This window comes from Desulforamulus profundi (genome assembly GCF_002607855.1).
In genome coordinates, this window is the sequence record NZ_AWQQ01000002.1 from 1 (window position 1) to 41,014 (window position 41,014).

A 41,014-nucleotide genomic window follows, 5' to 3' on the forward strand; every position below is an offset into this window, starting at 1 on the left:
CTTCTGCCAGAGATCTTATTGCCTCTTTTTCCATTTAAGCAATTGATTTGGATGAATCCCATACTCTGAAGCAATCTGGGATATGGTTTTCTCTTCCTTGAGAATTTCCAGTACAACCTTGGCTTTGAACTCCCCAGAATATGATTTTCTCACGGCAACGATCCACCTTAAATAAAGCTGTTTTTTTGTCTAGTTTTCTTTATCCATTATATGTCACGGTGGCCGGCATCGACAGCGACCCGGAGGCCTGCCAGGACTTTGAGGCATTGACCTATGGCCAGGCACATAAATGTCTGTCTTTAACGCTTGGGAACTGAGCCACAGCAAGATCTGGGTGGTGCCGTTTAACATTGGGCCGGATGGAAAGATTGAAAGATTGAAGTACAATTGACTTGGGTAGATAGTTGAAGTTTGCTTTCTTTGAGCAGCATATACAAATAAATTGGAATTAATTAACAATAATTTAATATAATACACTACTAAAAAAATGAGGGGATAAATATGGGAAAAATAATATTTGATCTTACAGCGATACACCCATGCTACCAAATTAAAGACTGTACTAACTGCCCATTTATTAACAGCAATATTGGATGTATAAGTGCCTGCTATTTAGAGGAAGAAGAAAAATTTAACTTAACTAAAACGAAGGAGAAACCTGAAGATATTAATAAATGTCGAAATTAGTCTAAAAATAATTAAAAGAAACCTCCCATGTTTGTCGAAATTATATAATGGGAGGCGTTTTGTTAATGGTACAAAATGATTCTTTAATAACCTTCAAAATGACCGGTACTCAGTTTGAAGATGGGTTTAACCTATACTATATGCTTAAGGCATTAGGGGATTTCCATACCATAATTGATAAATCATATTTAACAATTAAAAACAAGAAAAAGATGTCTGAAAAAGATAGGGAAATATTAAGGCTGCGAGCTTTTTCTTTTGAGAAAGGTTCTTTTGTAACAAATCTGTCAATTGATATTTTAGCTGCAACGCAAGTTGTGTTACCTTACTTTCTTTCTTTAACACCTAAAGAAATATGGGAAATAGCTACACAGGGGTATAAATATTTGACCTTTGTATTAGAAGCTTTTTCTAGAAACGAAAAAGTCAGAATAGAATCAAGTGGACAAGATAATGTGGTTAATGTTATAAATGGGAGTGATAATCAAATAATACAAATACATGAACAGACATTAGTTTTTGTACAAAGGGCTGTTGGTGACTATGAAAATCTTGTCAATAATATTAATCCTAAACATGGTATAAATCAAATCCAGGCATATCAAAAGAACTCTAACAGTAAAGGTATAAACATCACGGATTATGAAAAAAGCTTTTTCAAGGGAGGACGATTATAGAAAAGGAACCACTAACCTTTATTGGAATGGTGTTTCGAATTGATGGATTTGACTTTAAGGGACGTGTTAAAATAATAAAATCGGAAGATGAGTTTTTAGAAATTGGAAAAGATTATGACTATGAAATGATAAGTAAGTCAGAATTAGAGTATCTTACCTCAACATTTATGCAACCAAGAAAAATAACAGCAATAAAAGAACTAAATATTGATCCTGTTACCTTTAAGAAAAGCATTAAAAAGTTAAACATTATATCTATTGAATAATAATTGCCCAATAAGATGCATTATACGACAAACAACAGATCGACGACAATTCGTGAAAAATATGAAATAAATATACATTACCCGAACAAAATGACCCGGTTGCCCCGGGTTTTTACTTATTTTGAGGTGGTCTAACACATGAAAAATGGTTCGGGAAATACTTTACGTGAATTTTTTCAAGAACTTTACTCCGGGGGTGCAGCACGGAGCACGGTGGACGCTTACCAGAAAGATATGGCCTATTTCAGTAAGTGGTATGTTGATACGTATAGTAGAGAGCCACGCCCGGAGGATATAACCAGCATCGACCTCAGAGAGTACCAGGGATACATGCAGAACATTCAGGGCCTCAAGCCGCCACGGTCAACCGCCGTATGGCTGCCTTGGAGAAGTATATTAAGTGGGCGTACGGAAAAGGATATGTTGATCGGTTACCGGCTTTCCCAAAGATAGTGAGGGAGCAGAAAACAACGCCAAAAGCACTGGATCGGCTGGAGCAGAACCGTCTACTCAGGGAAGCTGAACGACGTGGGAAAGTCAGAGATATTGCCTTGATCCGGCTGATGATGAGCTGCGGGTTGAGGGTAAGCGAAGTGGTAGCTATTCGTCTGACTGATCTGGACATAGGTGAACGTCACGGAATGGTTGCTGTTCGAGGAAAGGGTAACAAATACCGGGAAGTACCAGTACCGCCGGAAGCGCGGAAAGCTATTAAGGAATGGATGACCGAGCGAACGAAAAAGTATCTTGCAAATGACTGGCTTTTTCCAAACAAGAAGGGTGGTCATATCACTACCAGAAATGCAGAAAAGGTAATCAAAAATATTGGTAAATTTGCTGGACTTAACATACACCCGCATGTTTTGCGCCACACGGCGGCAACCAACATGGTACGAACTGGCGCCGATCTAGTGACGGTGGCACAAATACTCGGACACGCCGACCTGAATACTACAGCAATATATACGAAACCAGATAGAAAGACAATGACGAAGGCACTGGAAAAAGGAGAGATTTAAACATGGTGAGGTGATGAAAATGAATATTGCACCAGTGTTAAAATATCCAGGATCAAAGTGGAAACTGGCGGATTGGATTGTTAGTCATTTACCAAAGCACACTACGTACTTGGAGCCTTTTTTCGGGAGTGGGGCTATTTTTTTTAATAAGATTCCCAGTAAAGTGGAGACTATAAACGATATTGACGGTAATGTGGTCAATTTATTCAGAGTGATTCGTGAAAAGCCAGAGGAACTGGCTAGGTTAGTTGAGTTTACGCCTTGGGCTAGAGATGAGTATTATTTGTCATATGAAAAGTCAGGTGACTTATTGGAGGATGCCCGGAGATTTTTAGTTAGATGTTGGCAAGCATGGGGTGTGTCAACTAACCGAAAAACTGGTTGGAGAAGTGATATTAAAGGACGTAGTGATTCAGGATATAGTTGCCCAAAGCAATGGACATCGGTGCCACAGAGGATAATCCAGTGTGCTAATAGATTGCGACAAGCCCAGATTGAAAATGAACATTTCTCCAAATTAATACCTCGATATGCTTTACCAAATGTTCTTATTTATTGCGATCCTCCGTATCCAGTGTCAACTAAATCTCAAAAGTTATATGCTCATGAAATGACAGATACCGAACATCTAAATCTCTTAGACTTACTGGACAGGCACCCCGGTCCAGTTTTATTAAGCGGCTACGCCTGTCACCTCTATGACACCCGGTTACAGCATTGGGAACGGCGAACGACAAAGGCATTAGCCGAAGGTGGACGGGAGCGGGAGGAGATTCTCTGGATTAACCCAATTGCAGCAGAAGAAGTCTGTGGATTGAGATTGTTTTAGAGCTTATAACAATTATGATGCAAAAATCCTACAATATGTAGGTTTTTTATTTTTAAGGATACCTGCCGGCGGGAGGGCGGCAGGTTGCGGAAATACCTCCCCAAAGTCCCGCATAGGTCGAGTGCGGGGCTTTTATTTTTTAGAAAGACGTAAAGAAAGGTGGTGGAAAAATGAAAAGTAAGCGTAAATCAGCTATATCCCTGGAAAGAAGGCTAGAAACAACAAAGTGTATCATTTGTGGCAAATCCAGCGACAACGGAAAATTCATGTGCCGCCGTTGCGCGGAAGAAATCCGGTTGGAACAAGATAAGGCACAGGCAATGTAGTTGGGAAGGGGTGAGAAGGTGAGAATAAAATATTCCCTGATCCTGGTTTTATTCATCATGACTGCAGTACTAACAGAGTTTACAGGGGTTGCCCTGGCTGCCGAAACCAGCCCGGCGGGCATACAACCGGTAAGCCCAACGGAATTTGCCGGAAAAATAGACAGCGCAGCCAAAAGTGCATACAAAACCGCTGAACCGGTAATTGATACTATTGCTTCACTGGTATTCTCTTGTACAGGCATTGCCGCATTTTTTGTATTGTTTGCCGGCATGGCTCTGTTTAAAAGAGTAATTGCATCATTACTGACAGCCGGCTTTGGGCTTTTAGTATACTATGGCACACCTTTAATCATAGGGGTTATTAAAGGTATTGCTTTAAAATTAGTTAACTAGGAGGAAACAAAAGTGAAAATAATAAGACAAGCAATAATGAGTGTTATGATGCTTACCGGACTAGCCAATGCCGCCTGGGCAGCAGGAACAGGAACAGGGGGCATCACTACTCAAACAGCGGATCAATTGTCAAGTAAAATCGTTGCCTGGGCCAACAGCATAATTCAACCCCTTGGGGCAGCTATAATTTTCATCTCTATTGCTTTTGCGGCCATCAAAATAATTATTACAGCTAATAAACCGGAGGAACGAGCCAAAGCCATGTCCGCCCTGCCATACATTTTGATTGGCGGTGTGGGTTTGGGTGCAATAATGCTGTTTGCCGGTTTTGTCATTGGTTCCGGCCAGGAGCTGGCTAAATAATGCGAGTATACCCGGTACCGGTCCAACTGGATCAAGAAGAAAAGGTCATTGGTGGATATTTAACGTTAAGACAACTTCTTTACCTTATTCTTGGGGCAGTCATAGGGTGTGGAACGGCATTAACATTTAATCTACCATTAATAACAAAATTGATAATAGCAGCAGGTGGATTAACCATAGGTATAATTCTGGCATTTATTCCTGCAGAAAAAACAACCCTAGACATCTACCTACTACGATGGATAATGTGGACAGTAAAAAAACGAAAATACTACTTAGGTGGTGATTCCTAATAAATTGGTTGACAATCGCATTATTGGTAATGTCGCTATTAACCGGGTTGGGAACCTGGCTGTATTTGCGACTTACCAAGGTGAAACATAAAGGGCAAAGTTTTAAAAAAGAAAGTCCGGGCAGCAAACAGAAAAAAAACCTAAAAATTTTTTTAAACATAAAGGACATTCAAAGAGGTATCGTCACATTAAACGGGGATCGCTACAGGTTAATTCTGCGTGTAACAGCCCAGGACTTTTACCTGCTGTCGGAAATTGAACAGAATAACGCTGAAGATATGATAGCAAGCGCCCTACGAGGTTTAGAATTTCCGGTACAAATATTGATGACATCAGAAGCACTGGATACACGTAAAGCAGTACAGGCACTAAAAAACAATGCGGCAACATTGCCTGAAAAAATAAGGGAACACGCCTTGGAAAGGGCCATCTATTTAGAAAACCTGCAGCAGCAGAGAGCCGTAACCGCCCGGCGGGCATACTTAGTCATACCTTTTGACACAGTAAAGGGCCTGGATTACGCACGGGCAGAACTATATGCTAGGGCAGGTTCCCTGATGGATGCTTTAAGCAGAGCCAAAATGACAGCCGAGCCACTTGATACCGGAGGCGTGTGTGATCTACTTTCACACCTTCTTAACCGGGGTCGTACTTGGCGGCCGTCAGAGGCAGGGGAAAAAGGGGTCATATCTTTATTTACCATATCAGATAAAGAATCGGCATAAATCTTTATTGTTGATGCTTTCTAACTTGTGTAAAGACATTAAAAGGCTAAAATACCCCGGCTTAAAACTGGGGTATTTCTTATAAATATAATTCTTGACTTAGGTGTTGGATTATGGGTGGATGGAAATAGAAAACCCAGCGGGAGTGTGGGGTTGTTATTTATTGCAATTTTTAATTATATCATATTCTTGTCCTTTTTTCCAGTATTTGCTATAATATTACTGGAGGTGCTATCATGACTTCACTTTTTACTATAGGGTACGAAGGGATTGGGGTTGAAGATTTTATAGAAACCCTAAAACAACATGGGATAACTCTTGTGATTGACGTAAGAGAAAAACCATTAAGTAGAAAAAAAGGCTTTTCAAAGAACTCTTTAAGCAGTATTCTAAATATTAATAATATAAAATACATTCATATGGGTACTCTTGGGTCTCCTTCTAGTATAAGGGATGAACTTCATGAAACAAATAATTATCCATTATTCTTTAGAAAATATTTAAGCCATTTAATTGGGCAATCAGGTACTATAAAAGCATTAATTAGCAAGGCTAACAGTCAAAAGGGTACCTGTTTACTATGTTTTGAAAAAGACCCTTTAAAATGTCATCGCAACGTGATAACTGATTATTTACAAGCTATGTATCCGGATGAAGTTAAGGTGGAACATTTATGAGTTCTATTATAAGACCTGAATGGGTTAAGAAACGGGTTTTAATAGTTGTTAAGACTTACCCAAACCCCAGCATGCAGTATCAAGAAACCGTTTGCACTGCTGGCATAACTGATAATGGCAATTGGATTAGGCTCTATCCTGTAACATACAGACATTTACCATATGATCAACAATATAAAAAGTATGATTGGATAGAACTAAAAACTAGAAGAAGAACCAAAGACTATAGGATTGAAAGTCATACACCAGATATAGATTCAATCAAGGTTGTTGGCAATTGCTCAACAAAGAATAAATGGGCTGAAAGGAAAGAAATCGTTCTACCTTTAGTAAAAAAATCTCTTGAAGAAATAATTTCACTTTATGACAGTAAAGGGGTTTCTTTGGGAATTTTTAAACCAAAAGAGATCCTTGATTTTTACTGGAAAGAAGATGACCAACATTGGTCCCCAAAACACGAAGCCGTACTGAATGAAATTAGGCTATTTGGTTCAACCCCTAAGAGACTTGAAAAAATACCCTGGCAGTTTAGGTATAAATTTATGTGCAATGACCCACGCTGTAGCGGTCATGATCTTTCAATAATTGACTGGGAAATATATCAAGCTTATAGAAAGTGGCGCTATCAATATGATAGATGTACACTTATGCAAAAGATTAAAGAACAATGGTTAGGCAAAATTTGTTCACCAAATCGTGATACATATTTTATTGTAGGTAACAAATTTAGAACAAAAAGTTTCATGGTGTTAGGAGTTTTTTATCCACCAAAATAAACACCCCGGGGTTGGGTGTTTATTGCTTATAAAAACACCCGGGCAGCTTCCGGGTGTTCTTTTTATTTCTTGAGGTGAAAAACATGCTGAGATTATTTAAAAATAAAAAAACAAACCCACCACCGGAAAAAGACTTAACCGGCAACACGCTGGATATACAAGACCTGTTTTCGCCGGAAGCATTGGATATCATGCGGGACAAATTATACCTGGGAGCCGACAGATACAGCCGTATCTATGCTGTATATGCCCTGCCCCGTCAATTACGGGTAGGTTGGTTGGATGATCTGAGCCGGGCCGGCGATGTAGACATCTCTATCCATATGTACCCGGCGCCGCCGGGCCAGGTGGTAAACAGCTTGCTTAAACTGGAAACACAATCCCGGTCACAATACAGATTAGATCAAGAATCCGGCAACATAGCACGCTTACCCGAGTTGGAAGCCGCTATAGCAGACTACCGAGCCCTGCGGGAAACAGTACAGCTGGGAAATGACAACCTGTATTACGTCACCATCTTTATAGCTATCCATGGTAAAGACGAAGAAGAACTGCGCCAGCGGTCATCGCTGGTGGAAGATATACTGGCCAGAAAAGGCGTTTTACATATTGCACTCGCCTTTAGACAGGAACAAGCCTTAAAAAGCTATCTTCCCCTTAACGATTTAAAAATTATGGATATGGCCAGAAACCTTACATCAGGGGCAGCAGCCTGCTGTATGCCACTAACAACCTCAGCATCAGGCATATCAGCGGCATAGCCATGGGCCACAATATATTCACCGGTTCGCTGGTGTTTTTGGACAGATTTGCCGGCGAGCATGTGGTAGCAAACCAGCATATGCTCATAAGCGGTGAAACAGGATCTGGTAAGTCAGTTACCGCAAGATTGATAACGCTGCTGGAGTTAGACCTTAACACTAAAGCAGCGTACATCGACCCAGACGGAGAATATGTATACTATACCGAAAAACTGGGCGGGCAGGTAATAACACTGATGCCCGGTAGATTCAGCGGCATGAACATACTGGACGTGGAACCGGAAACCATTAAAGAAAACGGCCGCAAAACAGAAAGAGTCAACCTGCAGGAAAAAACAGCGGAAGTAGTAGACCTGATAGCAGCCGTCATGCGGTATTACTCCGGCCAAGGACTTGATATGCGTCAGGCAGCCCTTTTGGAAGAAGCCGTTATGGAAGAATACCGGGAGAGAGAGATAACCGAAGATCCCGAAAGCCTATACAGTGGTGGTGTTAAGAAAACAATGCCCACACTGTCAGATGTTCAAAAAAGACTAGCCCAAAAGGCAGGGATGGAAGCTCTGGCGGATGCTATTAAACCCCTCTTAGCCGGCGGTTCCATCGGCATGTTTGACGGTCAAACAACGGTTAAATTAAAAGACGTGCCGATCATTTGCTTTAACCTAAAACAAGTACAGTCAGACTTTGCCCGGTTTGTGGCATCTTACGCCTCCCTGGCCTGGCTGTGGCAAAAATTTGCTCAAAGGGGCGGCAAGTCAATCAAAAAAAGCGTCAACATAGATGAAGCCTGGATGTTCTTAAAACACCCTGATGTGGCTAAATATCTAGAAGTACTGGCCCGGCGGGGCCGCAAGCACGGCTGTGCCCTGACAGTCATAACCCAGCGCTTTGAAGAATTTACCCATACCCCTTCCGGCCGTGCCATTATTGATTCTTGTGCTACAATACTTGTTTTAAAGCAAGAAGAACACGCGGCGGATGCGGCGGTGGAATACTTCAACCTGGCCAGCGGCTGCCGGGACCTGCTTGCCAAAGCAGGCCCCGGCATGGGCATACTACGCACCTCCGGCATAACGTCAGCCGTGCAGGTATCTCCGGCCCCCTTTGAATGGCCCCTGGTGGAAACAAAAGTAGTAGGAACATGAAAATAGACGGGGGTGAAAAGGGATGTATCAAGAAGAACAAAGAGATATACTGGATGAAATGATGGCCTGGGCATTTCGCTTTTCCGTAGGAATTATCTTTGGACTTATCGTAAGTACGGTGGTACCGTTAATAAAAACAATATGGCAGGTAATAGACGCACATCTATACTGCCGCCGGGTGCAAAACTATGATACCAGCCGCCTACCCCAATGGATCAAGGGAGGTGGTGAAAATTAAAAGCAAAAAAATCTTAGGCAAAAAAATCTTGGCAGGACTAATGCTTTTAATACTAATCCTGTCACCGGCAATATCGCTGGCAGGTACTGCTTGGGCGGCCCCCGGTGCTGCAGAATATGATGCAGGATATGATAACAAAAGTCCCTATGAAGAAGATAACCCACAGGATGAGGCGGCGTATTTGAACAAATAATAGCAAGCCTGCTGGAAGCACTCATTAAACTGGCGCAATTCCTGGGGTCAAAAACAGCCGGCCTGCAGCCGGTGGACAAACTTGTTTTCCTTTCTGATCTTGAAGAAGCAGAGAAAAAAATTGCCCCCTGGACAGGCAGCGAAAAAGAATTCCTAAACCTCTGGTTTTTAGCCATGACTGGCGTGGTACTGCCCTTTTACATCATCTCCATTGCAGTTAGCTTTATAAAACTAATGACCTACTCGGGTAACCCTGCTGGCAGAAGCGAAGCCATACAATCCATCTGGCGCTGGTTCGGCGCCTTATTAATTACTGTTGCTGCCCCGGTGCTGGTGGAATCTCTGACCTGGTTAACCTCCATATTCCTTGATGGCATACAATACGCCTTCCAGCTTGTAGCACAAGAATCAGGCATAAACCGTACACCGGGAAACTGGGGTGCTATCAACTTTGGCGGTGTAGCCATCACAACCGGCAGTATCCTCGGTACAGTATTGGTAAAACTTATGTTTGCCGTATTTTGGGTTTGGATTAACGTAGTGTATGTTATACGGAAAATCGTACTATCCGGTATGTTCTGTTTTACACCGTTGATGGCTCTCATGTGGTCAGTTAATAAAAACACCACGGCCATAGCCGTTTGGCTGGGAGAACTTGCCAGCAACGCCTTTATGCCGGTGGCCCATGCCCTTGTTTTATGTACCATTTTGGGCTTTATGGATGTAAAAAACATTAACCAGCAGGGCACCTGGTTTCAGGTCTTGATTGCCATATATACCATCATGCCATTGGCAGAAGTAATCCGCAATACACTGCAGACACTGTTTACCAGAATGGCCGGCCTTAACGAGGAACACACGGCTAAAAAAGCATGGCAGCTGCCATGGGATTGGGTGGCATACTGTCTCTCAGTAGGGTCTTCCGCAGTACATTGGGAGCAGACAATCCATCTATTGATGCTGCTTCACCTACACCACCGACAGGTACAGGTGGCGGTAGCATAAGTGGTTCAACTGCCGGCCGATTAAACCCGACACCTGTCGGGTCTAAAGGAACAATTCCCCAAACCATAGGTGCAAAGACTAATATTAGTAATGCAACAACACAAATACCCGGCAACAGTGGCAGCAGTGCAGGAACAAGTTTAGGTATAAATAATTCAGTTTCTAACTTAGCAGGCTCATTAGCAATGACGGGAAACATGCAAACAGGAAAAAGCCCTGTAGAAGCAATTTCAAATACAGTTGGAACAAGTAAAAACACGGCTACACCAAACATAACGGTGTCCGGTAGCAGCTTGCAAGGCAACACAGGCGCAGTAAATAAGCCTGACACCACTGCTTCTACTGTCGAAAACAACAGTGATAGTAAGGAGACTAAACCCTCACTGCCAAAACAAATGTACGAAAACATTAAACAAACTATGCATAACCCGCAAAAGGCAGCCGAAGTATTTGGCGGGATGGCTAAATACAGTGTTGGGACAGCCATCCGTGCAGTATCAGAAGCCGTACCCGGTGGAGAAAAACTTGGCCATGCAGCAGCCAATATTGCAGAAGGCGGAGCTAGGGTAACCGGTGCCGCCGCAGCTACAGCATTGCAACTGAGAAAAACCAAGGCAGAAGAAAAAACAACCTACCGGGAAGCATTGAAAAAAATCACCGGTAAAGAAAGCACTATATCAGCGGCCGGCAGTGCAGTAAACCAAATATTTTCCGCTGCAGCTGTTAAGAACAACACCCCCAAATATAACAGCGGCGGCAGCAGTCTTGACGGTGTGCGGTGGAAACAATGAATAACATAAGGCAAAAGATAAGAAAAGCAGTACAGAGAAAACTGCTAAAAAAAGCCGTATCTTTTCTTGTAAAAAAACTTTTACTGTTACTGGCGCCGCTTATACCAGTGCTGCTCATATTGCTTTTGGCAATAATATTTGCTGTAACACTGTTTGCCGCCTTCTACGGTTCCATGCCGCAGGAACAAACCCTGACGGGAGTTAAGGTAAATGATCAAGACCAAAAAATATATACTAAGGCAGAAAAGTTGGTACAGGAAAAGAACGTGGAGCAAACCTGGCTAAATGGCACACATCTGGCTTTTTGGCGGACTACTACGGTTCAGATGTCAAGCTAATCAATAAATGGGGCGATATATACGCCCCTGTATTATTTAAAGCCAGCCAAAAGCCTAATAAAAACCTGTTACAGAATGAAAGCTGGTTAACTAAAAACTTAGGGCAAACAGCAGACGACTTAAAACCATACTTTTATTACAAAAAATCACGGATCATATACCATACAGAGGACGGCGAGGATGAGATATATGAGATATACCTGCTGACCGAAGCAGATACCATCCGGGGTCACTATATTTTTGAATACGAGTGGGTTACAGAAGATAAAGTGACCTATGAAAAACTGGTTAACCGAAGACTTATTAAAAAATGGGACAGACTGGAGGAATTTCTGCAAAAGTACCTGACATTACCCAACAAAAAAGAAACAACTACCGCCCGGCAAATGGTCTTTGAAGCAGGCCAGGGGTTTACTGCCAAAAAACAATGGTTTGAATGGCTGCAGAATAAATTTGGCAGCTCCTACTACTGGGTATCCTCCGCTATGGTGCCGGCCGAATTAAAACCATACTTTCTGGAGGCAGAAGAAAAATACGGCATACCCTGGTGGTTTTTGGCTGCCGTAGCCATGAAGGAAAGCAGCTTTAATCCGGAAGCAAGTGGCTTTGACGGTACCGGTTCCTTTGGCCTGATGCAGATACTACCGGAGAACTGGCAAAAATACTCAGTGATACTTGGTTTCGACCCTGTGGCAGATAAAGACAACCCCCGGGCACAAATCCTGGTGGGTGCTTATATGTTATCTTCCTATGGCATAAGAGTTGACTGGGAGAGTAATAAGTGGCGTGAAGAAAGCCTGCTCATGCTGGTGGCATATAATGCCGGTGCCGGTAAAATAGGAGACCGGGGAACAGAAGAATATGTAAAGAAAAATTACGCTGAACCCATATGGGAATACGCCGAACAATTCAAAAACCCGGTTATTTGGCCGGTACCGGGATACACCACCATAACATCCGGTTTTGGTATGAGAGTTCACTCCATTCTTGGAGTGGAAAAATTCCATTACGGTATAGATATAGCCGCTCCGGAAGGAGCACCGGTTGTATCTGTCTCAGGCGGTGTAGCTTACGCAGAATATGAAGAAGATGGTTTTGGCAAATATGTCATAGTTAAAGATGGTATATACGAATACTACTACGCCCACTTATCTGAAATAGAGATAAAAGACGGACAAAAAGTAACACCCGGCACAGTTATTGGCCGTGCCGGCTCCACAGGTAGAAGCACAGGCTCACACCTGCACCTGGGAATTAAGCCTATTGGCGGTAACTGGATAGACCCTCTGCAGGTGTTGAAGTGATAACTATCCCGACCATCCCGGCTTATAAAGCGGGATATGTTTTTTTAGAGTAATCAATGCAGGGCAGGTGGAAAAATTGAACATCTTGGTGGCAGCTCCTGACGATACAATAAGAGACTATTTGCGAGAGGCAGGATATAACGCCTGGAGCTTGTACAGTAACGATTTGATTTTACAGATGGTAGAAAAATACCAGATAGAAGCAGTTATTTACCTAACCAAAATGAGTGCCGTTATTCCCCATGAAGAAGCTATTACAGAAACCAGGAAGCTGCAAATACGAGTTATACTGGCTGCTGATAAAGACAAAGAGGAAACTTTACTTACCTATGCGGCAGCTATAGGGGTTAAAGATATCCTTATATATCCTGTCAACCCGGAAGAAATATTGCACCGTTTAAAGAACCCTGCTACGGTAGAAGAAGTATTTGGTTTTTTAAAACAAATCGGTCAAAGAACGAGACATAAACCATTTCAAAAGACAAGCGATAAAGACATAGACGAAATAAAAGATATAGACAAACCAGCGTGGTATAAACGGCTTATTGATATAGGTCAAGGGTCCAAATCGGTAGTAAATAATTCCCAAGTTCTTTCTGAAAAACAGACAGTAAAACAGTCAGAAAAAGAACTGGCACCACAACTGTTCACAAAAACAGCAACCCCAACAACAATTCTTGGTTTAGGCAACCAAAATCTCAACGAATGGTTTAAAAACACCTTTTCGCACACAACGGAAATTGTTTTAGCTGCCTCATCCCCCGAAGAATTTCGGACAGCAGTACAGGAAAAATGCCCGGACATTGCTGTTATAATGCGGACCGGACCAACCGGCGGGCTTCCTTATGCTGATGAATTGGCCGTTTTTTCCTGCCAATATGCCCGGCACGTCATATTCATCGCCGGGGAACTGGACGATGAAGGCAAAATAATGGCTGAAGCAGTAAAAAACGCCGGCGGCAAGGTGCTGTCCTGTCCGCCGGGGGAAACCATATCAGGGGAAGAGTTGGTACTGCTCATCCAGAACACCATTAATGAGACAATCTATGAAGATGAGCAGGAAGAAGAAATTATATACGGCAATGAAAAAACCCGTGGTTCCGCAGAAAATTTTCTGCAAAGCATATCCCAGGTGACGGATATATTAAAAAAAGCCGTACCCCGCAGGACAGAAACAGAGGAATTGCCCATCAATACCGCCCGTATTCCAAAACACCCATCTGCTATTACAGCAGGGGGTGTTTTGCTTATAGTAAGCCCCTGGCGGCCGGGCCTGGCGGGAAGAATAGCGGCCAGTGCCGCCAAAATATTCAGCGAAGGAGGGGGTGAAACTGCTGTCATCTGTGCATCAGGACGCAGTACCGCCGCGTCCTGGCTTGGCGTGACAGATGAAGAACTCATCTTATCAGACTGGCGGGTGCCGGGCAGTCAGATCCCGGTTGATAGGGGAAATATAAAAATCTGGGCCGTTGACCCGGCCAAGTCCCTGCACATGAACATAAAAGAAGACCTGCCGTATATCCTGAAGGAAGCCAGAAATAAAGCCAATTACACTGTCATTGACTTCGGGGAGGACATAGACCTGGCCCAATCCTATATCCATCAAAAGGAGGCTGTGCTTCTCTGCGTGGTTCCCGGCAGTGACCCGGTGGAACAGAAAACGTCTTTAATCTGGCTAAAGAGAACACTGGGGAAAAAGACAATATTGTCATTGGTTTTGACCTGCGTGAACAGGGACGAATACCGGAGGGTGTTTCAAGCAAACTTACCATCACAACCAGTCCGGAAGAAGCCCTGCAGAACGCCTTAAAGAAAAACCTGGATCAATATATCTGGAATGAGGTGATAAGTTGAAAAAACTAAAAAAATACCTCCATATCGTGCTGGCTGTGGCTTTAGCTGCAGGAGCTGGGTTGTCTGCCTGGTACTTTATCAATAGCAATACCCCGACACAAAAAGTAGTAATAACACAAGGGAAATTACCCTCTGGCACCATTCTTAACAGTTCAAATATCAGTACCAAACTGGTATCTAAATCAGCTATACCGCCGGGAGCTATTACCAACCCGGATGAAGTAATAGGCAAAACTCTGAACATCCCGGTTCTGAGTAATGAAATCCTGCAAAAAGACCATGTGGCAGCAGGCATAGGCAGTTTGGCGGCAAGACTGGCATCTGTTGCCCCGGGTAAAGTGGCCGTAGACCTGCCCCAGGAAACCGCCCAGGGTCTAAAGGGGTTGGAAGTGGGCGATAAAGTTAATGTTTACGGGGAAATAGGAGTTTCCACCGGCGACGGTAAGGCTGCAACCATGGTAGAAAAAGTCGCCAGCAATGCCATTGTTCTTTTTGCTCCAACCAACCAAGATATGCGCCCTGATAAAAGCGGCGCTATCATCATAGCTTGTGACCCTTCGGAAGAACAGAAAATCGCCCAGGTATTAACAGGGGGTAAAAAAGTAACTCTGTTCCTCCAGCAGGAGGTGAAGTAGAGGATGTTCTTAGGACTTGCTAATATATTTAACCTTTTTAAATTTAAAAAGAAAAAAGAAGTAGAAGAAGCCCCTGTTTTATGGGGTGCAGCGGTTCCCAAACTGCAGGAATATCAAGAAGAATTAGTAACTTTATATAACATCCCTGTAAGCCCACAGGCTATTCCTGGGCGGGGGAAAATATGGGTGGTGCAGTCGCCGGAAGGCGGGGACGGTTCTACCACGGTAGCCACCAACCTGGCGGCGCTTTTAGCTAAAAAACACCCGGAAAAAGTTATCCTTCTCGACCTTGATGGTATTGGGAAGATGAGAAGCCGCATGGGACTGCCGGTAAGCCACTGTCTGGTCAACATCCTGGACTGGCAGGATATCCGGCAGGTAAGCCAAATGCAAAAAGCCATGGTGCACCATTCCTCCGGCGTCATGGTGGTGCCCGGCGTACTGCATCACGACCATATACAGTTTATCACTGCAGACTTCATTTTTAATCTGCTGTCCCTGCTGAAAGAAAGATTTGACCACATTATTTTAGGCTGCCCACCGGTAGGACACCAAAATAACACCTGGGCGGTGTCTCTGGTGGCAGATACAATTTTAGCCGTTATTAAACCCGACCGGACCAGCCTGGACTTAATCAAAGATAATTTAAGTTACCTTAACCGGTTGGGGTGCAGTAAAAGAACATATACCCTACTGAACCAGGCCGGTATGCCGGGCGGCATTCGCAAATCAGATATTCTTAATAAAAAGCAATCGGATATTAATATAGATTTTATCCTGCCCTACAGCGAGTATGTTCACGAAGCCAACAACAAAAGAGAACTGGTGGTATTGACCAGAGCCAGGGATGATTTCAGTCAGGCATTGAAGGAAATTGCAGAAAAACTGGAAAGACAGACGAACCCTATCGTAGACGGATTAGACAAAGAACTGCTCCAAAAACTGGCCGCCAACTGTTCTGCTTTTCAGCCGCCGGAACTGGAGGATGAAGAACATGCTTTAGAAAACGCCAGCAGTATTACCGCCAAAATACCGGGTTTAAAAGAACATGACTACCGCAGAATTAAGATTTACGTCCAGGATGCCCTGCGGAGGCAGTTAAAGCCGGAAGAAAATAAGGGTACCAGAGACCCTATTGTCCGTTCCCGCTTGCGTTCCGTTATCTCCCGGGCGCTGGTGAATTACAGCATACCCCTGGGACAGTCGGCGGCAGAAATGTTAGTAGAAGAATTGGGTAATGAGTGTCTGGGTTTCGGACCTTTGGAACCTTTCTTTTATGACCCGGAAGTGACGGAAATAAAGGCCCGGTGGAACCAGATCAGAGTAGAAAAGCACGGGCAGGAGTTTATAGCAGACGCAACCTTTCGGGATGAACAGCACATCAGGGATATTTTAGACAGGATGCTGGCCCCCACCGGGCGGTCTGTCAGTCCGGCCACTCCCAAAGTAATAGCGCGACTGTTTGACGGTTCCCGCCTGATAGCCCACATTCCCCCGGTGGCGGTACACGGTACCCTGATTACCATCCGCCGGTTCCGGCAGGACTTAAATATCGAAAACTTAATTGAAAACGGGGCCATGAGCCGGGAAATGGCTGAATTTTTACGTGCAGCGGTAATAACGAAGCAAAACCTGGTAGTGTCCGGCGGTACATCTTCCGGTAAGACCACCCTGCTGAACTGCATTGCCAGCTTTATACCACATAACGAAAGCATTGTTACTATCGAAGACCCGGCGGAACTGCAGCTGCAGCACCCGGACGTCCGTTCTTTGGAAGCAAAACCTCCTAATATTGAAGGTCTGGGTGAAGTAACCATGCGGGAACTGGTGGCGGATGCCCTGCGAATGGCCCCAAAACGCATTATCGTAGGTGAGTGCCGCAAGGGAGAAACCTTTGATATGCTGCAGGCTATGAACACCGGACACGAAGGCAGTATGAACACCATGCACGCCAATACTGCCTACCTTGCAGGTAAACGCATGGTCAGCATGGTGCAGATGGCTGACATGGGCCTGCCCTACGATGCTATTGTGGAACTCTGCAGTGTAGTTGACATTATCGTGCAGGCAGTTAAGGAGCGCAAAACCGGTAAAAGAAGAATTGACCATATTGCCGAGGTGGTAGGAGTAAAAAGAAACGAGGAGGGTGTGCTGTCCTTAGAATTAAACTACCTGTGGCAGTGCAACAAAGCCACCGGTCAATTCGAGTGGGTGGCAGATAAATTTACTCGTCAAGAGATCTTTATAGATGAAGGCAACTGGACACCGGGGTGGTTGAAATGTTGATCTTGTCGGTGTTGTTCATAAGCCTGGCAGTACTGTTGTTGGTATTGGGTTCTAAGCTATGTCTTAAGAAAGAAGTGAAGCTCAATGACCAGCACATAGAGGTCGGTGACGGCAAGCAGAGGAAAAGCAACACTTCTTTAATTGCATTACTGGGCAGTGTTATTGGTGCCGCATTGGCCTATGCAATCACAGGCAACTTATTTTTAACCCTATTAGGATTAAGCGGTGGTTACTTTGCCCTAAAATGGACAAAAGCTAAAAGGGAAAGAGAAAGACTGGAACTTCTACAAAGCCAGTACCCCGATGTACTATCCCAGCTGGAAACTGCCACCGCTGGTTCCCTCAACCCTCACCAAGCCTTGGAAGATGCCATCCCCAACCTGCCCCGGCCGGCCCGGGACGTTTTTTATGAAGTCTTAACTTTAACAAGGGTAGCCGGGTATGATGTCAGCGAGGCATTAGAAAAGGTTGCCGATGAAACCGGCTGGCAAGATTTACGAAGTCTGGCGATGGGCTTCCGGCTTTCCATTAATATGGGTATTAACCTCTCCACTATCTGTAAGCATTTACTTGAATCCAATTACGAAAAAGAAAGTTATCGAGGACAGATTAGAGGAGCTATTTCACAAAACATCATGACTATTAAAGTGTTAAGTGGCTTACCATTCTTTGTAATCGGTATTGCCAGAATTACTTCTCCAGAATTTGCGGAACCGCTGTTTAATACCCCGGAAGGAGTAGTATTCTTTCTAATCTGTGTAGGCATGATAGCCGCCGGCAATATAGTGGCAAAGAAAATGATTTACCGGACGATGGGGGTGTAGCGTATTGGATGCCAGTATAACTGCCGCTGTACTGATAGCCGTATCTGTGCTGGCGGCCTTTGGAAAAGTTTTTACCAGAGACAGGCCCAATAAAAAATTAAAGGACTGGCAGGTAGACGATCTACTGACTAAAACAGGCACAAAAACTTCTGAAGAAAGCCGAATGCTTTTAAAAAGAAAGCTCCTGCAGGCAGGCTTGGAAATGGAGCCGGAATACTTTGCCGGACTGCAGTACGCACTACCGTTGGTGAGTATGATCGTATTACTGCCCCTGGTCCTACTGGGGGTTCTGCATATTTTACTGGTGATCATCATAGCCCTTATCCTTTTGGTAGCGCCCCGAATGTGGCTGAACAGCAAAGCCAAAAACAGGGTGGCTGCCATAGAAAAGGACTTGCCGGATTTCTGTACCGCCTTTGCAGCTGTCTTGGAGGCAGGGGCCGACTGGCGCACAGCTATTAGAGAAGTATGTTACAGCACAAAAGGGGAACTGTCCGCTGAGTTTACCAAAACGATGAACGCTATTGACGCAGGCGGAGAGCGTCCCGGGGATGCCCTGGCAGATATGGCATATAGATGCGGGATACCTGACTTAACTGATTTGTTAAGGAAAATAGACCAGTCCCACAGGTATGGCACCAAATTGGCTAATGTGGTAAGAAGTCATGCAGAAAAAATCATGACCCGCAGAAGACACGAGGGCACCAAAAAAGCCGGGGAACTTACAATTAAACTTCTTCCGATCATACTTTTTTTCTGTCTTTTACCCATGATGGGGTTGTTGTTCTTCCCGGTAATGTATCACTTGGGCAATGCCTTTAGCTAAAAAAGGGGTGGAAAAACTGTTTTACAAACTGCCGGGTGTAGACGGAAAATGCCAGAAATGCTACTACTGGCCTAAAAAATGCAAAGGTTTGGCAGTCTACACAGAAAAAGACTGCCAAGAGAAAATTCAAGAAATTCTTAAGAAGAAAGGGGGAAAGGCATAAAATGAAAGAACTCTGGATTAACGAAGAAGGGCAGGGCATGGCTGAGTACGGCCTAATTATCGCCCTGATCGCAGTGGTGGTCATTGCTGCATTAACTTTAATGGGACAGAAAATCATGGCTAAGTTTACCGATGTGAATAATGCGTTGAATTAATCTAAGATAAGTCCGGGTACAGTCCCGGATTTTGTTTTTTAAGGGGGTGTTTAAAATCGAACAAAACGGTATCGGGCTGGCCGGGTGGCTGGTTATAATCGGCGGGGGCATAACCCTGGCGGCCCTGGTGGGTGGAATAATTAAGATGCTCAAACACCTGTTCCTAACTGCAGGGATAGACCAAAAGAAATCGGAAATACTGGCGGTACTGTTGATAACCGGATGTATTACTATAATGTGTTATAAATCTTTTACATCTATTGCCTATCTTTTTCATTTTCTGGAAGGTGGTGCAGGACAATAGAAATTTTAAATATGCTGCCGGCCATCCTGCTGGTGATAGTTGCCTCTTACACAGACATCAAAGAGGGAAAAATTTATAACAAACATACTATACCGGTGTTTATCATTGGTATTATACTGGCAGTTATACAGAAACGATATGACTTAATATTAAGCGCAGTGATAGCATTTGGCTTTTTCTACGTCTTTTTTGCCTTCCCCCGGTTTGTCAGCAAGCTGGCAACAGCCTTTGGAGCTGTGCCGGTACCCGAAGGGAAAAGAGCTATGGGCGGCGGGGACGTAAAGCTGGCCACGGCCCTGGCGGTATATACGGGATACTTACCGGTGCTGTACGGAACAGCCCTGGGAGCATTAGCGGCAATTATGATAAACGGCATCAAACTCTGGCGGGCAACAGGAACGCCGCAGTCAGTGCTTTATCTTGCAGCCGGGAAAATATCGCAGCCGGTGGCCTTTGGGCCTTATTTGGGATTGGGAGTACTGGTGTGTTGGTTTTTGGAAATATTGTATTTATAAAATATTGACATTGTAAATACATTGGAGTATATTAAGAATAGGTGATTATATTGAAAATCAGGAGTTTTGACTGGGATAACCGAAATATAGAGCATATAGCCAGACATAACGTCACACCAGATGAAGCTGAAGAGGTATTTCTTGGCGCATTATTTCGCAAGGGCCGGGAAGGAAAGTTATTGGTTTATGGTGTCACTGATTCTGGGCGATTTCTTTTAGTAGTGGCGGCGCTTAAACCGGGCGGTGTTATCCGAGTAGTTACAGCCAGAGACATGACACAATCTGAAAGACGCTATTATTTGCGTGAAAAGGGGGTTTGGTAGGCATGGAAAAAAAATACCTGAGTTTAGAACTGAAGAAGAAGAAGTCCGTTTTTGGGATGAACACGATAGTATGGAATTTATTGAGGAACTTGAACCGGTAGAGATTGAACTTTCTCCAGAGTTAGAAGATAAAATTTTAAGTAAACGAGAGCTTAAAAAACCTATTACTTTGCGTTTAAAACCAAGCCAAATAGAGGCTGTGAAAAAAATTGCTGTTAAGAAAGGTCTTCCGTACCAGACCTTAATTGGTATGTGGATTACAGAGAAAATCAACACGGAAAATATGAACTATTAACCGCCCGCCCCGGCGGTTTTTCTTATTTTTGAGAACAAAATACGGGCTGAAAAAAAAGAAAAAATTTACTTAGCCAAAACTATGTTTCATCCTACGCTAGGTGTAGAAATCTTTTCTTAATCACAACAATATTGGATGAGAACAGAGATAATGAAGTGGTCATATCACCTGGAGAATGTTGGCTGTAAATACACTTTTATTTTCTGCCACCAAGAAAATTGTGGTAAAATAAAAAAGGGAATACATAACAACAAACGGGCCTCACCTGCCGGGGATGGAAACATCCAAGAAGAGTTGGGTTATAACAGCAAAGCCCTACTGCTTCCTTGTAAGCAGTGGGGCTTTTATTATTTAGAATAAGTAATGTAATTAAAGAAAGGATGATTGATATGAAGGATAATTTACTAGATCAAGACATAACTAATAGGAATGAACTCATAAATGTTATGTTAAAAGGGCATAATGGGAGCTATTTTTCCGGAACTAAATACTGTGTAGTATATATCAACAGCCAATTATATATCCACGAACTAAATAATAACGATGATAGTCAAATGGCCATAACCAAAATTGAATAGCTTCAATTTTTGATAAGAGATTATCTTTATAAAAATTGGGTGTACTTCCAACTATAAAATACTTTTCAGGAATCTTGTTAATTACTTTGTAATCAAGTAATTCATCTGGGTTTTTGATTATGTAAGTAAGTGGAAGTTTATTTCCATTATTATAACCCCATTCCAGTGAATCACTTAGAAATACTATTTTTCCACCTGGTTTTGTTAATTTGGTAAGCAATAATAGATGCTGGTTAGCTAATGCCCTTCCTAGTAGGTTTGCAACCATAATTAACTGTTCTATTTTTTAGGACTAGTATGCACATATTTGTTCTGTAAGGGATTAAGAATGAATTCAATGAAAATTGGCATAAAAAGTTGGCTACTAATACATGGAGAAACTGTTATGTCAAAACCCCTCTGCGATAGATTTTCAGGAAATGGGGGTAGATAGAGTCTATCTATTTGATTTTGTATAAACTCTATAATTTTCTTAATCTGGTTTCCATCTTTAATTTTTGTGACTAATTTGATTAATTTTGGAATAAATTTAGCATGTAAACCAGTAATGTCCCAGTTTAAAAGGGTTATTGCTCTTTGTTTGCTAATTTCCAGGGATTTCATAGCTTCCTTGGTTGATTCTAAATCAATATCTATTAATACAATTTCTGAAAAGTGACTTACAAGATCCTCTAATTCAATGTCATTGCAACTGCCTGATCCTAATATAACTATATTCTTTGTGTGGTTTGCAATTTTACTAGATGTAGTAAATATTGTCTCCATTGTTTTCTTTCTATGGGAGTGCCAAGTGTCTCTCGTGTTTTTATTTATCAGATCTTTGTTGACTGAATAGAAAAAGTCGCCTACAAGATTATTCAAAATTATTACCCCTTCAATGTATCTTTTTAAAAGTAATTATAACCAAATGGGCCTCACCTGCCGGGGATGGAAACATCCAAGAAAGGGGGTGGGGCGGGATGCTGACGGTATCAGATGCAACGCAAATCGTAACAGCAGTCATCCTACTTATCACCCTGGTAGTGCTGATCGCCGACCGCAGGCGTTAAATGCGTGACCCCTTAAACTGCTGCAACAGTTTAAGGGGCCGTAATTAAAACCTCGGTAGTGTGAGGCACCCAAGCCGTTTTGTTGTTATCAGTATTCCCACTTATATTATGGATTTTTCTTTTTGAAATGTCAAGGCACATAGTAAAAATATGGAAACCACCCGGTCTTAATGGCCGGGTTTTTGTGTTTTATAGGGAGGGTTGAATAATGAAGAAAAAAAACATAACATTAAGTTATCTGAAAATATATTTTGACAGTGTAGTACAACGTGCAAAAGAAATGAGACCTTATATAGAGTATGGAGTCACTGATATTCCCTTAGACCTGCTTGTATGGGTTATGTACTTAATATATTTCATTGCGTCCTTAGTGAAATCGTGGAGTAGTGGTTGGGCAGCAAAACCCATAGAAAAAGCTCTTAATGTAGGCGGATGGTTTATTGTAATTCAACTTTCTATAATTGCAATATTAATGCTATTTATAATTTGGAAGGACTTGGCAGATGAGCGTCGAAACAATAGACCTCAATCGCAATAACTTTAAAAGAAATAATCAAAAAAGAAATAGATTTTGAGAGATGGTGTTAAGATGCCTGGATTTACTTTAGCAGTCATGCTGTTTATTCTTTTCATATTCACTCCTGGGTCAGCAGCACTTTTTTTATCAGGACGCTCCAGTTCACAGTATTCACTGCGAGAGACTTTTGCAATAGGTTCTCTTATATTTGTCGCAGCATTTTTATTTATTAGTTTTTGGCAGGAAAACGCTATTAAACAATTTATTGATACTATGATGGCAGCAGCAGGAATTTCCGGTGGCATAATAAATATCAATATAATTAGCGAAATATTTATGATTGAAATTATTTTGGCACTGGCATTAGGATTGCTCGAATTAATTATTAATGTAGGTATTTTGCCTTGCAAAAACAAAGGTGTCAAAACTAATAGAGACAATTTATTACAAAAATCGTTTATCATGTATCGCAAAGCCGGCATACGGCCATATGTTAAAGTGATGCTTAAAGACAGCCAAAATATCAGTGGGGAATGTTTAAGATACAGTTGGGATGATAAAGGTTCGTTGTTGTTAAAGGATGCAGACAACCCTGAGAAATAAATTTGGGTACCTTTAAATGATATTGTGAAAATAGAATTTTTGAATTCACAATCAGTAATTAATGAAACAGAAAAAGAACAAAAAGTCTTTGCATATCGCAAAGTATTAAATTGGATGGCCAAAGGGTACGGCGATGAAATATATGGCAAAAAAGAAAAATCTATAAGTAAACCCCCGGCGGAATAAGCGGGGGTATTTTTAAAAAGCCCTAGGAGGTGATTCCTAAATTTTCTGTAAAAATCAGTAAATAACCCCCTTAACCCTGAAACCAAAGGTGATGCAGTACAAATCGTAATAGCGGTAATACTCCTGTTAACCCTCGTTGTCCAGTTGACTGACCGTAGGTATTAATTGAAAACCCTTAAACTGCGGCAACAGTTTAAGGGTTCAAGATGAAAACCTCGGCAGGTCGAGGCAAGCGAGCCGTTTGTTGTTATCAGTATTCCCACTTATATTATGGATTTATCTTTTTGAAATGTCAAGGTTTGCAGTAAAAATATGGAAAACCACCCGGTCTTAATGGCCGGGTTTTTGTGTTTTTATGGGGGCATCTTGGCAAACTGGCTGTATCCCCTATTTTAAAATGGGGGATTAGCCGGAGTTTATTATTCTAAAGCAAAATAGGGGGAGATATATTAATGTGTCATGAATTTATTGGTGTCATTGATACCTTTAATAAAATTTGCAGTAAAGGTTTACGTATATTTATAAGCCTTTTTTTTATTGTTTTACTTCTTGTAGTTGCAGTTATGGTAAGTTTACTTCGACTTAAAATTTTTTTACAAACAAACTTTGCAAGCCAAGAAATTATTGCAGATTTATTGCAAGGTATTTTATGTGATATATTTTTAATGATATTCATTTGTATAATTCTATTATGGGTATTTTTTATTGTGGCTGGCCTTTTTTTGTTAATTAAAACTGCTACATCACAGAAAGTAAAATAAGCGCAATAGAATCAAATATAAAAATAATATTATTTACAATGTAGATTATAAATAATGTTATTACGTAAAGAATACCAATTATTAATGAAAAGCGAACAGATGATTCGGGAGATTTAATTGATACATATATATTAATTAATGATATAAAAGAAAATGTTAATGCGCAAGTTTTTTCTAATAAATTAGGTTGTAAAATACCAGTAAATAAACTATATATCTCAACAAATATTTGAGCCAAAGTTGATGGAGATACTAATATTCCTATTACTGTGTACTTTAAAATATCTAAGTGAAATTGAGGTTGTGGCGTATTTATGAAAGGTAAATACTGGGAAGCAAAGCAGTATATTGCTTGAGCTAACTGTAAAAAGTAGTTTCCAGTAAAATTAATAATAATTGCTACAGATAACGAAATTAGAAAGGGGATTAATATGTCTTTATCGTCTTTCATAAGTATTTACCGGTTTAAAATAGGCATATCCCTATTTTTTTGGTTATTTCCAATATTGCCATCTGGTCATTTAATGATATATTGGTCATTATTTTAAAAACTAGGTTCTGGCAGCAATATTCTGAATACCTTCTTATAACTACTGCAAAAATTTATTTTTTACTAAATGTAATTTACTTTTTGAGTTATCAGTTATTGGTTTTTTGGAGTTTGGGTTGGCTATATAATAAGATGCGAAATAAAGAGATTATAGGAATATTAAAAAAAGTTTTCACTTTCTGCACATCAAAACAAACGGTTGTTTTGGCACTTATTCTCTCACTTATATTTTCCCTATTCGTCATACCTGCATTGATTCCTATTCTACCAATAGAATTATTTATGTTCCCTTCCCTTGTCGCTATTGTCATAATTATCTTAAGCAATTATTATAGACGGGAAAGAGGTCAATGACATTTTGGTGGTTTTTCTTTCTAATTTAGTGCTGATCGCCGACCGCAGGCGTTAAATGCGTGACCCCTTAAACTGCTGTAACAGTTTAAGGGGCCGTAATTAAAACCTCGGTAGTGTGAGGCACCCAAGTCGTTTGTTGTTATCAGTATTCCCACTTATATTATGGATTTATCTTTTTAAAATGTCAAGGCATATAGAAAAATATGGTAATCCACCCGGTCTCAATAGCCGGGTTTTTGTATTTTCACGGGGGTGTTGTTGTGAAACTTATAAAAATGGTTTGCGTCTTAATAATTGCTGCGTTAGGCTATTATTTACTCTGGCCGGATATAGTCAGGGCATGGAATCAAGTTGGGTTAGGAATCACGATAATTTTTTGGTTATCACAAAGTTTACTGCTATTTATATTATGGATTGCATTTTTTATATTTATTAAAATGTTGAAGCTTTTGTCACGTGAAGAAAAATGCCTTAAAGAAGAAACTATATTTCCTAGCCGCAAAGAACTGCTTTGGCTTGCTGTAGGTTCTGTTTTTTTGTTTCCCTCTGCTATAGGAATAGCTAAGCATATATTATCCGGTAGATTTCAATTCATGCCAACAGTATTCGTAATATCAGCTGTGGGTACTTGTTGTTTTCTCAAATATATGAGATGGAAAAGAAAGACGGCATAATGTTGCCACTTTCATAGAAAGGAGTGAGTTGATTGTATGTATTCAAAAAAAAGCGTATTGGTATTAGCTGTCTGCTTAATGTTTTTATCTATACATTTTCCAGCTGCAGCAGCAAAAGCTGGTGATATAATGTCTCCCAATCCCTTCAACCAGAGATTCTGGCCACCAAAATGGAAAGAATTTCACGACGAAGACGAAAAAGAAAAAAAAGAGGAAAAAACGACGGAAATACAGAGTGAGCCTGGCGATTTCCCTGACGTGGTAAAGGAAATAAAAGATTTTCGCGAATTTGTTAAATCAGATGAGTTTCGTGCTTTGCAAAAGCAAATTAGGGAAAGTGATGTTGGAAAATATTTACAAAATACAACCAAGACAATTCCCCAAGTTCAAAATAATCCCGAAACAAAGAAAGAGACATTGCCGCCAATACCAGAAAAACCAGAAGAAAAACCAAGAAGTAGGAATCAGCAAGAAGACTACTTGAGTTCACATCCTTTCAATCACAAGGTTTCAGTTGGAAGTGTAAAGTTGTTTTTTGCTGCTTTATCCATTGCTTTTTTTTTCTGTTAGTATGTGCTAAGTTGTCAAAGGGTTGACAAAATGGAATAGGCCGTCAAGACTTCCCCTCGGCGTCACCAGGAGGTGATTCAAAAATTTCTGTAAAAATCAGTAAATAACCCCGTTAACCCCGAAACCAAACAAGGGTTCTAAACGTCTAAACTTTAAAGGAGAGTGATTTTTCTATGAGAAAACTGTTCACCATGCTGATGCTGGCTATAATGATGGTAACTATGGCCGTGCCCCCGGCCTTTGCTGTTGAAGATATTATCCCCACTAACGTAGGCGGTGGGGTTGATACGTCTAAGCCCGACCCCAATTTCCTACCTGTTGAAGGAGGTAAATCTGCTCAGAATCCTACTAATCCTCCTGTAATTAATAGCACTATCAAAATCTTTGTCAACGGCAAGCAGATCATTTCCGATGTGCCGCCCTTTGTAGATAGGGCCAACCGCACTCAGGCACCCTTCCGGGCCATCGGCGAAGCCCTGGGCTGCAAAGTTACCTGGGTTAATGAAGCCCAAAAAGTGGTCTGTGAAAAAGCTGGCTTTAAGGTGGAAATGACCATCGGCAAGAAAACCTTCACTGTTAACGGCGTCAATAAAACTATGGATACCGCCCCGTTGATTAAAAACGGTCGTACCTTTATCCCCGTCAGAGCATTGGGCGAAGCCCTGAACTGCAACGTCAACTGGGATCAAGCAAACAACACTGTATACATCACCAGCAAATAACTAGAAACCCGGTCAAAATATCTAAATTTAAAAGGAGAGTGATTTTTCTATGAGAAAACTGTTAACCATGCTGATGCTGGCTGTAATGATGGTAACTATGGCCGTGACCCCGGCCTTTGCTGTAATTGAAATTATTCCTCGTAACGGGGGCGAATGGGTCGATACGACAAAACCCGATCCTAATTTTCAGTGGGGAACCAGCAAACCTGTTGCCCCTCCGGTAGTAGCAGATAACACTATCAAAATCTATGTCAACGGCAAGCAGGTCATTTCCGATGTGCCGCCCTTTGTAGACAGTGCCAACCGCACACAGGCACCTTTCCGGGCCATCGGTGAAGCCCTGGGCTGCAAAGTAACCTGGGTCAATGAAGCCCAAAAAGTGGTCTGCGAAAAAGCTGGCTTTAAGGTAGAAATGACCATCGGCAAGAAAACCTTCACTGTTAACGGCGTCAATAAAACTATGGATACCGCCCCACTGGTTAAAAACAGCCGTACCTTTATCCCAGTCAGAGCATTAAGTGAAGCCCTGAACTGCAACGTCAATTGGGATCAAGCAAACAACACTGTATACATCACCAGCAAATAACTAGAAACCCGGTCAAATGGCCGGGTTTCATATGTTTTTTGGAGGTGGTTTAATGAAAAAAACTATAAAGGAGGACTGTTGTAAGGTGAGAAAAGCAAGCATATGGTTACTGGTTATGCTGTTTCTGTTTTCCCTCTACTCGCCCGCTTATGCGTCTTATGCAAAATCAGGTTTAACAACCAGCAGACAACAGTAGAGGGAGTAACTACTTTCGGGTTTAACGACCATCGGACAAGGGTGGCAGAGGGAACAGAACCGGTGCTGTGGCCGGCATGGAAAGACGACAGCGGCACATCGTATTCCCAACCCCTGATTTTAAAAGGCTGGGGCCAGTTCGAGGGGCAAACCCTTGTAGTGGCTGTCACCGGTAATCAGTTAAGGGGCTATGTCTGTAAAGAACCTAACGGCAAAATTGACGAATCAGGTTTTCAACAGAACACGCCTTTATGGAGTATTGATCTGATGGGCGATAAACCAACCAAGTCCCACCCGACTTTAGTTAAAAAAGAAGATGGCAAAAGATATGTCTATATTGGCACTGATAAAGACAGCAGCACAGGAACCGGATATATCCATATTATTGACGTTACAAATTTTGCCTATGCGCAAGGGGTATATAAGTTCCGGGATCTGTGGTCCTCCGACATCGTTTCTGCCCCCCTGGTGTTAAACTGGCGGGGACATGAAGTGGTAGTCTACACCGCCGGCAACACTGCAGAAGTGCATTTGGCAGTTGATCCGTTGAAATCTACTAATGAAGTGGCAGCAAACCTTCGCATCAAAATAGCCGACAGCGGCCGCACCAGCTCCAGCCCGGCCCCAGTGTTTAACGGCCAGGGCTTTGTGGTGGGCTTAGACCGGGGGCCTAGCGGCAAGGGCGAGTTCCGGATATATAGGCTGGACGACATCTTACAGGAAGTAAACGGTAAAGTTATTAGTAATCCAAATTCAAAACCATATAAGGTTGTAACAACCTACTCCAGCATCGTGGCCAGCTTCAGCGTAGACGGCGACTGGATATACTTCGGCGACCAGTGGAGCCGTGTATACGGCTACAACATAAAAACAGATGAAAGCTGGTTTAACGATGACAACAAGGGTATTTTTTCCAACCGTTCCCCGGCGTTAACCAGAAATACAGTTTACTTCCCCGCCGTGGGTATGCCTGGGCAAAAGGGCAAACTGCTGTCTGTAGACAGAAACACCCATAACACCAACTGGACAACCTCCTTCGATGATAGGGCACAAACAGCGCCGGCTGTGTGGATTATTCGCAACCTTGGAAATGCCGCAATCCTGGAGGGTGTTGGCAATGGCTATTTAGCTACAATAAACGCCAAAGACGGGACAAAGCAGTACACATTACGCGTTGCACCAGAAAACCAAAATGAGGCTTATGCAACAGGTGTAACCGGTGAAATTTCAGTTTATGACAACTGGGTAGTAATAACTACAGAGAAAGGCGTTAAAGCCTGGTACGCCCAGCCCCTTGACATCGAAGTAACATCCCTTGACCCGGGCTGCCCTAAAAACGCCCAGGGGTACATCGTGAAACCGGGAGAGAAATATACAGCCACGGCCAAGATTAAAGCTAATAAACTTCCTAAACGACTTGTTCCGGGCGGCATACTGGTACCGGTGGGGGCCTTTAATGAAATGGGCAACGCTGCCTACAAAGCTGTCTTAAAAGACCAAAACGGCAATGAGCTGCCAAGGTTTCCTCAGATAATTCCCTGGTTTGATAACCGGTACCTTGTCGTTAACAACCAGCACCTTGCTTTTAACAACCAGGGCGAAGAAATAACCGTAACCTTTGAATGGACCGGCGCCGAAAAAGGGCCGCAGCACATCGCAGTGGGAGCCAACCTGGACTATCCGACAGCTTCCCCGCAGATGAAAAACCTGTGTCCGGAAACCACCTTGGAAAACAACCTGAAACGGGTGCCCATAGCAATTAACGGCTATGATGCAATGGCAAAAATTAGGCCGTTAAAGACCGAATACATCATTTTTGATCCTACTGTTTCAGTAGAAAACACCATCATAATAGGTCGTAACGATGAGAACCCCGGGACAATCCCTGTAAGACTCACCGTTACCGGGGCAGGGGGTACGAAAACATATAACCTAAACATCGGCCCCAAAGGTGAAAAATATGAAAGATTTCCTTATAACTTCACTGCTGGGCCTGGCACTTACAAAATCAGGGCAGAAGCCTGGCCGCCCAACGGTGAATGGACAGATATAGATCCGAAAAACAATGTGGCTGAAGTAACCATTACGGTTAAAAGAGGAAACGTGCCTAAAGGTGATAGAGGAATCCATGTTTCGTTGTAAATGAAAGCCTCACTATATAGTGGGGCTTTTATCTTTTAGATTACGAATGTGACGACTCCCCACGTTGAAACGTGAGGCTTCTCGGTTCATCCGGGCTGCTACCGCCGCCCGTCCCCGAAGGCCCCGTCCGGGCCTTAATTTTTACATTACTGCGGTCCAGAGTTTTCCCGGCGGCTGAAATATAAAAAAAACTGCTGAAAGACCAAAAAGGCCAAGCCCTGGTAGAATTTGTACTTTGGTAAGTTTAAGAGGTAAATTTTAAAAAGGAGATGCTGCTAAGTGAAAAACAAAAATCAGATCCGACAAAACAGTAAAAAGACAGATCTAACAAGATTAAGTTCGGAACGTATTGTGGTAGGTGAATATACACAGATGGAAGCTCGTGAGTTACTCCAAGCAATGGGAACCGGGCATGATGGCTGTATCATCAGCAGTATGGCGACAGAGACGGGCATGACTACCATGCTTCGTATGTGCAACACCCGAATAGTATTGGAAGAACCAATATGGACAATTGAACGTTATGCAGACGTAACCTTTTTAAAACGGCGAAGTTACCTTACTAATCTAGCTGAAAGGTGTGAGGAAGCCATACGCAAACATCCTGCGATAAAGCCTTTTGGCGCGGTTGGTGGCGAGATGAGTTTAGGATGGGTTAGATCAAGAATACTTGCTGAAAAGGATTTTGGTAATGTAATCATTGCTGATCCCAAAGGTGAATTAATTACTAATTTACGGAATCCCCTGGAGCCAAAAGGGATAAGGAGTGATCTAAAATAAAAAACCTGCTGAAAGACCAAAAAGGCCAAACCCTGGTAGAATTTGCCCTGGTCTTTTATATTTACATAGCTGTCCTATTTGTGTTTATCATCCACGCTTCCTGGCTGTACAACAGCTTCCAGGCAGACAGGGCAGCCCGCCACGGGGCGGTTTACCTGGGCACAACCAATAACTATGCCAAGGCAAAAACTGTTGCCGAAAACTACCTGGCTAAAACACAAATATTCTCCCGAACAAAAAATGTCAGCGTATACTGGAACGGCAACTCCCCCGCCTGCCGGGTGGAAACAAGCATGAAAACCTTCTTCCCCGGCATACCCAAAATATTGAACAAAAATAACCCCATCTGGTCTAAAGAAGTGCAAATCATAAAGGAGGTGGCAGCACCCGGTGAAAACAGATACATTAACCCAAGTGAATATAACTGGCGATGAACAGGGCCAGGCCATGCTGGAATTTGCGGGCAGTATTGTTATCTTCCTAGTGCTGTACCTGTTTTTTATCACAATTGGCCTAAGAATAGCCGACTATTCAGCCGTTCAAAAGGTAGCCAGAGATGGTGGCCGCCAGGCAGTTATGACCGGGGATATCAATAAAGGTCTGGAAAAAGCCCGGCAGACCGCCTGGATGTGGAAATTAGACCCCGGCAAAACAGATATATACTTTTATTCCAGCAATTACGGGCAAAGGAGTTTTATCACCTGCGAAACAAAATACCGTTCATCCCCATTCTCCCGCATGTTTCCTACCTTAGTGGGAGGACAGCCAGTGGATGAAAAAATACTTACCGGAAAGGCGACATTTGGGTGGTACGACTATGAACACTAAAAACATCTTAAAAGACCAGAAAGGCGGCATTCTTCCTATTACCGCCGGGGTTATTTTTATCTTTCTAGCCCTGGTAGCCATTGTGGTAGACTACGGCAGGTACACCGCCGCCAAAGAAAAACTGCAGACCGCCGGGGATACGGCAGCATTGGCGGCGGCTAAAAGCGTTGACCGTTACGTAAAACTGGAGATAGACCCCGGAAGTTCATGGGACTGCTGTGATGACGGCGATGGCGGTTGCAGTCCCTGCTGTGTTGACTGCGGCGACCCTATAATTGTTGTCGGTAAAGAAGCAGACTTAATAGACAACGAAGGATGGCGTCGTTACTGCTGTTCCTGCGGATGCAGCGGAGGTCCGAAAATTTTAGATCGCTGGGTGGACTATAAAAATGGAGGCAGTGATGCTGTTAGTGCCGCAAAAGCCGTATTTGAAATAAATAAGCCTTCTGAAATGGAAGAGCACGCCGGAGGTTCTTCCTATATAAGTGTTGACACAAGCTATTTAAGCCAAAACAGGCGCAACAGCGACCTTTACCCATCCGTTTTCGTCCAGGCCCACGGTAAGGTAAGAACCCTGCTTATGGACTTTTTTAAACTAATTGACCCAAATGCCGATTTTGAATACCTGAATGCCTCTACCTGTTCCCAGGGCAGGACGTACTACCGGGATGTACTTAACGGTAAATGGCAGAGACCGCCGGACAACCACTGTGAAGAATAGGAGATGATAGACTTTGAAGAAACTGCCCGCATCACTGTTATTTTTATCTGCCGCAGTATACCTTACAGCCCAGGCAGACTTTGATGTGATAACCGTATTTGCGGTACTGATTTGCGCCTTGTGCAGTGCTATTGCCCTAACCCATAAATCCATCTGGTCGTTAATCGGCGGCATAGGGCTTATATCCATATCACTTACTATGCAGGCCGTCATAAAACAACCTGCTTGACCTGCTTAAAGGCAGACCTTTTAATTCTGGCAGGAGTTATCTGCTTATCTCTGGTGCAGAGAGGAAAAACCAAGACCCCGGCCCGGGTGATGGCGCTGGTTATGACTGTTCTTATGGTTGCCGTGGCTTTTATAGCCGTACCAATAAGCAGTATGAATACATTAACGGCGGCGCAGGACATAACTGCGAAATTGAACCCAAATAAACTCGATGCAGAAATAGAGAAAATAGCAGAAATAAAACCGGTTCTTTTATTCAGTCCCAAGTGCCCTGCATGTAAAGAAGTGACAGAAGCCCTGGCTAAACTGGACCCAAAGGGTGAAAAGTGGCAGCCTGTTCAGAGTAGCGGAGAAGCCCAGGAAGGGGTTAAATACCTAAAAGAAAAAGGTTATGCGGGGGAAGTCTCCTACCACCGCTATGCCGGGGGAGTTCCGGTACTGATAATAAAGCAAAACGGTAAAATAACAACTATCTACGGAAAAGAAAACATTATCAAAGCTGTCACCGCCCCGGCAAAATAAGCCGGGGTTTGGCCAGGCGATGGCGTTACACCGGGAACTGAGGCAGGGCGAACAGGAACCGCAGCCTTCGCAGGCGCCGCCAGTACAGGGTCAGCAGCCATAGGTGCAGAAGTAACAGCAGGGACAGCAGCAGTAATGGAGAGCCGGGGATAACCCGGCTTTTTTATTTTTTAGAAAATGTAATGGTGTAAAAATGCCATTTCTTTTTGGTTAGCCGCACTGTCAATGCTTTTTCCGGATCAATGAGCGTTGGTGTTGAGATACATGATATGTTTGAATCCGTATTTGTTAATTTTAGAAGTCCTCTAACTGCAAGTGGTGTATAAGTGTACACGGTTGCGCTTCGAAATATTTTTACTTTTCGAAGGAACTGGATATAAGAATTTATATCATTCACAAGAGCATCTTTAAGATATGGATTCTTTTTTATTTTAAAAGTTGCAGGTAAATGTATCTCTATATAAAGACAGTTTAAAGGAATATTAAGTGAAGTATTATCGGTAGATAGGATTTTTAATGCGAAATAGTAGCAAAATGGTGATGACAAGAAAGTATACAAGTAATGATTTTTACTTATTCGGTGGAATATATTATTAATCATGACCATGATGGCATAATAGATAAGAATATATACGGGTGGTCCAAATAAATATATAAATAGAGATAGATTTATATTGAAGTATGTTTTAGTAAAATAGGTGATCAATGGGTAATTCAGGAGGATGAATACAAAATGACCTAAAAACAGAAAGAAAGCACCACTAATACCAAACAAGGTTATAATAACCCCTGTAAGCACAGATGGAAAGTGAAGGAAGGTGAATATAATATGAAGGGATGCCATGAAAACTTGATTGAGAAGGGATTTCAAATTCTTTTTTACGTTTTCGTACCTTTTTTTGTATGGCATTTTGCGATTCCTCCGGAAAAATGGTTTATGTGGTTATTGCGTTTTGGAGTCATAGTTGGATCACTTATGGCTATATATGGAACTATAACTGAAAACTACATTTTAAGGAACTATATAGGAGGCTTTGTTTTGACAGGTTTTTTCCTTAACACCTGTGCTTGGATATTGATATCTTAAAATATTTTTCGTTTTCCCCCTGGTTTTACCTTCTTTTCGACTATAATCGACATGCTTAAATAAAGAATTTCTAAAAGATGGCCAGGTACTGGCCCGACACCGGGAACTGAGGCAGGGCGAACAGGAACCGCTGACGATGCAAGAGCCTGCAGGTCCACCGCCGCAGAAGCAAGTACAGGAGCAAAAACGGTAGTAAGCAGAAGGGCCGGGGAAACCCGGCTTTATTTTTTAAAATTGACAGATGATACCAGGTATGAGATTCCGCGCTGTGTAATTTGTTGAGGAAGTGCGGCAACATCTGTACCTAGGGTAAGGGAATTACGGACGAGATGTTAGATGAGGAGTGTTTTGTGTGAGTGTAGCAGGGGAAGGATTAATATGGCCGATTCTTATTTGTCTGGGTGTATTTATTTTTAGCGATCGTATACACTCTGGCCTTCCGTGGCATTTGGCACTACTGTGGGCATACTTCCAGTTGCAGCCCCTTTTTTGTTTATGGGAAGTATTTATGGCGCAGATTTACTGTGCTACAAACTGGCCGCCCGCCGTGCTCTTCGGCAGCAAATTTACAGTCTGCGGGCCTTCACTGTATTGGAAAAGGAAATTTGGATGACCTGGCTACCTGGAGTCAGGCAGATCTTTCAAGGCAGGAAAACAGGGGAAGTGTTTCTAAGGGAACCCATGTTTGGTGATTTTTGTTGGCGAGACGAGTTACATCCGGATGAATGGGCAGAGTTAGAAAAAATTTTGGACGAAGAATGCCGCAGGGAAAACCAGCGCCGCGCACGGGTTGCGGTTGTGGACAGATCTGAAGTTTCTATAGAGGAACTAAAAAGGCTTAATTACGTCGAGATGAAACCAAAAGAATTCAAAATCTCCGTGGAAAAATGGTGTGTTTTTCTGTGTATACGTCACAAACTAAGAAAATCGAAATACCAAAACGGTAAGCGTTGAGGCAGGTGAATTTAAGTAATAGAAAATGAACAAAATGAGGAATGTAAACAACATCCTAAAACAGCAGGGTACGGTACCTAAAAGAGTTTGGGGTGATGATCGTGCACACATATCCATATTTCCCCTCTTTTTTGTTTGCATCGGGCTTTTCTTATTTGTTCTTATTCTGGAAATTATTATATGAAGATGGTTTTGTATTGTGGTGCCGGTGCCAGGTGCTTCAGGAAACTTGAGGAAGTGCGGCGGCACCTGTATCCGGTGCGCGCAAAGCTGGAACGGTAAGGTGATTTGCATTAGTCTTACCTCTTTTCACCCTGGGTTTTAATATTGAAGGCGTTGATATATTTAGAAGAATATTTTTAAAAGGAGAGATTCGTTTGAGAGAAAAAAACACCACATTAGACTATCTTAAAATGTATTTTGAAAGTGTACTTCAACGAGTAAGAGAAATGAGACCTTGTATAGAGTATGGAGTTACTGACATTCCCATAGATCTGTTTGTGTGGGGTATATACTTGATGTATTTTATTGCGTCTTTTTTAAAATCATGGAGTAATGGCTGGGCAGCAAAACCCATAGAAAAAGCTCTAACTGTAGGTGGATGGTTTATCATAATTCAACTTGGTATAATTATAACATTAATGTTATTTATAATATGGAAGGACTTGGCAGATGAGCGTCGAAATAATAAACCTCAATCACCTATAACCTTAAAAGAAATACTTAAAAAAGAAATAGACTTTGAAAGATGGTGTTAGGGATGTTGCCTGGGTTTACGTTAACATTAATGCTATTTATTTTTTTATATTTACTCCTGGGTCAGCAGCACTTTTTATATCAGGACGCACTAGTTCACAGTATTCGCTGCGAGAGACATTCACTATAGGTTCTCTTATATTTGTTGCAGCATTTTTATTTATTAGTTTTTGGCAGGAAAACGCTATTAAGCAATTTATTGATATTATGATGGCAGCAGCAGGAATTTCCGGAGGGAAAATAAACGTCAGTGTTATAAGTAGAATGCTTTTCATAGAATATGTTTTGGCAGTGGTATTAGGATTATGGGAATTAATTATTAATGTGGGCATATTGCCGTGTAAAAACAAAGGTGTCAAAACCAATAGAGACAATTTACTGCAAAAAACATTTATTATGTATCGCAAATCTGGTATACGTCCATATGTTAAAGTGATGCTTAAAGACGGCCAAAATATCAGTGGGGAATGTTTAAGATACAGTTGGGATGATAAAGGTTCGTTGTTGTTAAAGGATGCAGACAATCCTGAAAAACAAATTTGGGTACCTTTAAATGATGATGTGAAAATCGAATTTGTGAATTCACCATCAGTAATTGATGTAATAGAAAATGAACAAAAAGTCTTTGCATACCGTAGAGTATTAAACTGGATGGCTGAAGGTTACGGCGATGAAATATATGGAAAAAAGGAAAAATCTATAAGTGAACCCCCGGTAGAGTAAAGTGAGCCGGGGTTTGTTTTTGGGGGTGAAATATTGAAATTAGTGAAAAACACATTAAAAGAAACATATCAATTAGTTTTCCGGCAATTGCCTATAACATTTACAGGGCTATCATTACTGGTAACAATGATTCTAAAAACATTTAACATAGTAAAACATCTAGCTGACAATGCATTGCTTGACTTTATTTTATGGACTGTTGTTGTGGGACATATTCTGCTAATGGTTGTTTTTATCTCACACCTATATGCGAACCTGCTGAAAATAACTGCCATATATAGAAGGAACCGGTTAACAGTGAAAGAAATCCTTACTAAACAATATAATTATGAGGAGTGAGTTAACTTGGTTTCTGCCCTTACAATTTCTTTAGCATTGTATCTTTTCTTAATTATAGTTCCCGGTTATATGTCCTTAATTATTGCAGGATACCCTAGCGAAAAAGTGAGTTTTGTTAAAATATTGATAAGAGGGGCTTTAATATTTCTTTTTGTTAATTTGATTATTATTCATTTTGGAGATGAAAACACAATAGAAGCCTTCATGTCAATTCTCAAAGAAGGTAAAGTTATTAACAGTTCTTTTTTGTATAAAACGATCTCTTATATATTTATTACCGGCGTAATATTTGGTTTTCTGCAGCTTCTTTTTGATTTTACCTTGGTTTGGTATATAAAGAAAGAATTAAAATTTTTTACACCGTTGAGGATTCTGCAAAAAAATACTATAGATGTTTCTCCTGGGGACAGTTTAAAAAGATTATTCACTTGCTATCGGATAGCTAATAAACGACCGTTAGTTAAAATATATTTGGGAAGTAAACAAGACGAAATGATATTAACAGGGGAAGTTTTAGGCTTTAAATGGAACGGGCATGAACATATCTTATTAAAAGACACTAATTCGCTTAAAATTGCTTGGTTAGACATAGGTACTTGTAAAGCTATAGAGTTCCTTAACTTAAAAGACTTAATTAATGAGAGTTTAGGCAATAAAACAAAGAATTCACGAAAAGAGAAGGGTGAAATATTGGATATGATTCATCCCGGATTATCTGAATATTTCTTAGATGAGAATGGTAATAAAAAATGCGCCCCGGCAGAATGATTATTCTTCCGGGGTTCCCTTTTTCAAGGGGGGTGATTCATAGATGAAACAACCCGCAGTATTAATACCGCCTCTGCTATTGGGTATGGCAGGTACAATAGGACAAATAAAAACCCTGCTGTGGCTAAGCCAGTTGTTGTGGCTCTTGACAGTATCATATATCCTCCTTTCTCACCGCCGGGAAAAAACAAGATTCCTGCAAAAACTTAAAACCCAGGAAGAAAAAATACTCTGCCAAACCGCCCGGCAAGCCGGAGAATCCTTTCGCCTAATGATGGCCAACTGCATGGACGGCTTAACCGGCGTGGCCAACCGCAAACACCTGGACAGCCGTCTGTCAGAAGTGATCAAGAGCGACAGTGTATTCTCCGTCATTATGCTGGATATAGACCACTTCAAAAAAGTTAACGACACCTACGGCCACCAGGCGGGAGACGAAGTGCTGAAACACTTTGTCAAGACCATATCTAAGACCGTTCGGCCCGGAGATCTGGTGGCCAGGTACGGTGGAGAAGAATTTGCGGTTGTCTGTTTGTCCGATGCTCAAAACACCCGCAAAGTTGCGGAAAGAATCAGAGAAGCAGTGGAAGCCACCCCAGTACAAACCTGTGCCGGAACCATCAAAATTACCGCCAGCCTGGGTGTGGCTCAAAGAAGGCCGGAAGATACAGTAGAAAGCCTTATACAGAGGGCGGACGGGTTTCTGTATCAAGCTAAGCAGGAAGGCAGAAATAGGGTGAAAGGAGAATAAAAAATGCTTCAATTTTCCTCTATAAGTCAAATAGCTTTCGATAATGTAATTATAGCCAACACCTTTTTAACCCGCCTTAGAGGGCTTCTGGGGCGGTCTGAGATGCCAAAAAACACCGCCTTTATACTTTTGCCCTGCCGGCAGGTGCATACCTTCTTTATGCGCTTTCCCATCGGGGCGGTATTCCTGGATAAGCAGGGAGTGGTGCTGCATAAAGAGGTACTGAAACCCTGGCGGGTAAGTAAGTTGGTCATGGATGCGGTAATGGTGGTTGAGGTGGAACCTAGCGCACTGGAAAGAATCAACGTAGGAGATGTGCTGTATTGGCAGGGAAGGGGAGAATAAATTATAGACAGTCAAAACGACAAACATGACAACGAAAACATCTATATAAGTTTCATTGATCGTACGCATTTCATTGTAATAGGAACTTTACTGTTAGCAGGTTTAGCAGCTGTAGTAGTTATTTTCCTGCAGTTCTTGTTCTATAGTAAGTAGACGTACTTCCCCCGCCAACCAAAGGCGGGCTTTTCTTTTTCAGGAGGTGTATTTTTTGTGAACTGGGAACAGTTTGAAGAAGAACGCAAACAGCAGCTGGCAAACCAGACTGTCGAAAAACTGAAAAATCAATTTCCGGAATGGTTTAACGGCAATAAACTTGGGCCTGCAGTTAATATCGAAGAAGCAAAAGCATGCCTTAGTGAGCTGGCAAAACAAAACCCGGAAATACTTCCCTTTGAACAGGAAGAAATAACTGAGAAAGCCCTGGGGGCCATCACCACCAGCTGCCTTCTGCTTGTAGAAAAAGAGATTGCCGGGGATTTATTAACAGCTTTAAAAAGTCTGGCGCAATTTAAGCACTGGTATTTTACCCTTAAAAACAGTAATTATCCTGATATAGTTGTGTTCAGCCGTAAGTATTTAAACCAGCAAAACCTATCACTCTCTAAAATAAGAACCTTCTTTCCTAAATCCAGAGTTATTTTATTGGCTGGAAATTTAGGAGATAGAGCAACCGGAGAGTTTATTGAAAATGCTCAAAGTTATGGTTTTAACAACATTGTTACCGGAGATGTACCAAATACCCCGGGTGATCGGCCTTATACCCTGCCGGTTGCTTTAATGTATGACAGAGAAGAAATTGGTTGCTGGGAAATACCGGCTAGGGCACCTGTTGAACAGCCTGTGGTGTCTAAAATACCAGTAAAAAATACAATTAAAGAACTTCCCCGCAGAGAACCTCTCCTTAATACCTTGCCTGATAATAAAGTGGAGTATATAACCACAGAAAAAGAAGACAGGCCGGCAATACCGGCCCAAAAACTTCAAACTCCGGTGATAAAAAGAGAGGAAAAAACAAGTACACCAGACACAAGACAACAACCAATTTTGGCGTCCCAAGCATTCAATACCAGAGGAAAGCTAATTATATCCTCATCTACTAAAGGCGGAGTTGGAAAAACCACTATAGCTATTACAAAAGCAGTGGCCTTAGCCCATGCAGGGATAAAAACCTGCCTGCTGGACTTTAACCTGGCTGCCCCTGATATTGCCACCTTCTTTAAAATTGAAGGCGTACCTGGCATTGAACTGCTGGCGGCAAACCCTTTCTCGCCATCACTGGTGATGGATGTGCTGGTAAAAGTAAACGAATACCTTTACGTTCTACCCGGGCCGATGGACACCACTAACCCGTATTTTGAAGATGGTAAGGTGGGAAAAATACTGGACTTTTTATTAAGCCAATTCCCAGTCTTAATAGCTGACACGCCGCCTGAATTTTGGACGGACGAAAGGTTAAAGGAACTGTTTGAGCGCGCCGACCGGGTGTATTCTATACTGACTCAATCTTCCTTTTCGGAAGAAGAAGCCAAAGACTATGCCCCGCAATATATCATGTGCGGCGTCAAGCCAGACCAAATTGGCTTAATACTTAACATGTATGATCCTGAATTAAGAGATCCAAGAAAAATTGAAGCCAGCTTTTCAAGTTAACCTTAAAAGTAAACGGATAAAAACCTCCCTGCCCCGGAATAGAAGCTATTATCCCGGTTAATTATCGAGAAAATGTCAAGGGAACCCATGA

At 42.1% G+C, this 41,014-nt stretch carries 56 protein-coding genes and 1 pseudogene; 53 read left to right on the forward strand and 4 right to left on the reverse strand.

The window, feature by feature from the left end; genetic code table 11:
* Nucleotides 1-21: 21 nt before the first annotated feature.
* Nucleotides 22-153, reverse strand: a pseudogene (locus tag P378_RS00015) (transposase); the annotation flags it as partial.
* Nucleotides 154-752: 599 nt separating this feature from the next.
* Here P378_RS00015 and P378_RS00020 point away from each other — a divergent pair.
* The 30 genes from P378_RS00020 (at nt 753) to P378_RS00155 (ending at nt 20,984) form a co-directional block, all read left to right on the forward strand.
* On the forward strand, nt 753-1,364 hold the full coding sequence (locus P378_RS00020; protein WP_099081817.1) for a hypothetical protein: 612 nt from the start codon (nt 753-755) through the stop codon (nt 1,362-1,364).
* A gap of 29 nt (nt 1,365-1,393) precedes the next feature.
* On the forward strand, nt 1,394-1,630 hold the full coding sequence (locus P378_RS19925; protein ID WP_207653959.1) for a hypothetical protein: 237 nt from the start codon (nt 1,394-1,396) through the stop codon (nt 1,628-1,630).
* A gap of 138 nt (nt 1,631-1,768) precedes the next feature.
* The gene (locus P378_RS20295) at nt 1,769-2,083 is read left to right on the forward strand and encodes a site-specific integrase (RefSeq protein ID WP_238472660.1); all 315 of its coding nucleotides are present in this window, start codon (nt 1,769-1,771) and stop codon (nt 2,081-2,083) included.
* Entirely contained in the window at nt 2,083-2,649 is a 567-nt protein-coding gene (locus P378_RS20300) for a tyrosine-type recombinase/integrase (protein ID WP_238472661.1), read from the forward strand. Before P378_RS20295 ends, P378_RS20300 begins: the two co-directional genes overlap by 1 nt.
* 19 nt (nt 2,650-2,668) lie before the next feature.
* Nucleotides 2,669-3,478, forward strand: coding sequence for a DNA adenine methylase (locus P378_RS00035; protein ID WP_099081867.1), 810 nt, complete (start codon nt 2,669-2,671; stop codon nt 3,476-3,478).
* Between the two features lie 170 nt (nt 3,479-3,648).
* Complete coding sequence (locus tag P378_RS19175; protein ID WP_180260902.1) at nt 3,649-3,804, forward strand: hypothetical protein; 156 nt, start codon at nt 3,649-3,651, stop codon at nt 3,802-3,804.
* An 18-nt stretch (nt 3,805-3,822) separates the two neighbouring features.
* Nucleotides 3,823-4,197, forward strand: coding sequence for a hypothetical protein (locus tag P378_RS00040; RefSeq protein ID WP_099081819.1), 375 nt, complete (start codon nt 3,823-3,825; stop codon nt 4,195-4,197).
* Between the two features lie 12 nt (nt 4,198-4,209).
* Complete coding sequence (locus P378_RS00045; protein WP_238472662.1) at nt 4,210-4,560, forward strand: hypothetical protein; 351 nt, start codon at nt 4,210-4,212, stop codon at nt 4,558-4,560.
* Nucleotides 4,560-4,853 carry a PrgI family protein gene (locus tag P378_RS00050; protein ID WP_099081821.1) on the forward strand — a complete coding sequence of 98 codons (294 nt, stop codon included), beginning with the start codon at nt 4,560-4,562 and terminating at the stop codon, nt 4,851-4,853. The genes P378_RS00045 and P378_RS00050 overlap by 1 nt, the downstream gene beginning before the upstream one ends.
* A 29-nt stretch (nt 4,854-4,882) precedes the next feature.
* Nucleotides 4,883-5,578, forward strand: a complete 696-nt coding sequence (locus P378_RS00055) for a hypothetical protein (RefSeq protein WP_143338365.1) — start codon at nt 4,883-4,885, stop codon at nt 5,576-5,578.
* A gap of 236 nt (nt 5,579-5,814) precedes the next feature.
* Nucleotides 5,815-6,255, forward strand: a complete 441-nt coding sequence (locus P378_RS00060) for a DUF488 domain-containing protein (protein WP_099081823.1) — start codon at nt 5,815-5,817, stop codon at nt 6,253-6,255.
* On the forward strand, nt 6,252-7,031 hold the full coding sequence (locus tag P378_RS00065) for a hypothetical protein (protein WP_099081824.1): 780 nt from the start codon (nt 6,252-6,254) through the stop codon (nt 7,029-7,031). The genes P378_RS00060 and P378_RS00065 overlap by 4 nt, the downstream gene beginning before the upstream one ends.
* Nucleotides 7,032-7,114: 83 nt before the next feature.
* Nucleotides 7,115-7,792 carry a VirB4 family type IV secretion/conjugal transfer ATPase gene (locus P378_RS00070; protein WP_099081825.1) on the forward strand — a complete coding sequence of 226 codons (678 nt, stop codon included), beginning with the start codon at nt 7,115-7,117 and terminating at the stop codon, nt 7,790-7,792.
* A gap of 2 nt (nt 7,793-7,794) precedes the next feature.
* A complete protein-coding gene (locus P378_RS00075; protein WP_099081826.1) occupies nt 7,795-8,937 on the forward strand; it encodes a VirB4 family type IV secretion system protein in 1,143 nt (380 codons plus the stop codon).
* A 22-nt stretch (nt 8,938-8,959) separates the two neighbouring features.
* Entirely contained in the window at nt 8,960-9,175 is a 216-nt protein-coding gene (locus tag P378_RS00080; protein WP_099081827.1) for a hypothetical protein, read from the forward strand.
* Nucleotides 9,165-9,368 carry a hypothetical protein gene (locus P378_RS00085; RefSeq protein WP_099081828.1) on the forward strand — a complete coding sequence of 68 codons (204 nt, stop codon included), beginning with the start codon at nt 9,165-9,167 and terminating at the stop codon, nt 9,366-9,368. The genes P378_RS00080 and P378_RS00085 overlap by 11 nt, the downstream gene beginning before the upstream one ends.
* Before the next feature lie 71 nt (nt 9,369-9,439).
* The gene (locus tag P378_RS00090) at nt 9,440-10,372 is read left to right on the forward strand and encodes a hypothetical protein (RefSeq protein WP_099081829.1); all 933 of its coding nucleotides are present in this window, start codon (nt 9,440-9,442) and stop codon (nt 10,370-10,372) included.
* 185 nt (nt 10,373-10,557) lie between these two features.
* The gene (locus P378_RS00095) at nt 10,558-11,163 is read left to right on the forward strand and encodes a hypothetical protein (protein ID WP_143338366.1); all 606 of its coding nucleotides are present in this window, start codon (nt 10,558-10,560) and stop codon (nt 11,161-11,163) included.
* Nucleotides 11,151-11,501 (forward strand): hypothetical protein, encoded by a 351-nt coding sequence (locus P378_RS00100; RefSeq protein ID WP_143338367.1) that lies wholly within the window; start codon nt 11,151-11,153, stop codon nt 11,499-11,501. The genes P378_RS00095 and P378_RS00100 overlap by 13 nt, the downstream gene beginning before the upstream one ends.
* Nucleotides 11,468-12,805 (forward strand): M23 family metallopeptidase, encoded by a 1,338-nt coding sequence (locus tag P378_RS00105; protein WP_099081832.1) that lies wholly within the window; start codon nt 11,468-11,470, stop codon nt 12,803-12,805. The genes P378_RS00100 and P378_RS00105 overlap by 34 nt, the downstream gene beginning before the upstream one ends.
* A 76-nt stretch (nt 12,806-12,881) precedes the next feature.
* Nucleotides 12,882-14,615 carry a PleD family two-component system response regulator gene (locus P378_RS00110; RefSeq protein WP_099081833.1) on the forward strand — a complete coding sequence of 578 codons (1,734 nt, stop codon included), beginning with the start codon at nt 12,882-12,884 and terminating at the stop codon, nt 14,613-14,615.
* A 40-nt stretch (nt 14,616-14,655) separates the two neighbouring features.
* Entirely contained in the window at nt 14,656-15,294 is a 639-nt protein-coding gene (locus P378_RS00115) for an SAF domain-containing protein (RefSeq protein ID WP_073240125.1), read from the forward strand.
* A gap of 3 nt (nt 15,295-15,297) precedes the next feature.
* The gene (locus P378_RS00120; protein ID WP_099081834.1) at nt 15,298-17,580 is read left to right on the forward strand and encodes an ATPase, T2SS/T4P/T4SS family; all 2,283 of its coding nucleotides are present in this window, start codon (nt 15,298-15,300) and stop codon (nt 17,578-17,580) included.
* Nucleotides 17,574-18,404: a type II secretion system F family protein gene (locus tag P378_RS00125; protein WP_099081835.1), complete on the forward strand. Its 831-nt coding sequence runs from the start codon at nt 17,574-17,576 to the stop codon at nt 18,402-18,404. The genes P378_RS00120 and P378_RS00125 overlap by 7 nt, the downstream gene beginning before the upstream one ends.
* 4 nt (nt 18,405-18,408) lie before the next feature.
* Nucleotides 18,409-19,230, forward strand: coding sequence for a type II secretion system F family protein (locus P378_RS00130; RefSeq protein WP_099081836.1), 822 nt, complete (start codon nt 18,409-18,411; stop codon nt 19,228-19,230).
* Between the two features lie 164 nt (nt 19,231-19,394).
* The gene (locus tag P378_RS00135; RefSeq protein WP_099081837.1) at nt 19,395-19,547 is read left to right on the forward strand and encodes a Flp family type IVb pilin; all 153 of its coding nucleotides are present in this window, start codon (nt 19,395-19,397) and stop codon (nt 19,545-19,547) included.
* Between the two features lie 46 nt (nt 19,548-19,593).
* Nucleotides 19,594-19,851, forward strand: a complete 258-nt coding sequence (locus tag P378_RS00140; RefSeq protein ID WP_143338368.1) for a hypothetical protein — start codon at nt 19,594-19,596, stop codon at nt 19,849-19,851.
* Nucleotides 19,852-19,862: 11 nt separating this feature from the next.
* Complete coding sequence (locus tag P378_RS00145) at nt 19,863-20,366, forward strand: prepilin peptidase (protein ID WP_099081839.1); 504 nt, start codon at nt 19,863-19,865, stop codon at nt 20,364-20,366.
* Nucleotides 20,367-20,407: 41 nt separating this feature from the next.
* Nucleotides 20,408-20,689, forward strand: a complete 282-nt coding sequence (locus P378_RS00150) for a BrnT family toxin (RefSeq protein WP_238472663.1) — start codon at nt 20,408-20,410, stop codon at nt 20,687-20,689.
* On the forward strand, nt 20,670-20,984 hold the full coding sequence (locus P378_RS00155; RefSeq protein WP_099081840.1) for a CopG family antitoxin: 315 nt from the start codon (nt 20,670-20,672) through the stop codon (nt 20,982-20,984). Before P378_RS00150 ends, P378_RS00155 begins: the two co-directional genes overlap by 20 nt.
* 504 nt (nt 20,985-21,488) lie before the next feature.
* Here the strand turns inward: P378_RS00155 and P378_RS18790 are convergent.
* Both P378_RS18790 and P378_RS00170 read right to left on the reverse strand, forming a co-directional pair.
* On the reverse strand, nt 21,489-21,830 hold the full coding sequence (locus P378_RS18790) for a hypothetical protein (RefSeq protein WP_143338369.1): 342 nt from the start codon (nt 21,828-21,830) through the stop codon (nt 21,489-21,491).
* 11 nt (nt 21,831-21,841) lie between these two features.
* Nucleotides 21,842-22,423, reverse strand: coding sequence for a TroA family protein (locus tag P378_RS00170; RefSeq protein WP_099081843.1), 582 nt, complete (start codon nt 22,421-22,423; stop codon nt 21,842-21,844).
* 396 nt (nt 22,424-22,819) lie between these two features.
* Between P378_RS00170 and P378_RS00175 the strand changes: the two genes are divergently transcribed.
* From P378_RS00175 to P378_RS00185, 4 genes are all read left to right on the forward strand, one after another.
* The gene (locus P378_RS00175; protein ID WP_099081844.1) at nt 22,820-23,149 is read left to right on the forward strand and encodes a hypothetical protein; all 330 of its coding nucleotides are present in this window, start codon (nt 22,820-22,822) and stop codon (nt 23,147-23,149) included.
* A gap of 51 nt (nt 23,150-23,200) precedes the next feature.
* The gene (locus P378_RS00180) at nt 23,201-23,731 is read left to right on the forward strand and encodes a hypothetical protein (RefSeq protein WP_099081845.1); all 531 of its coding nucleotides are present in this window, start codon (nt 23,201-23,203) and stop codon (nt 23,729-23,731) included.
* 24 nt (nt 23,732-23,755) lie between these two features.
* Nucleotides 23,756-23,917 (forward strand): hypothetical protein, encoded by a 162-nt coding sequence (locus P378_RS19180; RefSeq protein ID WP_180260903.1) that lies wholly within the window; start codon nt 23,756-23,758, stop codon nt 23,915-23,917.
* 452 nt (nt 23,918-24,369) lie between these two features.
* Complete coding sequence (locus P378_RS00185; RefSeq protein ID WP_099081846.1) at nt 24,370-24,678, forward strand: hypothetical protein; 309 nt, start codon at nt 24,370-24,372, stop codon at nt 24,676-24,678.
* On the opposite strand, the gene P378_RS18795 is transcribed toward P378_RS00185, so the two are convergent.
* Complete coding sequence (locus P378_RS18795) at nt 24,656-25,129, reverse strand: hypothetical protein (protein WP_143338370.1); 474 nt, start codon at nt 25,127-25,129, stop codon at nt 24,656-24,658. The two genes, P378_RS00185 and P378_RS18795, sit on opposite strands and share 23 nt — an antisense overlap.
* A 713-nt stretch (nt 25,130-25,842) precedes the next feature.
* Between P378_RS18795 and P378_RS00195 the strand changes: the two genes are divergently transcribed.
* The 19 genes from P378_RS00195 to P378_RS00290 all read left to right on the forward strand — a co-directional run bounded on the left by P378_RS00195 (nt 25,843) and on the right by P378_RS00290 (nt 40,923).
* On the forward strand, nt 25,843-26,256 hold the full coding sequence (locus P378_RS00195) for a hypothetical protein (protein WP_099081848.1): 414 nt from the start codon (nt 25,843-25,845) through the stop codon (nt 26,254-26,256).
* A 36-nt stretch (nt 26,257-26,292) separates the two neighbouring features.
* On the forward strand, nt 26,293-26,826 hold the full coding sequence (locus P378_RS00200; RefSeq protein ID WP_099081849.1) for a hypothetical protein: 534 nt from the start codon (nt 26,293-26,295) through the stop codon (nt 26,824-26,826).
* Nucleotides 26,827-26,999: 173 nt separating this feature from the next.
* Complete coding sequence (locus P378_RS00205) at nt 27,000-27,548, forward strand: copper amine oxidase N-terminal domain-containing protein (protein ID WP_099081850.1); 549 nt, start codon at nt 27,000-27,002, stop codon at nt 27,546-27,548.
* Between the two features lie 49 nt (nt 27,549-27,597).
* Complete coding sequence (locus P378_RS00210; protein ID WP_099081851.1) at nt 27,598-28,134, forward strand: copper amine oxidase N-terminal domain-containing protein; 537 nt, start codon at nt 27,598-27,600, stop codon at nt 28,132-28,134.
* A 102-nt stretch (nt 28,135-28,236) separates the two neighbouring features.
* Complete coding sequence (locus P378_RS00215) at nt 28,237-30,471, forward strand: PQQ-binding-like beta-propeller repeat protein (protein WP_143338371.1); 2,235 nt, start codon at nt 28,237-28,239, stop codon at nt 30,469-30,471.
* Nucleotides 30,472-30,750: 279 nt separating this feature from the next.
* Nucleotides 30,751-31,251 carry a Flp pilus assembly complex ATPase component TadA gene (locus tag P378_RS00220; protein WP_099081853.1) on the forward strand — a complete coding sequence of 167 codons (501 nt, stop codon included), beginning with the start codon at nt 30,751-30,753 and terminating at the stop codon, nt 31,249-31,251.
* Between the two features lie 32 nt (nt 31,252-31,283).
* Nucleotides 31,284-31,685 carry a TadE family protein gene (locus P378_RS00225; protein WP_338013790.1) on the forward strand — a complete coding sequence of 134 codons (402 nt, stop codon included), beginning with the start codon at nt 31,284-31,286 and terminating at the stop codon, nt 31,683-31,685.
* Nucleotides 31,642-32,079: a TadE family protein gene (locus P378_RS00230; RefSeq protein WP_143338373.1), complete on the forward strand. Its 438-nt coding sequence runs from the start codon at nt 31,642-31,644 to the stop codon at nt 32,077-32,079. The genes P378_RS00225 and P378_RS00230 overlap by 44 nt, the downstream gene beginning before the upstream one ends.
* Nucleotides 32,069-32,800, forward strand: a complete 732-nt coding sequence (locus tag P378_RS00235; protein ID WP_180260904.1) for a pilus assembly protein TadG-related protein — start codon at nt 32,069-32,071, stop codon at nt 32,798-32,800. Before P378_RS00230 ends, P378_RS00235 begins: the two co-directional genes overlap by 11 nt.
* A 13-nt stretch (nt 32,801-32,813) precedes the next feature.
* Entirely contained in the window at nt 32,814-33,029 is a 216-nt protein-coding gene (locus P378_RS00240) for a hypothetical protein (protein ID WP_099081857.1), read from the forward strand.
* Entirely contained in the window at nt 33,026-33,550 is a 525-nt protein-coding gene (locus P378_RS00245; protein WP_099081858.1) for a thioredoxin domain-containing protein, read from the forward strand. Before P378_RS00240 ends, P378_RS00245 begins: the two co-directional genes overlap by 4 nt.
* Nucleotides 33,551-35,132: 1,582 nt before the next feature.
* Nucleotides 35,133-35,591, forward strand: coding sequence for a hypothetical protein (locus P378_RS00255; RefSeq protein ID WP_143338374.1), 459 nt, complete (start codon nt 35,133-35,135; stop codon nt 35,589-35,591).
* 377 nt (nt 35,592-35,968) lie between these two features.
* Nucleotides 35,969-36,349 (forward strand): hypothetical protein, encoded by a 381-nt coding sequence (locus P378_RS00260; protein ID WP_099081860.1) that lies wholly within the window; start codon nt 35,969-35,971, stop codon nt 36,347-36,349.
* Complete coding sequence (locus P378_RS00265) at nt 36,333-37,070, forward strand: hypothetical protein (RefSeq protein WP_099081861.1); 738 nt, start codon at nt 36,333-36,335, stop codon at nt 37,068-37,070. Before P378_RS00260 ends, P378_RS00265 begins: the two co-directional genes overlap by 17 nt.
* 33 nt (nt 37,071-37,103) lie before the next feature.
* Entirely contained in the window at nt 37,104-37,409 is a 306-nt protein-coding gene (locus P378_RS00270) for a hypothetical protein (protein ID WP_099081862.1), read from the forward strand.
* A 6-nt stretch (nt 37,410-37,415) separates the two neighbouring features.
* Complete coding sequence (locus P378_RS00275) at nt 37,416-38,177, forward strand: hypothetical protein (protein ID WP_099081863.1); 762 nt, start codon at nt 37,416-37,418, stop codon at nt 38,175-38,177.
* Nucleotides 38,178-38,220: 43 nt separating this feature from the next.
* Nucleotides 38,221-38,928 (forward strand): GGDEF domain-containing protein, encoded by a 708-nt coding sequence (locus tag P378_RS00280; RefSeq protein ID WP_099081864.1) that lies wholly within the window; start codon nt 38,221-38,223, stop codon nt 38,926-38,928.
* A 3-nt stretch (nt 38,929-38,931) separates the two neighbouring features.
* Nucleotides 38,932-39,273, forward strand: a complete 342-nt coding sequence (locus P378_RS00285; RefSeq protein ID WP_099081865.1) for a DUF192 domain-containing protein — start codon at nt 38,932-38,934, stop codon at nt 39,271-39,273.
* Between the two features lie 210 nt (nt 39,274-39,483).
* A complete protein-coding gene (locus P378_RS00290; protein WP_099081866.1) occupies nt 39,484-40,923 on the forward strand; it encodes a CpaE/TadZ family protein in 1,440 nt (479 codons plus the stop codon).
* Nucleotides 40,924-41,014: the final 91 nt, after the last annotated feature.

Coding starts and splice junctions, on each gene's coding strand:
- P378_RS00180 (WP_099081845.1), top strand. CDS start 23,201: ATGCCTGGATTTACTTTAGCAGTCATGCTGTTTATTCTTTTCATATTC.
- P378_RS00125 (WP_099081835.1), top strand. CDS start 17,574: ATGTTGATCTTGTCGGTGTTGTTCATAAGCCTGGCAGTACTGTTGTTG.
- P378_RS00255 (WP_143338374.1), top strand. CDS start 35,133: ATGGGAAGTATTTATGGCGCAGATTTACTGTGCTACAAACTGGCCGCC.
- P378_RS18790 (WP_143338369.1), bottom strand. CDS start 21,830: ATGGTTGCAAACCTACTAGGAAGGGCATTAGCTAACCAGCATCTATTA.
- P378_RS00075 (WP_099081826.1), top strand. CDS start 7,795: ATGGGCCACAATATATTCACCGGTTCGCTGGTGTTTTTGGACAGATTT.
- P378_RS00215 (WP_143338371.1), top strand. CDS start 28,237: ATGGTTACTGGTTATGCTGTTTCTGTTTTCCCTCTACTCGCCCGCTTA.
- P378_RS00175 (WP_099081844.1), top strand. CDS start 22,820: ATGAAGAAAAAAAACATAACATTAAGTTATCTGAAAATATATTTTGAC.
- P378_RS20295 (WP_238472660.1), top strand. CDS start 1,769: ATGAAAAATGGTTCGGGAAATACTTTACGTGAATTTTTTCAAGAACTT.
- P378_RS00055 (WP_143338365.1), top strand. CDS start 4,883: ATGTCGCTATTAACCGGGTTGGGAACCTGGCTGTATTTGCGACTTACC.
- P378_RS00235 (WP_180260904.1), top strand. CDS start 32,069: ATGAACACTAAAAACATCTTAAAAGACCAGAAAGGCGGCATTCTTCCT.
- P378_RS00205 (WP_099081850.1), top strand. CDS start 27,000: ATGAGAAAACTGTTCACCATGCTGATGCTGGCTATAATGATGGTAACT.
- P378_RS00210 (WP_099081851.1), top strand. CDS start 27,598: ATGAGAAAACTGTTAACCATGCTGATGCTGGCTGTAATGATGGTAACT.
- P378_RS00050 (WP_099081821.1), top strand. CDS start 4,560: ATGCGAGTATACCCGGTACCGGTCCAACTGGATCAAGAAGAAAAGGTC.
- P378_RS00200 (WP_099081849.1), top strand. CDS start 26,293: ATGTATTCAAAAAAAAGCGTATTGGTATTAGCTGTCTGCTTAATGTTT.
- P378_RS00020 (WP_099081817.1), top strand. CDS start 753: ATGGTACAAAATGATTCTTTAATAACCTTCAAAATGACCGGTACTCAG.
- P378_RS00280 (WP_099081864.1), top strand. CDS start 38,221: ATGAAACAACCCGCAGTATTAATACCGCCTCTGCTATTGGGTATGGCA.
- P378_RS00135 (WP_099081837.1), top strand. CDS start 19,395: ATGAAAGAACTCTGGATTAACGAAGAAGGGCAGGGCATGGCTGAGTAC.
- P378_RS19175 (WP_180260902.1), top strand. CDS start 3,649: ATGAAAAGTAAGCGTAAATCAGCTATATCCCTGGAAAGAAGGCTAGAA.
- P378_RS00060 (WP_099081823.1), top strand. CDS start 5,815: ATGACTTCACTTTTTACTATAGGGTACGAAGGGATTGGGGTTGAAGAT.
- P378_RS18795 (WP_143338370.1), bottom strand. CDS start 25,129: ATGAAAGACGATAAAGACATATTAATCCCCTTTCTAATTTCGTTATCT.
- P378_RS00095 (WP_143338366.1), top strand. CDS start 10,558: ATGACGGGAAACATGCAAACAGGAAAAAGCCCTGTAGAAGCAATTTCA.
- P378_RS00285 (WP_099081865.1), top strand. CDS start 38,932: ATGCTTCAATTTTCCTCTATAAGTCAAATAGCTTTCGATAATGTAATT.
- P378_RS00185 (WP_099081846.1), top strand. CDS start 24,370: ATGTGTCATGAATTTATTGGTGTCATTGATACCTTTAATAAAATTTGC.
- P378_RS00120 (WP_099081834.1), top strand. CDS start 15,298: ATGTTCTTAGGACTTGCTAATATATTTAACCTTTTTAAATTTAAAAAG.
- P378_RS00035 (WP_099081867.1), top strand. CDS start 2,669: ATGAATATTGCACCAGTGTTAAAATATCCAGGATCAAAGTGGAAACTG.
- P378_RS00080 (WP_099081827.1), top strand. CDS start 8,960: ATGTATCAAGAAGAACAAAGAGATATACTGGATGAAATGATGGCCTGG.
- P378_RS00145 (WP_099081839.1), top strand. CDS start 19,863: ATGCTGCCGGCCATCCTGCTGGTGATAGTTGCCTCTTACACAGACATC.
- P378_RS00070 (WP_099081825.1), top strand. CDS start 7,115: ATGCTGAGATTATTTAAAAATAAAAAAACAAACCCACCACCGGAAAAA.
- P378_RS00065 (WP_099081824.1), top strand. CDS start 6,252: ATGAGTTCTATTATAAGACCTGAATGGGTTAAGAAACGGGTTTTAATA.